Annotated in this window: 46 protein-coding genes and 1 CRISPR repeat array (2 of these 47 cut by a window edge); of the genes, 37 read left to right on the forward strand and 9 right to left on the reverse strand. The window is 36.0% G+C overall.

Going from position 1 to position 57,671, the window contains the following annotated elements:
• The 9 genes from ACONDI_RS01035 to ACONDI_RS01075 all read left to right on the forward strand — a co-directional run.
• A protein-coding gene (locus tag ACONDI_RS01035) for an MBL fold metallo-hydrolase (RefSeq protein ID WP_241079647.1) crosses the window boundary here: on the forward strand, positions 1-361 show its final stretch. 482 nt of this gene lie to the left of the window's left edge; only the last 361 of its 843 coding nucleotides appear in the window; its start codon lies beyond the left edge, outside the window; the stop codon is at positions 359-361.
• Between the two features lie 434 nt (positions 362-795).
• Positions 796-2,316 (forward strand): CoA-acylating methylmalonate-semialdehyde dehydrogenase, encoded by a 1,521-nt coding sequence (locus tag ACONDI_RS01040; protein WP_241079648.1) that lies wholly within the window; start codon positions 796-798, stop codon positions 2,314-2,316.
• Between the two features lie 83 nt (positions 2,317-2,399).
• The gene (locus ACONDI_RS01045; protein ID WP_241079649.1) at positions 2,400-3,560 is read left to right on the forward strand and encodes an iron-containing alcohol dehydrogenase; all 1,161 of its coding nucleotides are present in this window, start codon (positions 2,400-2,402) and stop codon (positions 3,558-3,560) included.
• 117 nt (positions 3,561-3,677) lie between these two features.
• A complete protein-coding gene (locus ACONDI_RS01050; protein WP_241079650.1) occupies positions 3,678-4,823 on the forward strand; it encodes an iron-containing alcohol dehydrogenase in 1,146 nt (381 codons plus the stop codon).
• 91 nt (positions 4,824-4,914) lie between these two features.
• Complete coding sequence (locus tag ACONDI_RS01055; protein ID WP_241079651.1) at positions 4,915-6,651, forward strand: aldehyde ferredoxin oxidoreductase family protein; 1,737 nt, start codon at positions 4,915-4,917, stop codon at positions 6,649-6,651.
• A gap of 140 nt (positions 6,652-6,791) precedes the next feature.
• Complete coding sequence (locus ACONDI_RS01060) at positions 6,792-7,670, forward strand: DUF7973 family transport facilitator (protein WP_241079652.1); 879 nt, start codon at positions 6,792-6,794, stop codon at positions 7,668-7,670.
• Between the two features lie 51 nt (positions 7,671-7,721).
• On the forward strand, positions 7,722-7,970 hold the full coding sequence (locus tag ACONDI_RS01065) for a MoaD/ThiS family protein (protein ID WP_241079653.1): 249 nt from the start codon (positions 7,722-7,724) through the stop codon (positions 7,968-7,970).
• 68 nt (positions 7,971-8,038) lie between these two features.
• Positions 8,039-9,190, forward strand: coding sequence for a tungsten cofactor oxidoreductase radical SAM maturase (locus ACONDI_RS01070; protein ID WP_241079654.1), 1,152 nt, complete (start codon positions 8,039-8,041; stop codon positions 9,188-9,190).
• Positions 9,191-9,356: 166 nt separating this feature from the next.
• Positions 9,357-11,054, forward strand: a complete 1,698-nt coding sequence (locus ACONDI_RS01075; RefSeq protein ID WP_241079655.1) for an acyl-CoA dehydrogenase family protein — start codon at positions 9,357-9,359, stop codon at positions 11,052-11,054.
• A gap of 76 nt (positions 11,055-11,130) precedes the next feature.
• Here the strand turns inward: ACONDI_RS01075 and ACONDI_RS01080 are convergent, their stop codons facing one another.
• The gene (locus tag ACONDI_RS01080; RefSeq protein ID WP_241079656.1) at positions 11,131-11,856 is read right to left on the reverse strand and encodes a LiaF transmembrane domain-containing protein; all 726 of its coding nucleotides are present in this window, start codon (positions 11,854-11,856) and stop codon (positions 11,131-11,133) included.
• Between the two features lie 199 nt (positions 11,857-12,055).
• On the opposite strand from ACONDI_RS01080, the gene ACONDI_RS01085 reads away from it, so the two are divergent.
• From ACONDI_RS01085 to ACONDI_RS01120, 8 genes are all read left to right on the forward strand, one after another.
• A complete protein-coding gene (locus ACONDI_RS01085) occupies positions 12,056-12,742 on the forward strand; it encodes an energy-coupling factor ABC transporter permease (protein ID WP_241079657.1) in 687 nt (228 codons plus the stop codon).
• On the forward strand, positions 12,714-13,190 hold the full coding sequence (locus tag ACONDI_RS01090; RefSeq protein WP_241079658.1) for a hypothetical protein: 477 nt from the start codon (positions 12,714-12,716) through the stop codon (positions 13,188-13,190). Before ACONDI_RS01085 ends, ACONDI_RS01090 begins: the two co-directional genes overlap by 29 nt.
• A 20-nt stretch (positions 13,191-13,210) precedes the next feature.
• Positions 13,211-14,179, forward strand: a complete 969-nt coding sequence (locus tag ACONDI_RS01095; protein WP_241079659.1) for a DUF4198 domain-containing protein — start codon at positions 13,211-13,213, stop codon at positions 14,177-14,179.
• Between the two features lie 369 nt (positions 14,180-14,548).
• On the forward strand, positions 14,549-15,475 hold the full coding sequence (cysK, locus tag ACONDI_RS01100; RefSeq protein WP_241079660.1) for a cysteine synthase A: 927 nt from the start codon (positions 14,549-14,551) through the stop codon (positions 15,473-15,475).
• Between the two features lie 104 nt (positions 15,476-15,579).
• Complete coding sequence (locus tag ACONDI_RS01105) at positions 15,580-16,404, forward strand: HesA/MoeB/ThiF family protein (RefSeq protein ID WP_241079661.1); 825 nt, start codon at positions 15,580-15,582, stop codon at positions 16,402-16,404.
• A gap of 51 nt (positions 16,405-16,455) precedes the next feature.
• Complete coding sequence (locus tag ACONDI_RS01110) at positions 16,456-16,920, forward strand: M67 family metallopeptidase (protein WP_241079662.1); 465 nt, start codon at positions 16,456-16,458, stop codon at positions 16,918-16,920.
• Positions 16,921-16,923: 3 nt separating this feature from the next.
• Positions 16,924-19,341 (forward strand): sulfurtransferase TusA family protein, encoded by a 2,418-nt coding sequence (locus ACONDI_RS01115; protein WP_241079663.1) that lies wholly within the window; start codon positions 16,924-16,926, stop codon positions 19,339-19,341.
• A gap of 59 nt (positions 19,342-19,400) precedes the next feature.
• Positions 19,401-19,547 carry a YezD family protein gene (locus ACONDI_RS01120; protein ID WP_241079664.1) on the forward strand — a complete coding sequence of 49 codons (147 nt, stop codon included), beginning with the start codon at positions 19,401-19,403 and terminating at the stop codon, positions 19,545-19,547.
• Positions 19,548-19,696: 149 nt separating this feature from the next.
• Here ACONDI_RS01120 and ACONDI_RS01125 read toward each other — a convergent pair whose 3' ends face one another.
• The gene (locus ACONDI_RS01125) at positions 19,697-20,647 is read right to left on the reverse strand and encodes an FMN-binding protein (RefSeq protein WP_241079665.1); all 951 of its coding nucleotides are present in this window, start codon (positions 20,645-20,647) and stop codon (positions 19,697-19,699) included.
• A gap of 84 nt (positions 20,648-20,731) precedes the next feature.
• Between ACONDI_RS01125 and istA the strand changes: the two genes are divergently transcribed.
• From istA to ACONDI_RS01225, 20 genes are all read left to right on the forward strand, one after another.
• Positions 20,732-22,228 carry an IS21 family transposase gene (gene istA / locus ACONDI_RS01130; protein ID WP_241080909.1) on the forward strand — a complete coding sequence of 499 codons (1,497 nt, stop codon included), beginning with the start codon at positions 20,732-20,734 and terminating at the stop codon, positions 22,226-22,228.
• The gene (istB, locus tag ACONDI_RS01135) at positions 22,225-22,947 is read left to right on the forward strand and encodes an IS21-like element helper ATPase IstB (protein ID WP_241079666.1); all 723 of its coding nucleotides are present in this window, start codon (positions 22,225-22,227) and stop codon (positions 22,945-22,947) included. Before istA ends, istB begins: the two co-directional genes overlap by 4 nt.
• A gap of 475 nt (positions 22,948-23,422) precedes the next feature.
• The gene (thiS, locus tag ACONDI_RS01140; RefSeq protein ID WP_241079667.1) at positions 23,423-23,647 is read left to right on the forward strand and encodes a sulfur carrier protein ThiS; all 225 of its coding nucleotides are present in this window, start codon (positions 23,423-23,425) and stop codon (positions 23,645-23,647) included.
• A gap of 215 nt (positions 23,648-23,862) precedes the next feature.
• Positions 23,863-25,266, forward strand: a complete 1,404-nt coding sequence (locus ACONDI_RS01145; protein WP_241079668.1) for a YeiH family protein — start codon at positions 23,863-23,865, stop codon at positions 25,264-25,266.
• A 210-nt stretch (positions 25,267-25,476) separates the two neighbouring features.
• Positions 25,477-25,662 (forward strand): hypothetical protein, encoded by a 186-nt coding sequence (locus ACONDI_RS01150; RefSeq protein ID WP_241079669.1) that lies wholly within the window; start codon positions 25,477-25,479, stop codon positions 25,660-25,662.
• A gap of 314 nt (positions 25,663-25,976) precedes the next feature.
• Positions 25,977-27,152, forward strand: coding sequence for a polysaccharide deacetylase family protein (locus ACONDI_RS01155; RefSeq protein ID WP_241079670.1), 1,176 nt, complete (start codon positions 25,977-25,979; stop codon positions 27,150-27,152).
• 150 nt (positions 27,153-27,302) lie between these two features.
• Complete coding sequence (locus ACONDI_RS01160) at positions 27,303-29,090, forward strand: diguanylate cyclase domain-containing protein (RefSeq protein WP_241079671.1); 1,788 nt, start codon at positions 27,303-27,305, stop codon at positions 29,088-29,090.
• A 596-nt stretch (positions 29,091-29,686) separates the two neighbouring features.
• Entirely contained in the window at positions 29,687-30,493 is an 807-nt protein-coding gene (locus ACONDI_RS01165; protein WP_241079672.1) for a hypothetical protein, read from the forward strand.
• On the forward strand, positions 30,477-31,052 hold the full coding sequence (locus ACONDI_RS01170) for a hypothetical protein (RefSeq protein WP_241079673.1): 576 nt from the start codon (positions 30,477-30,479) through the stop codon (positions 31,050-31,052). Before ACONDI_RS01165 ends, ACONDI_RS01170 begins: the two co-directional genes overlap by 17 nt.
• 389 nt (positions 31,053-31,441) lie before the next feature.
• A complete protein-coding gene (cas6, locus tag ACONDI_RS01175) occupies positions 31,442-32,194 on the forward strand; it encodes a CRISPR-associated endoribonuclease Cas6 (protein ID WP_241079674.1) in 753 nt (250 codons plus the stop codon).
• 34 nt (positions 32,195-32,228) lie between these two features.
• Complete coding sequence (locus ACONDI_RS01180) at positions 32,229-34,223, forward strand: TM1802 family CRISPR-associated protein (RefSeq protein ID WP_241079675.1); 1,995 nt, start codon at positions 32,229-32,231, stop codon at positions 34,221-34,223.
• 22 nt (positions 34,224-34,245) lie between these two features.
• Positions 34,246-35,307: a CRISPR-associated protein gene (locus ACONDI_RS01185; RefSeq protein WP_241079676.1), complete on the forward strand. Its 1,062-nt coding sequence runs from the start codon at positions 34,246-34,248 to the stop codon at positions 35,305-35,307.
• A gap of 3 nt (positions 35,308-35,310) precedes the next feature.
• The gene (cas5b, locus tag ACONDI_RS01190; protein WP_241079677.1) at positions 35,311-36,069 is read left to right on the forward strand and encodes a type I-B CRISPR-associated protein Cas5b; all 759 of its coding nucleotides are present in this window, start codon (positions 35,311-35,313) and stop codon (positions 36,067-36,069) included.
• Positions 36,069-38,585 carry a CRISPR-associated helicase Cas3' gene (gene cas3, locus ACONDI_RS01195; RefSeq protein ID WP_241079678.1) on the forward strand — a complete coding sequence of 839 codons (2,517 nt, stop codon included), beginning with the start codon at positions 36,069-36,071 and terminating at the stop codon, positions 38,583-38,585. Before cas5b ends, cas3 begins: the two co-directional genes overlap by 1 nt.
• Before the next feature lie 54 nt (positions 38,586-38,639).
• Positions 38,640-39,137 carry a CRISPR-associated protein Cas4 gene (gene cas4, locus ACONDI_RS01200; protein ID WP_420848168.1) on the forward strand — a complete coding sequence of 166 codons (498 nt, stop codon included), beginning with the start codon at positions 38,640-38,642 and terminating at the stop codon, positions 39,135-39,137.
• Positions 39,138-39,139: 2 nt separating this feature from the next.
• Positions 39,140-40,150 carry a type I-B CRISPR-associated endonuclease Cas1b gene (cas1b, locus tag ACONDI_RS01205; RefSeq protein ID WP_241079680.1) on the forward strand — a complete coding sequence of 337 codons (1,011 nt, stop codon included), beginning with the start codon at positions 39,140-39,142 and terminating at the stop codon, positions 40,148-40,150.
• A 136-nt stretch (positions 40,151-40,286) separates the two neighbouring features.
• Positions 40,287-40,550 carry a CRISPR-associated endonuclease Cas2 gene (gene cas2 / locus ACONDI_RS01210; RefSeq protein WP_420848169.1) on the forward strand — a complete coding sequence of 88 codons (264 nt, stop codon included), beginning with the start codon at positions 40,287-40,289 and terminating at the stop codon, positions 40,548-40,550.
• 197 nt (positions 40,551-40,747) lie between these two features.
• Positions 40,748-44,973: a CRISPR direct-repeat array (repeat unit 30 nt; unit sequence GTCAGGAGCTTACCTTGAAGGGATTGAAAC).
• A 397-nt stretch (positions 44,974-45,370) separates the two neighbouring features.
• Entirely contained in the window at positions 45,371-46,342 is a 972-nt protein-coding gene (locus ACONDI_RS01215) for a TAXI family TRAP transporter solute-binding subunit (RefSeq protein WP_241079682.1), read from the forward strand.
• A gap of 5 nt (positions 46,343-46,347) precedes the next feature.
• Positions 46,348-46,890 (forward strand): DUF1850 domain-containing protein, encoded by a 543-nt coding sequence (locus ACONDI_RS01220; protein ID WP_241079683.1) that lies wholly within the window; start codon positions 46,348-46,350, stop codon positions 46,888-46,890.
• A 36-nt stretch (positions 46,891-46,926) separates the two neighbouring features.
• The gene (locus tag ACONDI_RS01225) at positions 46,927-48,912 is read left to right on the forward strand and encodes a TRAP transporter permease (protein WP_241079684.1); all 1,986 of its coding nucleotides are present in this window, start codon (positions 46,927-46,929) and stop codon (positions 48,910-48,912) included.
• Positions 48,913-48,989: 77 nt separating this feature from the next.
• Here the strand turns inward: ACONDI_RS01225 and ACONDI_RS01230 are convergent, their stop codons facing one another.
• The 7 genes from ACONDI_RS01230 to ACONDI_RS01260 form a co-directional block, all read right to left on the reverse strand.
• On the reverse strand, positions 48,990-49,946 hold the full coding sequence (locus tag ACONDI_RS01230; protein WP_241079685.1) for a DNA-binding domain-containing protein: 957 nt from the start codon (positions 49,944-49,946) through the stop codon (positions 48,990-48,992).
• Complete coding sequence (locus tag ACONDI_RS01235; protein WP_241079686.1) at positions 49,939-51,264, reverse strand: sensor histidine kinase; 1,326 nt, start codon at positions 51,262-51,264, stop codon at positions 49,939-49,941. The genes ACONDI_RS01230 and ACONDI_RS01235 overlap by 8 nt, the downstream gene beginning before the upstream one ends.
• Before the next feature lie 37 nt (positions 51,265-51,301).
• Entirely contained in the window at positions 51,302-54,079 is a 2,778-nt protein-coding gene (gene fdhF, locus ACONDI_RS01240) for a formate dehydrogenase subunit alpha (RefSeq protein ID WP_241079687.1), read from the reverse strand.
• A 130-nt stretch (positions 54,080-54,209) separates the two neighbouring features.
• The gene (locus ACONDI_RS01245) at positions 54,210-55,991 is read right to left on the reverse strand and encodes an NADH-quinone oxidoreductase subunit NuoF (RefSeq protein WP_241079688.1); all 1,782 of its coding nucleotides are present in this window, start codon (positions 55,989-55,991) and stop codon (positions 54,210-54,212) included.
• Positions 55,988-56,512: an NADH-quinone oxidoreductase subunit NuoE gene (gene nuoE, locus ACONDI_RS01250; protein ID WP_241079689.1), complete on the reverse strand. Its 525-nt coding sequence runs from the start codon at positions 56,510-56,512 to the stop codon at positions 55,988-55,990. The genes ACONDI_RS01245 and nuoE overlap by 4 nt, the downstream gene beginning before the upstream one ends.
• Positions 56,513-56,583: 71 nt before the next feature.
• A complete protein-coding gene (locus ACONDI_RS01255) occupies positions 56,584-57,438 on the reverse strand; it encodes a formate/nitrite transporter family protein (protein ID WP_241079690.1) in 855 nt (284 codons plus the stop codon).
• A gap of 121 nt (positions 57,439-57,559) precedes the next feature.
• Positions 57,560-57,671 carry the 3' portion of a heavy metal translocating P-type ATPase gene (locus ACONDI_RS01260; RefSeq protein WP_241079691.1) on the reverse strand. Its footprint extends 2,186 nt past the window's final position, so the window shows 112 of its 2,298 coding nt (coding positions 2,187-2,298); its start codon lies beyond the right edge, outside the window; its stop codon occupies positions 57,560-57,562.

Genomic DNA, 57,671 nt, shown 5'->3' on the forward strand with positions numbered 1-57,671 from the left:
AAACTGGAAACCAGTCATGCATCAAGTTAAGACTTTTGAAAATGAATTGGAGCTAACACCAGAAGTCAAAATTATTCATACTGGAGGTCACTGCCAGGGTCACTGTATACTTACTTTTGAAAGTGAAGGAGAAAAGGCAGTTCACCTGGGAGACTTGCTTCCTACCCATGCTCACCTAAATCCTTTGTGGGTTATGGCTTATGATGACTATCCAATGCGATCCATTGAAGTTAAAAAAGAATGGATAAGTAAGGTAAAAAAAGAGGATTGGTGGGTTGTACTCTATCACGATAATCTGTATAGAGCACTAAAGCTTAATGAAGAAGGTGAAATTACCGAAAAGATAAATACAAATTTATAAAAAGGTTATAAACCAGAGGGCTTATCACTAGTGAACTAGAAAAGCCTTCTGGTTTTTTGTGTCTAAACGTTCGAAAATACTACAGTTATAAAAGTATAAATAATTTCACAATCCTTTAACCAACTGATTGAATTTATATAGGCGTACGAATTTCCTACAAACGACCCTGGTTGTTTGAAATGACTACAGCAATTTTTGTTGAAAATCAATTAATCGCCTGGTTTTATTTTTCTTTTTCAGTAATTTTAAACTAGTAATACTTCTTTTGAAATTGTTTAAAACGCCTTGTGAGAGGATTTGTTATATAGTGATCTTAAAAAACTTTAACTACAAATTCTTACTTGGCATGGTTTTTGCATTAACTATATAGCAGCTCGTTAATTTGCATAACTAAAAATAATCAATCAATTATTTTGCGGAAAGGGGAAATTAGAATGTCAGAGATTAAAAAATTGAAGTTTTGTATTAACAATGAATGGAGAGATACTACATCAGGAGAGTATATGGATATAACTAACAGCAGTACAGGTGAAGTAATGGCGAAAACACCTAAATGCACTAAAGATGAAGTGGAGGAGGCTGTACAGGCAGCCAAAGATGCTTACCCAGGATGGTCTAATACTCCGATTCAAAAAAGAGTAGAAGTCATGTTTAAATTCAAAAACAAAATTGAAGAACATCTAGATGAACTAGCTAAGTTAGTTGCAACAGAGCATGGTAAAAATCTAGCAGAATCTAGAGGGGACGTTATTAAGGCCTTGGAAGTTGTAGAAGCCTCTTGTTCTACTCCGTATTTAATGCAGGGAGATTCTATAATGAATATCTCTAATGGCTTTGATACGGTGATGTATCGTGAGCCTCTTGGAGTATTTGCGGGTATAGTTCCTATGAACTTCCCGGCCATGATTCCCTTTGGGTGGATGCTTCCATTCTGTGTAACTACAGGAAATACTTTTGTTTTAAAGGCAGCAAGTCAGGTGCCCCAGACTGGCATGCGTATGCTTGAGCTTTTAATTGAAGCAGGTCTACCAAAAGGAGTTGTAAATATTGTTACATGCAGCAGACACGAAGCAGAAATTTTATTAAAGCATCCAGATATCAAAGGTATCTCATATGTAGGTTCTAGCTCTGTAGGAAAGCATATTTATAGTACAGCAGCAGCCCACGGCAAAAGAGTTCAGGCTCTTGGAGAGGCAAAAAACCATGCCCTTATATTGAAAGATGCAATGTTAGAAAGAGTTGCGGCAGCTGTTAGAAATTCGGCCTTTGGGTGTGCAGGTCAGCGCTGTATGGCTCTACCGGTGGTTTGTGTTGAAGAAGATATTGCTGATGATTTTGTAAAGGAAATTGTAAAATCTGCCAAGGAACTAAAAATCGGTCCTGCTTATGATCCTGAAACAGATCTTGGACCTGTCATATCAGAAGAGCACAAAAAATCTGTCTCAGATTGGATAGAAAAGGGATTAGAAGAGGGAGCCGAGTTAATTTTAGATGGTAGAGACGTAAAAGTAGAAGGGCATGAGAATGGCTTTTATCTTGGTCCGACAATACTTGATCATGTAACAGAAGACATGAGTGTTGGAAGAGATGAGATTTTTGGGCCTGTACTTTGTATTAAGCGGGTTAAGGACTTTGAGGAAGGTCTTAAGATTATGAACAATAGTCCTTTTGCAAATGGATCTTCGATATTTACCCAAAGTGGTTACTATGCAAGGGAATTTAGCTATAGAACTCACGGTGGTATGGTAGGAGTTAATGTTGGTATACCAGTACCTGCGTCTTACTTTCCCTTCTCAGGACATAAAGAGTCTTTCTACGGTGATCTTCATGTTATGGGTAAAGACGGAATTGCATTCTTTACTGAGTCAAAGTGTGTAACATCTAGATGGTTCAACGAAGAAGATAGGAAAAACACTAACGTTGGTACTTGGGAAGGAACTATTACTAGAGAGTAAAGCCTAACTTTGTTAGGCTTTACCCTACAATATAAGTTAGATTTAGTTTAGATTTCTTTTCTTTGGAAGAGAGGAGTGAAATTATGAAAAAGCATGAGTTCTTATCTCCTGAGGTCATAGTCTACGGTAAAGATATTTTATTAGACTCAGGGGAGAAAATAAAGTCTTTTGGTCAAAAAGCTCTACTGGTTACAGACCAAATGATGACCAAACTTGGATATACCAAAAAAACAACAGACATATTAGAAGCTAATGGAATTGAGTACTGTATATATGATGAAGTTGATGATGAACCAATTGATCTAATGGTAGAAAAAGGTGCTAAGATTTATAAAGACAATGATTGTGAATTCTTGATCACCCTTGGTGGGGGAAGCCCTATAGATGCTGCAAAAGCAATCGGAATTTTGGCAACAAATCAGGGGAAGATATCCGATTTCATGGGACAAAATAAAGTGCAAAATGCTATTCCACCTCTTATAGCTATACCAACTACTGCAGGAACTGGATCTGAAGCTACTAAATTTACCATAATCACAGATACAGAAAATGATGTCAAAATGTTAATTGGAAGCCCGCTACTTCTACCTGATATGGCTATTGTAGATTGCTGTTTGACTTTATCTGTACCACCTGATCTTACAGCTGCTACTGGTATAGATGCCCTAACCCATGCAATTGAGGCTTATACATCTATTAAAAGCCAGCCATTGTCTGATCAATTTGCATTATCAGCTATTAGAAGAATATCTAATAATTTAAAAACAGCTTGTTTTGATGGAAATGATAAATATGCCAGAAATGAAATGATGCTTGCTTCCCTGGAGGCAGGGATAGCATTTAGTAATTCTTCTGTAACTTTGGTACATGGGATGAGTAGACCTATAGGAGCTGTTTTTCATATACCTCATGGCATATCAAATGCTGTACTTTTACCTACTTGTATGGAGTATGCTGTTGAAGGAGCACCAGAAAGGTTTGCACAAGTTGCAAAAGCTATGGGAATAGAGGGAGACTATGAAGAACTAGAACTTGCCAAAGAAGGTGCCAAAAAAGTTAAAAAACTCTGCGAAGACATAAAGGTCCCTAATGTTACAGAACTAGGTATAGATGAAGATGAATTTTTGAAATATACCGATAAGATGGCAGAAGATGCTCTAGCAAGTGGAAGCCCCGGAAATACCTATAGAGCTCCTTCAAAAGAAGATATAATAAAAATTTATGAAGAAATTATTAACAACTAGATGTTAAATGTCATGTACTGAATGTTTTTTTTAGATAAATTGTTTGAACCTTTTAAAAAGTGTTAAATGTTTAAGTTTAATATTAATTAACTATAAAACTTTAAGGAGGAATTTGTAATGTATGATTTTTTGATGCCACCAGTAAATTTGCTAGGACCAGGAACAGCAAAGGAAGCAGGTAAAAGGTGTAAACTTCTAGGTGCCAAAAAGGCACTGGTAGTAACTGATGACGGTATGGTGAAATCGGGGATTTTGGATGAGGTTAAAGGTTATATCGAAAAAGAAGGTGTAGAAACAGTAGTGTTTAAAGATGTTGAGCCGAACCCAAAGGATAAGGATGTAGAAGCCGGACTAAAAGTTTATCAAGACGAAAACTGTGATACTATTGTTACCTTAGGTGGAGGAAGTGCACATGACTGTGGTAAGGGTATTGGAATAGTAGCCACTCATCCGAAGAAAATAACTGAGTATGCAGGAATAGAAACCCTGGAAAACGCTTTGCCTCCAATTGTCTCCATTAACACCACAGCAGGTACGGCAAGTGAAGTAACAAGACACTGTGTTATTACTAATACGGATACGGATGTGAAATTTGTAGTAGTTAGCTGGAGAAATCTACCTAGTGTATCTATAAATGATCCAGAACTTATGACTAGTAAGCCTCCGGCGCTAACCGCTGCTACTGGAATGGACGCCTTGACCCATGCACTGGAAACTTATGTTTCTTTGGGAGCTAATCCTGTGACTGATGCACAAGCTATACAATCCATGAAACTAGTTTCAGATTGGTTAAGAACTGCAGTTTATGAAGGTAATAACATTGAAGCAAGAGAAAATATGGCTTACGCTTCCCTTCTTGCTGGCATGGCTTTTAATAATGGAGGACTTGGGTATGTGCATGCTATGGCTCACCAGTTAGGTGGTCTATTAGACATGCCTCATGGAGTAGCTAATGCTGTACTCCTTCCTCATGTAGAAAGGTTTAACTTAAGTGCTAAGCCGGAGCGTTTTGCAGATATAGCCCAAATCTTTGGTGAAGATATCACTGGTCTATCAACTAGAGCTGCAGCAGAGAAGGCAATAGAAGCTATTGAACAACTATCAAAAGACATTGGAATTCCTAGTGGCCTGGCGGAGTTGAATGTTGATAAAAAACATTTTGACAAAATGGCTGAAGCTGCACTGCAGGATGGTAATGCTTTTACCAATCCAATACAGGGTACAAAAGAAGATGTTGTAAAAATATTTGAAAATGCAATGTAAAAAGGGCAATGTTATAATTAAATCAAATGAATGTCTACTTTTGTTAAGCTTGAATGTTAGCATGATTGACAATTAAAGGAGGTTGAGTATTTTGGTAAAAATTTTAAGAGTTAATTTGACAGACAAAAGCATTAAGGATGAAGCGTTGGGACAAAAATATGAAAAAATGGGGGGAAGAGGTTTAACTTCTAACATAATAGCAGATGAAGTTGACCCTACATGTCATCCCCTTGGGCCAAATAACAAGCTTGTGTTTGCACCGGGTATTGTCACAGGTACTAAAGCTCCGTCATCAGGAAGATTATCAGTAGGTGGGAAGTCTCCTTTGACTGGAGGGATTAAAGAATCAAATGCTGGAACGCCGTTTTCTCAAGCACTAGCCCGTTCTGGTTACAAAGCATTGATAATTGAAGGGCAAGCAGGTGACGATTCGTTATGCTATCTTGAAATAACTAAAGATGGAGTAGAACTGAAGGATGCAAGTGAATACAAGAGCAAATCAACTACAGAAACTGTAAATATGCTTCGAGAAAAGTACACCAACCATGATATCTCTTTAGTTGGATCAGCCGGAGAAGAAAAGATGGCATCTGCTGGTATCTGTTTCAATGACCCGGAGTACAGGGCAAGTCGTTATTCGGGTCGTGGAGGACTTGGTGCAGTAATGGGTTCTAAAGGATTAAAGGCCATTGTATTAGAGAGGCAGATAGGAAAGGTCGAAATAAAAGACGAAGATAGATTTAAAGTTGGGCAGAAAAAGCTTGTAGAAGCTTTGAGAAATCATGATGTTACAAAACCCGGTGGCACACTAAATAGTTATGGTACTGCTTCACTTATCAATGTTCTTAATCAGGCAGGAGGCTTACCGGTAAGAAACTTCAGTGAAGGAACCTTTGAAGGAGCGGAGAAGGTATCTGGTGAGGCAATAGCTGAAGAGATCAAAAAAAGAGGCGGAAAAGGTATGACAGGTCATTCCTGCCACCCTGGCTGTATAATTCAGTGCTCAAATGTTTGGCCTAAAGAGGATGGCAGTGAACACACCTCTTGTATAGAATACGAATCAGACTGGTCTCTTGGACCAAACCTTGGAATAGACAATCTTGATGATATTGCCGAAATGATTGATATTTGTAATAAAGTTGGAATAGATACAATAGAAGCAGGAGTTACCCTAGGGGTTGCTATGGAAGCAGGCCTTGCAGAGTTTGGTGACTCCAAAGCAGCTATCAACCTGCTAAAAGAAATTGAGCAAAACACCCCTGTAGGAAGAATACTTGGAAATGGAGCTCACTTTACCGGACAGGCTTACGGAGTGACTAGAATTCCTACAGTTAAAAAACAGGGTATGCCAGCTTATGAGCCTAGAGCTGTTAAAGGTATCGGCATAACTTATAGCACTACTACAATGGGAGCAGACCATACGGCAGGATATACTGTTGCCCCTGAGATCTTGAGTGTTGGCGGCGAAGTAGATCCATTATCACCTGAGGATAAAGCAGAGTTATCGAGAGCTTTTCAGGCAACGACAGCATTTGTTGACAGCTCAGGGTATTGTACTTTTATTACTTTTGCTACTTCAGACGATGAGTCTGGGTTAGAAGGAATGATTGATACTGTAAACGGAGTATTGAACACAGATTATACTCCAGAAGAAGCTGTTAAAGAAGGAGAAAAAATATTAAGAGTTGAGAAGGAATTTAATGAAAAAGCAGGGTTAAATAAGTATGATGATCGCCCTCCCGAGTTTATGCGCTATGAAAAACTTCCTCCTCACAATCACACTTTTGATGTAACAGACGAAGAACTTGACAAAGTTTGGGACTTCTAAATGAGCTTTATAAAGGGGAACGCTTACGAGCTTCCCCTTTTTTGATCTAATATCAATTCTGGTGTAAAAAGTATATTCACATAAGTATAGTGTTTTTAACTGATACAATATCTAATTATCTAAACTAAGGAGCGATTAAAATGGAATCTATATTTGAGCTAAACTCCGTTTTAGCAGCCTTTGCAGGCGGGGTTTTTGGGACATCTATTGGCGGGTTATCGGCTTTTTTGTTTTGTGGTTTCTTGATATTGGCAGGAGAACTGATAGTAATAGCAGGTGGACCGGAAACTTTTACAACTCAAATTGGACTTGGTCCCCTCTTTGGGCCTCACGTTGCTTTTGCTGCAGCTACAGTTGCTGCTGCCTATGCAGGTAAAAAAGGATATCTTGATACAGGGGTTGATATATTAACACCTTTGATTAAATTTAAGGATTGGCGGATATTAGCCGTTGGAGGTATTTTTGGAATTATAGGATATTTATTAGGTGCTTTTTTTACAGGGTTAGATCTTCCAACGGATGTTCTTGCTTTGACCATTGTACTGCTTCAGATATCTGCCAGGCTAATATGGGGTAATACAGGTATTTTTGGCGAATTTGATACTTGTAAAAGTGACTGTGATAGTAGATGGAAGTGGGATGCTTCAGAAGAGGGCTGCTGGGTCCCTGCTCAAAGGACCATTGGTCTAACAATTATACTTGGTTTAGGTGTTGGGGTAGCTTCTGGATATATGGTACTTATGACTGATAGTGTTTTTATAGGATTTGGTTTTGCAGGCTTTTTGTTAATTTTGTTACAAACAATAGGGGTTGGTCCAGTAACCCACCATATAGCTCTACCTGCGGCCCTTGCCACTGCAGCAACTGGAAGTTTGATTGTTGGTGGTGTGTTTGGAATCATCGCTGCATTTGCTGCTGACTTGTTATCTAGGGCATTTACAGATTGGGCTGACACCTATATTGATCCACCAGCATGTTCGATATTAGTAGTCAGTACTTTGGTTATATTAGTTCTTTGATTACAGAACATAAGGGTTATTGGCGACTATTGGTAAAGGGGTGATTGGAAGATGATTTCTGTTGAGGTTAAACTTTTTGGGAACTTTCGTAGCTATCATCCAGAAGGTGAAGATAAGTCAAAAAGCTTTATATGTAACCTACCAAAAGATAATAACACAGTAGATAATTTAATCTCTACTTTAAATATACCAAGAGAAGAAGTTAAAATTGTTTTTGTTAATAATGTTAAAGTTAAACTTGAAGATAAATTACAGGACGGAGATGAAGTGGGGATTTTTCCTCCTATTGCCGGGGGGTAGAAATTTGCAAAATATTCTAGATTAGTCGGTATGACATTTATTATAGCTATCTGAAAGGAGAAGTACAAATGCTTCCTAAACCTGAGTCATATAAGTTAGATGAAGGACAATTTTTCGAAAAGACAGAAGAGGGCTGGTTTTTGCACAGCCCTTCTCTTAACATAAAAAAAGTTTATATTGAGCCAACAAATAGATGTAATATTGAATGTATAACATGCGTAAGAAACAGCTGGCCCGGTATACTTGGTGATATGGATATGAAACTTTTTGGTAATATACTATCACAGTTGGAACAATTACCCTCAGTGAATGAAGTTATTTTGGGAGGTTTTGGAGAGCCTTTACTTCACCCTAATATATTAGAGATGATAGAAGGTCTTAAAAATCTTGGTCTAAAAGTAAAAATTACTACCAACGCAATGCTTATTGAAGAAGATCTGGCAAAAGATTTGGTGTCTTTGAGGGTGGATGATTTGATGGTATCAAGCGATGCAATAAGTGAAGAAAAATTTTCAGAGATAAGAAAAAGAGGTGATCTAAAGAATATAAAAAATAATATTAAAAGATTAAATGAGATAAAAAAGCAGGAAAAAACGATCTTACCTCGTATTGGAATTGAATTTGTGATGATGAAGAAAAATCAAAATGAAATCAAAGAACTACCTTCATTTGCTAAGGAGCTAGATGCTTTTTCTGTGCTTGTGACAAATCTGCTTCCTCATACTGAAGATATGGCAAAGGAAATCTTATATGATAGTCCTTTAGCTCCACAGGAAAAACCAGCCCAGGCTCCTATGATATGGCCAAGTCCCTTGAAAAGTTTTGGTACTATGGGCACTGTTGACTTTCCTAGGATGAAATGGGGAGCGTATCGGCGCTGTAGATTTGTGGAGAGAAAAGCTACTGTAATTGGGTGGGATGGTAGAGTAGCGCCCTGTTACTCCCTTCTTCATAGTAATAGGTATTTAATTTTTGGAAGAGAAAAGAATGTAACAGCTCATTCTTTTGGAAATCTGAATGAAGATAATTTAAAAAATTTGTGGTGCTCAGAAGAATATACAAAATTTCGTAACAGAGTAAGATTATTTATGTTTCCTTCATGTGTAGATTGTAACCTTGGCGAAACTTGCGACTATCCAAAAGATAATGAAGACTGTTGGGGTAACTCTCCTTCCTGTGCTGACTGTCTCTGGGCTCAGGATATTATAAGATGTCCTTAGTTTTTATTTAATGACCATAATTTTTTTGAGCATTATTTTAAGAATTTCAAAAAAATGAAGGATATTTATAATTAGCGTAGAATCAGTATATTAGCTGAATGAATGATCATTCACAAAAATACAAAAGAGTTTTTTTAGAATGCCGTTTTATTGGAGGTGTTGGTGGTTGTTATTATTTAATCCTCGTGAGTTCAAGGGTGATAATCTTGATGAAACATCCAAGGAAATTATGAAAAAGACGATTGATTTCTTTGAAAACAAGGGGAAGAAAAGGTTAAAAGAAGATGACAGAAATAGGGTTTGGTATGATGATTTGTTGGAAGTCATAAAGGAAAATGAAGCCTTTTATACTTTTTTGACTCCACCGGAGTATGGAGAAGGGGAATGTCGCTTTGATATCTGGAGGAATTGTCACTACAACGAAATTTTATCATTTTATGGACTTCATTATTGGTATACCTGGCAGGTTAGTATACTAGGGCTTGGTCCCATCTGGATGAGTGATAATGACCAGGCCAAGAAAAAAGCAGCCGAACTGTTAAAAGAAGGGCATGTTTTTGCTTTTGGATTATCAGAAAGAGAGCACGGAGCAGACATATATTCTACCTCGATGAGTCTTACGCCTAATTCTGATGGAACCTATCTTGCCAATGGAGAAAAGTATTATATTGGTAACGGCAATGTAGCCGAGATGGTTTCAACTTTTGGTAAGATGTCTGACACCGGAGATTACGTGTTTTTTACAGCAAATTATAAAGATCATAGATATGAGCTAAAAGACAGTGTCGTTAATGCACAGTCATATGTAGCTGATTTTGCCCTAAAAGATTATGAGGTCAAAGAAGAAGATATCCTATCAAAAGGCCAAAAAGCCTGGGATGATGCTCTAAATACAGTAAATGTAGGTAAATATAATCTTGGTTGGGCATCAATTGGGATATGTACTCATGCTCTGTATGAAGCTATTAATCATGCAGCTAATCGAAATTTATATGGAATATATGTAACTGACTTTCCCCACGTTAAACAGATGATGACTGATGCTTATGTGAGACTTGTTGCTATGAAGCTATTTGCACTAAGAACAGCTGACTATATGCGCAGTGCCTCTAGTGATGATAGAAGATACTTGCTATATAACCCTACCGTTAAGATGAAAGTTACAACCCAGGGTGAAGAAGTTATTGATCTGTTATGGGATGTTATTGCAGCCAAAGGCTTTGAAAAAGATACCTACTTTGAGATGGCGGCAAGAGATATAAGGGCGCTGCCTAAGCTAGAAGGTACTGTCCATGTCAACCTTGCTTTGATAATAAAATTCATGAGAAACTATTTCTTTAACCCAAAAGAATATCCAGAAGTTTCAACTCAAATGCAAAAAGAAAATGATGACTTTATGTTTGATCAGGGGCCAGCAAAAGGCCTTGGAAAGGTTCAGTTCCACGACTATAAAAAAGTATATGATAAATGGGACCTGCCAAACGTTAATGAGTTCAAAGAACAAATCTCTATCTATAAAGAGTTTTTGGCTAATGCATCTCCAGACGAAAAACAGCAAAAAGATACTGACTTTTTACTTGAACTAGGAGAGCTCTTTACCCTTGTAGTATACGGCCAGCTTATTTTAGAGAATGCCGAGATTTATAAGATTGAAAATGAACTAGTTGATCAAATTTTTGATTTTATGGTTAGGGATTTTTCTAAATTTGCCCTTAACCTTTATAACAAGCCTTCAACTAGTGACAAACAGATGGATTATTTGATGAAGATAATTAGAAAGCCTATTTTTGATAAAAATAGATTTAATAGAATATGGAAAGATTACGTGTTATCTTTAAATGGTGCTTATGAGATGAATCCTTAAATTGGTTTTTCCATAATAAACTCCTCCCAAAAAAAGAACTTTCCTTGATCTAAGGAAAGTTCTTTTTTATTGGGTCTTATTTTTTAATTTTAACCTCGACTCCACCCATAAAAGTTCTAGCCTGAATTATAATTTTTTTGGGGGTTTCTCCGGGCCTAAGAGTAGAAGGGTCGGCCTTCTTTAAAGCGCTGGTGGTGCCAAAAATACCTCCAGTATCCTGGTCTAACAGTTCTGCCCCTCCAAGTATGCATGTTCCTCTACATTCTACATCCACATTGTCAGGCAGTCTGACATCAATGCCTCCCATTATTGCAGTGAAGTCAAGCACTGTTTTGTCTTCTTTAATATCGGCTAACCTCATATCAAGATCCACTCCGCCCATGAAAGCCAAATATGATCCAGAGTTAAGTTCCCATGGGTTTTTGGTGTGATCAATTCCTCCAAGGACTGCAAAATGAGAACTACCAGTGGAGTTTTTGCCGCTGAAAAAAGTTAAGCCAAAAATTATAATAACCGTAGGCCAAAACATTCTCCAAAACATTGTTAGATCTACATCTATAAAACCAGTGTTATTTGTTATGAGAATTGCTCCTACTATGGTCATTACGGCTCCGATAAGAATTTGAATTAAAGTCTCTCTTTTATAAAGATGTTTTAAACCAAAATAAACTAATATAACAGGCCAAAAAGAAATCATATCACCTATTGTATATTCTATTACTTCTAAATTACCAAGAAGTAGTACTATGCCTGCAGCTATGATTAACAGCCCAACAAGGTTTTTGGTTTGGAAAATTGCCATTTTTTTCTCCTCCAATAAGTTTATTATCTTATTTAAATTATACCATATTTTGAGAGTGGCTATAAAAATTTTTTTTTAAAATAATTTTTAAAATAAGCAGGAAATTATAATTTCATGTATAATTAGTATGCTAAGGTAACACAAAAATCAAAAATCGTAACACGAAATTAAATCAAGATGGATGGAAGGGGGGATATAAATGCATTTGCCGGATGGTATGTTATCAGGTGGTTTGTCTGTTGCAGGATATTTAGGGACTGTGGGGGTTCATTTATTTACTTATATTGTATACGTCTTAAAAGGTTGCAAAAAATTTATGAATATAGATATTATACCAAAAGTTAGTCTTGTTAGTGCAGCTTTGCTTGTAGCAGCATTAATATATGTACCTGTTGGCCCTACTACTGTGCATTTTTCTTTTGTGGGAGTTGCCGGCATATTACTTGGGCCTTATTCTGTAATTTCTTTTACAGTGGTGTTATTTTTTCAGGTGATTTTATTTTATCACGGGGGCTTTACCAGCTTAGGAGTGAACATTTTTAATTTTAGTGTTGCTGCTTTGGCAGGATATTATATTTTTGCTTTTATGCGTACTAAACTGCCGCTTGCTAACAAAATTCCTTTATTAAATAGGTTTAAATTGCATTACAAAATACTTTGTTTTGCTTTCTTGGCAGGTTTATTATCAAAGCTTATTTTGGTAGTTCTAGGATCTTTGGCTCTTTTGACGATTGGTTTTCCACTAGCTGTACCAGGATCAGTGATTGCCTTTCACCTGCCAATAATGTTGGCAGAAGGTGTTTTGACGGCTGTGCTTGTTTTTGGGCTTTTAAAACTAAAGAGGGGGATAATTTATAATGAAAGCAGCTTTTACGATTTTGTTTGACCAAAGAAAAATAACTGTTAAAAAGCTTTTGTGTCTTGCAATAATAATACTTTTTTTCTTTGTCAATCAGCAGGAAGTCTATGCTCACAGGATGCTAATCGATTTATTAGAAGACGAAAGAGGTGTGCTGCAGCTAATTTATGATGATGGTACGGTTGCTCCAAATGCAACGGTCAAAATGTATGATGAAGATGGGAATGTACTAAGTGAAGGAACCACAGATGAGGATGGATATTTTAGTTACAGTAATCCTGGTAACGTAGAAGAAGTAGTTGCAGATGATGGTCTGGGGCACAGAGCTAGGATTAATTATGAAGGAGAAGAAGAATTCTGGGACGGTGTACCCCGGTATATGAGAGGGTTACTGGGTGTGTCTGTATTTTCTTTTGTAGCTGCTCTTACTTATTTGATTAGTCAAAACAAAAAAAACAACGAGAATAAAAGCTGACCAAAAGGGAGATGATTTTGATGAGGAAATTAGGAATATTTTTTATGGTTGTGACTTTATTTTCATTAATTTCCGGAGGAAGTGTTTTTGCCCATGAAGTGTGGTTAGAGGTAGATGGTGACTTAGAAGAAGGTAGTGAACTTCAAATAGATGTAATGTGGGGCCACTTTGGTGATGAAGTAGAAGAGTTAAATTATGAAGACTATAGTTTGTATGTGATGACTCCCGACAAAGAGGTTCAAGAGATAGAGGTTGAAGAAGAAGGACTTCACGGAAGAGGCTATTTCACCCCATCTACAGAAGGTGAGCATATAATATATACCAAAAGAAAACCAAGCGTTTATTCTCCAGGAGAAGGCCAAATGATAAACAACATGCATATGGGAAAAACAATTTTGCCCATAGGAGTTGGTGAAAAAATCTATTCAGAAAATGTAGACCTGCCTCTAGATATTATCCCTGAAATGTCTTCTAAAGATCTAAGCGAAGGGAACTTTGAAGGTAAGGTGTTACTAGAAGGCGATACTGTAGAAGGGGCTAATGTAAGCGCATATGGGCCTGATGATGAAGCTATGATGGAGGAAAGCGACTCTGAAGGTGGATTTTCTTTTAATCTAGGTGATGAGGGAAGATGGCTTATTAAAGCTAATGTATCGATGGAGGATAGTGGTACCCTTGATGGGGAAGAATATAATGAGGTTAGTAAGACTGTAACTATGCTAGTTGATAGGGAAAAGTTACAACATGTTGCGGCACAAGTTGAAGATGATGCTGGAGATGAGGTTGACGAGGAAGATGATAATGAAGCAACCGAGGCTGAGACTGAATTAGAAGATAAAAGCGATGAAAGAGAAGAAGCAGGTGCAGGTGCAGGAGACGGGGAAGGTGGCTCTGGTAATGAAATCATGTTTTTAATTGTTGGGCTATTACTTGGTGGTGCAATAGGGATATTTAGCGGAGTGTTTTTCACAAAAAAAGCTAATAGCTAACAATTATAATATATCTTGTATTTTCAAAAGTGTATTTACTTGTTTTCAGCTCTATCTATTGAGATTTTAATAGGTAGAGCTTTTTTTGTTTAATTATTTTTTTAATTTAACTTCTGATTTAATTTAATACTGATTTAACTTCACCCTTGACAGATTATTAACTTCGGTGTATAGTACACCTAAACACAATAACCTAAACACCTAAAGGATATTAGGAAATTAAAACTAAAACAAGGTTTTGGTGCAAAAAGTCATAAGAACAATGTTTTGTTTTAGATGTATCAATTAAAAACACTATACTTATGTGAATAGACTTTTTGCACCGGGATCAAATAAAAAACTTTAAAAATTGGATGGGAGGGGTTTAAATTGTCAAAGTCAGTATTAGATCTTATTGGTAACACACCGTTGGTGAAAATCAAGGAAACTCTTGCAGGAAGTGATTCTAACATATTTGCAAAACTTGAGATGTTTAACCCGGGAGGTAGCGTGAAGGACAGAATATCTTTAAGCATGATAGAAAAAGCAGAGGAAGAAGGTGCTTTGACACCTGATAGCTTAATCATTGAGCCTACAAGTGGGAATACGGGAATTGGGCTGTCCATAGTAGCAGCCGTAAAGGGTTATAAGCTGATACTTACTATGCCTGAGAGTATGAGTGTGGAGAGAAGGCAGATGTTAAGTAATTATGGAGCAGAGCTGGTATTAACTCCTGCAGAAAATGGTATGAAAGGTGCAGTAGCTAAAGCCGAAGAGTTAAAGAAAGAAAACCCAAATAGCTTTATCCCGCAGCAATTTAATAATTTTGCCAATCCAGAAGTACACCGAGAGACCACCGCAAAGGAAATATTAGAGGAATTGGAATCTATGAAAGAAAATATAGACGCTTTTGTTGCAGGGGTAGGGACCGGAGGTACTATAACCGGTGTTGGAGAAGTTTTGAAAAAGCATTATCCAGGTGTAAAAATCTTTGCTGTTGAGCCAGAAAGTTCTGCAGTCCTGTCTGGTGGTTCTCCTGGACCCCACAGAATTCAAGGAATAGGAGCAGGTTTTGTACCTGAAGTGCTAAACACAGATGTCATAGATGATGTGATTACAATAAAAGATGAAGATGCCTATAATATGTCAAAAAAATTAGGTAAAAATCAGGGGATTCTACCTGGGATATCAAGTGGTGCAGCTATGGCAGGTTCTCTTGAGGCTAAAGATAAACTGCCAAAAGGCTCAAATATTGTAACCGTCTTTCCTGATCTAGGTGAGAGATATCTAAGTGTTGCCCCATACTTTGACATTTAAAATCAATCAAAAAAACTTTGTTCATATGACTTTTAAAGTAGATTTCAGTATTAAATTATAGATTTTAAGTCCTAAATGTAAAGCTGAAGGAGTGTGAAATTCTTATGTTAAACGATACTCAGTTAGAAAGATACTCAAGACATATAATCTTGTCCGATGTAGGGGTAGAAGGTCAGCAAAAATTAATGGATTCAAAAGTCTTGATAATTGGAACAGGCGGGCTTGGTGCTCCAGCGGCAATGTTCTTAGCAGCAGCTGGTGTTGGGACGATTGGCCTTGCTGACTATGATAAGGTGGAGCTATCTAACCTACAGCGCCAGATTATACACCAGACAGAAGATGTTGGTAAGGATAAGACAAAGTCAGGCCAGGAAACTATTGCCAGCATGAACCCTGATGTTAGAGTGGTTACTCATAATACCTGGGTCAGTTCGTCAAATATTTTGGACATTATTAATAGTGAAGATTATGATTTTATTATAGATGGGACAGATAATTTTTCAGCAAAGTTTTTGATTAACGATGCTTGTGTTATGGCAGGTAAGCCTTTTGTTCATGCCGGGATTATACGTTTCTCGGGCCAGCTGATAACCTATATCCCTGGTGAAGAGGAAAATGCACCTTGTTATCGCTGTCTGTTCAAAGAACCACCACCTGAAGGTTCTGTGCCTACCTGTCGCGAAGCTGGAGTATTAGGAGTAATGGGTGGAGTGATAGGTACTCTCCAGGCAACAGAGGCGATCAAATATATTATTGGTAAGGGAGATAACCTCACGGGAGAGCTGCTTACCTACGATGCTCTGGACATGGAATTTAGGAAAATCCAGGTGAGTAGGAACAAAGACTGTATACTGTGTGGAGATAACCCGGAGATAACAGAGCTTTTTGACTACAGTCCTCCGTCCTGTGTTATCCAAACAGAAAACTAATAATATAAAGTTGATTCTAGTAGTTTGTAGTTTGAGGGAGGTAAATGGTTGATGAATTTTGAATTAAATAATAAAACAATTCACCTGTATAGAAGTGACTATGAAAAAATCCTATCACAAGCCAAAAGAGAATTCCCCCTTGAATGCTGTGGGATATTTGGTGGGCTAGAAAAAGAAAAAGATGTGTATATCTACAGGGTATATGAGATGAAAAACATAGATGAGAGCAGTACTCATTTTTCCTTAGACCCAAAAGAACAATTTGACAAGGTAAATAAGATCATTGATGAAGGTTACGAATGGCTAGGCAGCTATCATTCTCATCCTTATACACCATCTAGGCCATCTGAGGAAGACAAAAAATTAGCTTACGATCCGGCTTTAATCTATGGGATTATTTCACTAAAAGGTGAAAATCCGGTTCTTAATTTTTTTGAGATAGATGAAGACAAAAAGGTGAAAAAATATAACTTAAATATTTGGGAAGAAGAAAGTGCCTGTGAAAGAGGTGAATAATAAATGATAAAGGAAAACTTAACTCCCACAGAAGTTACCAGTGACCTATACGATTTTAGAAATAAGCTTAATGAATATTTGGAAGGTAAGATGGAAGACTTTAGATTCAAACCTTATAGGGTTGCTAGAGGAGTTTATGAACAGAGAAAATCAGGAACTTATATGATAAGGACCAGGATTGTAGCCGGTGAAGTGTCTTTAGAGCAGTTAAAAGAAATAGTTAGACTTGCTGATAACTATGCAAGTAAAAATGTTCATCTTACAACCAGACAAGATGTTCAGCTTCACGATGTAAGATTAGAAGATACTGCTGAAGTAATCGAAGGTCTTCTAGAGGTAGGAATTTTGACAAAAGGAACAGGAGGGAATACCCCAAGGAATGTGGTAGCATCCCCTCTTTCAGGAGTGAGCTCAGATGAAGTATTTGACGTGACACCTTATGCCAGGTTGGTTACAAGACACTTTTTAACAGATCCTAGTTCTTTTAACCTGCCTAGAAAATACAAAATTGCTTTCTCTAACAGTGAAAAAGATACTGCAAATGCTCTTGTGGCAGACTTAGGTTTTATCGCTGTAATTAGAGAAAGTGATAAAAGTGAGAGTGGCTATGAGAAAGGCTTTATAGTCTATGGTGGCGGGGGCCTTGGCAATAACCCTTCCTGCGGTATTAAATTGAAAGACTTTGTACCAGTATCTGAAGTACTGTATTATGCTGAAGCAATGAAGAGATTTTTTGAAGCAGAAGGAGACCGCACTAACAAAAATAAAGCCAGGATTCGTCATATCCTTATTAGACTAGGTGAGGAAAAATTCACTGAGCTTTTTGAAAAGAAACTGCAGGAAGTTAAAGAAGACAAGCAATTTGATCTAAAGGTTTTAGAAAATAATGACAATAATGATCAACAAATAGATGCCGCTGCTGCCCAGGTCACTGCAACCCAGGTAGATACTAAATCGACCGACGAAAAAGAAGAACTTTTGATCAAGCAAAAACAACCAGGTTATTATTCAGTTTATCTACATCCAGAAAACGGGAATATATCGACTACAGATTTGAAGGATTTAATAGATTTTCTAGAAAGCATAGATGACTCTGCTGATATAAGAATATCTAATACTCAAGGGCTTTATGTAAGAAATCTTAGAAAAGATGATGCCGTAGGTCTGTTAAAAATATTTAAAGAACTAATATATCCATATAAAATAGATAATTCTATTGCCTGTGCCGGGGCATCAACCTGTAAACTTGGGCTGTGTCTGTCACAGAATTTACTAAAAAGCATTAAAGAAAAATTTGAGAATGTAAATCCTTTTATAAAATCTCAACTTCCAAGAGCATATATCTCTGGATGCCCAAACTCATGTGGACAGCACCAGATTGGAAAGCTTGCTTTTAGTGGAATAGCTAGAAGAACTAAAGATGGCCTAGTGCCAACTTATGTAGTACATTTTAACGGAAAAGTAGGTACAAAAAATCCTAAACTAGCGCAAAAATACGGTGAAATTCCAGCGAAAAAACTTCCTAAATTTTTGCTTAATCTTGCCAGGCTAAAGTACAACAATGGAAATAGATGGGAGTTTGAGAAATTTGTCCAAGAAAACGAAACAGAAGTTACAGAACTCATAGAAAAATATTCTGTGATAGAGCCATATGATGAAAATCCTGATCTTTACTACGATGTTGGTGCGACAGAACTCTTTTCAATTGAGGGTAGAAGCCCTGGAGAATGCAGCCTAGGTATAATGGAAGTGATAAGGACAGATATAGAGAATGCAAGAGAGAACCTAGAACAAAATTATCTCTATGAAGCTTCTATTTCTGCAGCTAGAGCGCTCCTAGTCCTAAGAGGTATTGATACCAACAAAGATAGGGAGATATTCAAGGCTTTTGTTGATCACTTTGTCAAAGAGGGTTATCTAAAAGCTGATATTGAAGATCTGACAGGCATCCTACTAGATTACAAGCTAGGAGATATATCAAGCCTTGAAGCTTATCAAGAAGATATAAAGTACCTTGTCAAAAAAGTAGAAGATATGTATGGGTCATTAAACCCAAAACTTGAAATCACCCTGCCAAAGGAAGATGATGAAGAAAGTGATAAAGATGGAAGCAGCGGAAGCAGCGGGGACGGTTCTCGTGCTTCTTCTTCTAAGGATAACATTCAGGATAATATTCAAGATAATATAGACGGTGAAGGATATGAAATAGTAGACCTTAGAGGTGTGAAATGTCCTATGAACTTCGCTAAAGTAAAAGTATCTCTATCAACTAAAGAACCCGGTGATGTGGTAGGTTTTTACCTTGATCAGGGTGAGCCTATGGATAATGTGCCAAAAAGCGTAGAAGGTGAAGGACATACTATCAAGGAAATAAAAGAATTTGATGGCTACAGCCTTCTTGTGATTGAAAAAGCTGAATAGGAGTTAGTGTAAGAATAGAGGTAGTATAGATGTTATGTTAATTAATGGGAGGAGTTCTTATGAGCCCCAAAAGAAAAAAACAAAAAGAAGTGCTGGAAAAAATTAATGAAGCTATAGAAGAGCTTGAATATGGGCAGGTTACTGTAGTTATTCAAGATTCTAAAGTAGTTCAGATAGAAAAAACAGAAAAAGTTAGGTTTGTGTAATTTGGCCGAATCCAGTCATGTCTAAGCTTTTTGATGTAAATATATAAATATATTTGATGTTAAATATATTAAAGAAGAGGGACCCTACATTTTTGGGTCCCTCTAACTGTTCGATTATGAAACTTTTACACCAACTTACTTAATAATGTCTAATGAAACAAGTATTTAGTGTTTATAAGAGGAGTATAATCTTCTGGTACCTCATCACCAACTTCTCTAAATCTATAAACTCCCCTATTTAGTGCATCTAATATTGCTGATTTTTCTTTGTTTGAGTAAACTGTAGCGCCAGAGAAGCCATCAATATCATCTACAAACTCACCAGGCTCATAAAGATCAGGTAGTACTTCTCTTATATCTTGACCTTCTAGATGATCTAGAACTTGCTTGTGCTGTTCTTTAACTGCTTCAACGCTTTCATCTTCAAGATAATCTATTCCGTCGTAAGCAAGTAACCTGTGCCCAATATCTGTTATTTCATTGTCTTCTAATGTAAACTGAACATTAACTTGTGTTTCTTCTCTGTCAGCAAAAATACCCCTGTAAGTCCCATCTTCAAAGCTAACATCTTCTGGTATGGAGTAATAGTCTTCTGGTACCTCGTCACCAACTTCTCTAAATCTATAAACTCCCCTGTTTAACGCATCTACTATTGCTGAAATATCTTTGTTGGAATATACTGTAGCGCCGGAGAAACCATCAATATCATCTACAAACTCACCAGGTTCATAGAGATCGGCCAGTACTTCTCTGATGTCATTGCCTTTTAGATGCTCTATGGCCTGCTTATGCTGCTCTTTTACTGCTTCATAGTCTTCGTCTTCAAGATAATCTACCCCATCATAGGCGAGCAGTCTGTAACCAATATCTGTTACTTCATTATCTTCTAAAGTAAACTGAACATTAACTTGCGTTTCTTCTCTGTCAGCAAAAACACCTCTGTAAGTTCCATCTACAAAGTTTGCATCCTCTGGTATAGGACTATAATCTTCAGGTACTTCGTCCCCAACTTCTCTAAATCTATAAACTCTGTTTGTGGCAAAATAGAAATGGAGAAAATGGCAAGATAAAAATCCCGTAAAAATTGGAAAAAAAGTCATTGCCAGCATCCCAAAAATATCATACCCTTCTAATTGTAATCTACCAAAAAACAGTTAGAAGGAGGAAAAGAAAGGATGCTGACAATGACTCAACAGTATAATATCAAATACTTATCATTTCATAAAGGAAAAAAGTACAGCGAAATTAGCAGGGAAACAGGCCATGATTTCAAAACTGTGAAAAAATACGCCGAGAAGGAAGATTTTAATGATAGTCCTCCCCGGAGAAAGAAAAAAAGTTCAAAACTTGATCCTTTTAAACCAACTATTGATCAGTGGTTAAATGAAGATACAAAAGCTCCAGTAAAACAGCGGCATACAGCTAAAAGAATATACGATAGATTAAAAGAGGAATTTAAGGAAAAATTTAATGTTTCTGAAAGAGTCGTTAGATATTACGTATCAGCTAAAAAGAGAGAAATATTTGGTGATAGTGAAGCTTATCTTCCCCTTGAACATCCTTCTGGGGAAGCTCAAGTGGACTTTGGCGAGTCACTAATTTATGAAAACGGCAAAGAAATCAAAGGGCATTCTCTAGTCTTATCGTTTCCCCATAGCAATGTAGCTTACGAGCAAGTTTTCAGGGGCCAAAACCAGGAATGTTTGTTGGAAGGGCTGCAGAGGATATTCAAATATATAAACGGTGTTCCCACAAAGATTTGGTTTGATAATCTATCTGCTGCAGTGAAAGAAATTAAGAAAAAAGGTGAAAGAGAGTTAATCGAACAATTTGAAAAATTTGCCCTTCATTACGGGTTTCTCCACAACTTTTGTAATGCCGGCAAATCAAATGAAAAAGGTCATGTGGAAAACAAAGTAGGCTTCACCAGGCTAAATCATTTTGTCCCCGTTCCTTCCGTATCTGACATAGAAGATTTGAATGAAGAACTTTTTCAAAAAGCAGAAAACGACGCCCAAAAACTGCACTACAAAAAACAAAAGAAAGAAGCAGAGCTATTTGAAGAGGATAAAAATTGCTTACTTAAATTACCGGACAAGCCTTTTGATATTGGCCGATTGGTAAAAGTAAAAACAAATAAATATGGAAAAGTTGAATTAGATAAAAAGATCTATTCCACATCTCCCCGGCTAGTGGGAAAACAGGTCTGGCTTTATTTAACCCATGATAGGGTGGATGTGTTAGATGAAGATTATAAACAAGTGGTTTCACACCCTAGGCTCTATCAAGAAACTGAGTCAATGAAATGGTATCCCTATTTAGAGCTGATAGCAAAACGGCCTAACGCTTTAAAATACACTGGTTTTTACAAAGAATTGCCCGATCCCTGGCAGGATTATCTTGAGTATCTTGATTACCCGAAAAAGAAAAAAGCACTTCATTTATTAAAGGATATAATTGAGCACAATGACATGGATACTGCAGCCGATGTACTTTCACAAACCCTCAAAGATGGAGTAGATGATGTGGAAAGTATCAGGCTTACTTGGACTAGAAAAACTAGCAACATAACTCTACCATCCGAACTGGTTTCAAACAATAATATACCTTCAATGACAGGATATACTCCAAATTTCGCAGTTTACGATGAGCTATTAAACAAGGCAGGTGATAGGAAATGAAAGAAACTATTGAGAGCTACTGCAAAAAGCTTAAGTTAGGTACTACTATACCGGAGAATTACCCTCAAATAGAAGCAGATACCCATGAAGAGTTTTTAGAGAAACTTTTAAGACTGGAGGTGGAACAAAGGGAGATAAATCGTAAAAACCGCCTTTTAAAACAGGCTAATTTTCCTACCTTCAAAACATTTAAGGACTACAATTTTGATAACGTAGCTTTGCCGGAAAGCATTGACGTGGAAACACTTAAGACTGCCGGTTTTGTTGAACAAAAGGAAAATCTTATTCTTTACGGGCCTGTAGGCACTGGGAAAACTTTTATGAGTATTGCTGTGGGAATTGAAGCTTGTAACCGTGGGAAAAAGGTTATGTTTTACACTACAGCAGCTTTGGTCAATCAGCTTTTAGAAGCTCAAGCTGACGGGGAAATAAATAAATTAATGAAAAAGATTGAAAAAGCAGATGTGTTAATTTGCGATGAATGGGGGTACATCCCCCTCAACACAGAAGGAGCACAACTTCTTTTTCAAGTAATTTCAAACTGTTACGAAAAGCGTAGTGTAATCATCACTACCAATTTAGAATTTAGCAAGTGGAACACTATATTTTATGATGAAAAGCTTACTAGTGCAATTATCGACAGGTTAGTTCACTACAGCCATTTGATCACATTTACAGGGCCTAGCTACAGGCTGCAGAACTCTTACATTAATTGCTAAATCTGGAATTGGGGTGCTGGATAAATTTTTTGCCGTTTTCGGGAATTTTATCTTGCCAAACACATAAAAACTAATTAAACTAGTTCAAAATAGTACGTTAAATAATTCACATCAAAGAAGTAAAAATATACTACCTTATATATTATTAATATCTAATTAATAATATTAAAAGTGGTAATTGATTTAAGTAATTGATCTAATCAAATATATTCTTTCCCCTTTGCAAAAAAACCTTCCTAACTTTTAGTTTTTTTATTAAAAATTCGAAAAAGATGAAATTAAAATAGAGGATTTTAAAAAATTAGCTATTTCCTATTGACAACGATGTATTAACAGTGTATAGTATCAACTAAAGAAAATACCCTAAATAACTAAAGGGTAATAGGAGATAAAGTGAGACAGATTAACTTAATTACAGCAGAGGCTTAAGTTCCTGGTGCTGATAAGAACATTAAAGATTGGGGGAGCGAAAACAATGGCAACGGTTTATGTTAATGGCAAGGCAAGGGAGTTTGAAGGTGTTACTACTATCAATAAGGTTTTGGAAGAACTTAATATGAAGCCAGAGATGGTAAATGTTCAGGTTAACCAGGAGATGGTTGACAAGGGTAAGTTTGAAGAGACAAAGGTAACTGAAAATGATAAAGTGGAGATTTTGATGTTCATGGGTGGAGGCTGTTGTCAGCCTAAGTGCTGTTAAAACTTAAATTAAACAAAAGATAGATATTAAAATTACTTAAACTTTTTTTATAGATACGCATGTATAAATAGATATATTGTTTAGCTGACCAGAAAACTGGAGGCTTAGGAATTAAATGTTCCTTTGACCTCCGTTTTTTTTACCGAACTTAAATTAACTCTTTATTAAGCACTTATAAAAATTGAATTTTGGAAAAAAGAAAGGATGGGATGGTTATGAGGACAAAAGAAAATAGCTTGGATTTGGGAAAACAAGCTGAGACTGAATCAAACAAAAACACAAATACAGAAGAAATAAGGAAAGTAAACCCGCTTCTTGCAACAGAAGATTGGTGGGCGGTGTGGCTAGGCTTTTTCATTATAGCTCTTACTGCAGTTGGACTTTTTAATCGAGTACCCGAGCCAGGTGGCTGGATGTATAATCCGCTAAACAGTTTGGGTGCAGGAACATTCTTAGAACTAATAATCTTTGGAGCTGCACTTGCGCTGGTACTTGGAATATCTGTCTATTTTGTCAAAGGTGAAATCAAAAAATACTTATATGCATTTGGTGGAGTCTTTGCCCTGGCTGTTGCAGCATACGTCTTAGGGCAGCAGGAAATAGCATCAGAATATGGATTAGGTGATGTAGTATGGGCACTTATCTTAGGAATTACTATCAGCAACACAGTAGGAGTTCCGGAAACTATCAGGCCAGCGATTAAGAGTGAGTTGTATATAAAGATAGGTCTAGTACTTCTTGGAGCAGAGATTTTGTTCCATCGTTTGCTTGTACTAGGGATGTATGGAATAGGGGTAGCATGGATTGTGACACCGATTGTTCTTGTATCAATGTATTTTATAGGTACGCGGGTTCTTGGGATAAAGAGTAAATCCCTTGTTGTAACTATAGGTGCAGCAACTTCAGTATGTGGTGTATCTGCAGCCATAGTCAGCGGAGGAGCTTCTAAAGCCTCAAAAGAAGAGATGACTCTTGCAGTATCTATAACTTCATTATTTACGATCTTTATGATAGTGTTGATGCCGGTTATAGTCTCCTTAACAGGAATGGACGCTCTTGTTGGAGGTGCCTGGATAGGAGGAACAGTTGATGCGACAGGTGCTGTGGTTGTAGCCTCCTCTGTATTAGGCAGTGAAGCAATGGAAGTAGCAGCAACTATAAAGATGATCCAAAACGTTCTTATAGGTATAATAGGTTTTGCAATTGCTTTTATCTGGGTAAGTAAAATTGAGAAAAAAGCGAAAGAAAAAGAAGAAGGAGTTACAGGAGAAGACAAAGTGGCAAGCAGAGTTAGCGTATCAGAGATATGGAACAGGTTCCCCAAATTTATATTAGGCTTTGTAGCTGCATCAGTATTGTTCTCCTTCGTATTCTTCCCTCAAATGGGAGAAGCTTGGGTTGAAGATGTCCTTGGTGTGACAAGTGGACTTAGAGGTTGGTTCTTTGCCCTTGCCTTTATAAGCATTGGCCTGAACTCAAACCTTATAAAATTAAAGCACTTACTAAGTGGTGGCAAACCTGTGATTCTGTACGTGATGGGTCAAGGCCTAAACCTAGCATTAACTCTTGCAGCAGCTTATGTGTTGTTTAGTGGAAACTTCATACCAGCTCCGTTCTAAACTATATATAGACTTTAAAATGAAAAAACTAAACTTAGGTTAAGTGGATATATTTAAACATATTCTCCGTATTAAGAATATTAAACTTAAATCTTAATTCTTATGCGGGGAATTTTTTTATTTGGAAGGAAAATAAATATAGATAAATAAAATAGTATATAATGCAGTTGATAAGAAAAGCATAAAAAACACAATGGAGGTGAAAAAAGAATGATGAGAAAAGACGGTGAATCTCTTGAGGGGTTAAAAGTTAAGTTTTTCAATAATCACTTTGCAACTAGCTCAAAACTTGAAAAAGAAGTTAATGAATTTATAGAATCAAGTGTCGAAACTCTCTATGGTATTGAAACTAACTTCTATAATGATGAAATTCTTATTAGCGTATATTATAAATAGTGGATCAAGTGGTAAGCAAAAAAGTCAAAAAAAAAGCCGCCAATCAAGGGCGACCAATTAGATGTATATTAAATAAAATGGATGGATAGAGGTACTATGCATTGTAGTAACTCTAGAATCATTATAACCCGGGTATTTATTAATGTCAACATTAAATTACTACATATTATAGTAGAAAAATTAGGCACCTTATCAAAAGGTGTCTTTTTTTGTTATAAGGCAAAATATGATGAATTAATATAACCACCTCACAATATGAATATACAAATTAATATTAGCGAAGGCTTAAAATTATTCAATATGAGGTGGTTATATTGACTGGCTTGATTGGAAGAAATGTATTGCTTTTGATCCTTTTATTTTTTTTAATATCATCTATCAAGTTTGACATTTTGTTAAATACTTCGTTTGCGGCTGATGAAGTCGACATTATAATAGATGGGGAAGAGGTAAAATATGACAAGGACAAGTTTTGGGTAAAAGATAATAACATTCTCATGCCCCTTGATTTTGTGAAAGATAACTTGGATGTTGAAATTAATAATTATGAATCAGAATACCAAATAAAAAAAGATGATAAAAAAGTGTTTTTTTATATTGGAGAGAAATTATATATCATAAATGATGAGAAAAAAGAAAAAGACTTTTCCCCGTATATAACTGAAGATTATAACATTATAATGCCACTAAATATTTTGGAAGGACTAGGTATTATAATAGAGCTTGACCAAGCAGAAAGAAAGCTCAAAGTATATGACGAGAAAGAACCTGAAAGGCCAGGGCTAATAACTTTTGTCCTAGATGATGGTTCAAAAAATCAATACGAGATGTTGTATCCACTGTTTAAAGAAAAAGAAATCCCAGCCAACTGGTCTCCCGCAACGGTATATCTTGACGAACTAGATGATTTTGCAACCTGGGAGATGATTTATAATGTGTATAAGAATTCAAAGCCAAGATGGGAGATAAGCTCTCACTCCTCGTCTCACCCAAATTTGACTAATCAAAGCAACGAAAGAATAAGAATTGAAGCTGAATATAGCAAAAGAGCTTTAAGTGAGTTTGAACCTGTTTCTTTTGTCTATCCTTATTATCAATATAATGACAGGGTTATAGAACAGGTCAAAGAACATTATGACCTTGCTTATGCTGGGTCTATTAACGACGACTACAATAGGCCAACAGGTAATAATGGGGCTAATGATATACGAAACATAAACTCTAGGGAATATGTAAAAGAAAATCCTTATGAGATTAAAAGAGTAACCCTAACAGGACCTCATGGTAATTGGAACTCTTTAGCCAGCCATTATAATCTAGAAAGGCTTGTAGATAAAACTAAAGAAAAGGACGGTCTGCTAGCTTTTACCCTTCATAAAGCAGATGAAAATTCTGTGGAAAGGCTTAGAGAACTAATTAATTATATAAAAGAAGTTGACGTTCCGGTTGGGACATCATACGATGTCATAGATGAGATTTTAGAAGATTAAAACTTTCATATAGTTTGTTTAGATTTTAATTTGGTTAAAAGAGGTAACAGTCTTATTTACAATGAATGATAAAATTTTTATAATAAATATGATAGGTTATATTTTAATAATGTATACAATTGGTATATTATAGTTTGGGGTTGTTATAATATGAAGTTAGGTCCAGAACAACAAAATTTAGAAAAACTTATACTGAATATTATATCGGAATGTGTAACCTACCTTGATAAGGACTTTAGTATAAAATGGGCGAACAAAGCGGCTTGTGACTTAATTGGCAAAGATTTCGAAGAGATTAAGAATATGAAATGTTACGAGGTATGGTATAAACAACATTCGCTTTGTAAGGATTGTCCTGCCGTATCAGCTTTAGAGTGGAAAGAGACCTGCACCTCTATCAAAAAAACTCTAGATGGTCGCTACTGGAGTATTACAGCTTATCCGGTATGGGGGGAAGATGAAGGGTTAGAAGGACTTATAGTTACAAATTATGATATTACTACTCAAAAAAATATAGAACTAGAATTAAGAGAACAAAAAGAAAAGTTTTCTGCAATAACTAATAATATGTTAGATATTATTTCAATGACAGACTCAAATGGAATAATAAATTATGTATCACCTTCAATTAAGCCTACCCTTGGCTATGAACCTAAAGAGTTAATTGGCAGGTCAGTATTTGAATTTTTGCATCCTGATGATAAGGAGATTATAGAAGGTGTTTTCCTAGAAGCAATAAATAATCGTTCTTCAGGTAGAGAAGAATTTCGATTTATTGATAACGAAGGAAATTATAGATGGCTTGAAGCAACAGGGAATGTGATAGTAGATGAGGATGGAAATATAAAAAATACAGTCTTTGCCAGCAGAGATATAACAAAAAGAAAAGAAGCAGAGGCGAAAGTACGGCGCCTTAGCTTTTATGATAATCTTACAGGGTTATATAACCGGGTTTACCTTGAGGAGGAAATGAATAGATTAGACACTAAAAGACAGCTTCCAATAAGTGTAATAATGCTTGATGTTAATGGACTAAAGCTTGTGAATGATGCTTATGGTCACAGTATGGGTGACGATTTGTTAATATCAGCTGGCCAAGTGTTAAAAAAGGCATGCCGCAAAGAAGACTTGATAGGCCGCTGGGGAGGGGATGAGTTTGTTATATTATTGACTCAGACCCCAATGGATATGGCAGAGCAAATTACAGAAAGAATAAAGCAGGAATGTGATAAGACCATCGTTGGGTCAACTCCATTAAGCATATCCTTTGGCGTTGCTACAAAAGAAACTGAAGCTGAAGATTTAGATGATATTTTGAATGATGCTGAGGTGCGAATGTATAAGAATAAACTTGCTGAAAGCAGTAAGGCAAGAAACAAAATAATTTATAATTTGATAAATGACCTAAGAGAAAAAAGTAATGAAACCGAAGAACATGCCTGGAGGCTAACTAAACTGGTATTTGACTTTGGAATTTATCTAAATTTAGTAGAGTTTGAACTAGAAAGGTTAACTCTTCTTGCCAGTGTACATGATATAGGAAAGATAGTAATCTCTGAAAATATTCTTCAAAAAGATCAGGCTGACTTGACCGAAGAAGAGAAGGAGACTCTGAAAAAACATCCAGAAGCAGGTTATCAGATTGCACGTTCCTCAGAAAACTTGGTCCATATTGCATCTGAAATACTAACCCATCATGAAAACTGGGACGGCACAGGATATCCAAGACAGTTAAAAGGCAAAAACATTCCCTTGCTATCTAGAATAATAGCAGTGGTAGGGACATATGAAAAACTTATTAATGAAGGTGCTCCCGGAACAAAATATAAACAAGAAGCCATTAGAGAACTTAATAAACTTTCTGGAAGTAGGCTAGATCCTACCCTTGTTGAGAGGTTTTTAGAGTTTATAAAAGAGGGAGATAAAAAAACTAACTAGAGTAAAAGTCGTCGACCTATAATAGTGTTGTAGCTCTAGGAGGTCGACGACTTTTTGTACATTAGAGAAAATAAAAAGATGTTTGAGGAATTTAAAGATAAGTGGGTTGTTTCAAAATTTTAGTTATAAATGTAATTGTTGTTTAGAAGAAAATCCTGATAAATAAAATCCTGATTTCATGCTTTTGTTTGGGTCAGGAGCTTACCTTGAAGGGATTGAAACTTGGCGGAATAAACTCGTTAATAGGCGGTATTAACGGTCAGGAGCTTACCTTGAAGGGATTGAAACTATTCTTCGATTGTTTCTGAAGTACGAGTAGTGCGAGTCAGGAGCTTACCTTGAAGGGATTGAAGCTAAGATATTATAATCATCCGTAAAAGAGATGGAAACTAAATTAAGTGCCTGTTTTAAAAAACTAAAAATGGGACTTGCTAATGTCTTTGTATTCATATATTTTAAAGTTAGTTAGAAACTTCCATTATTACATAAGTTATTAAAATAGACATGGTAGTTTTTAACAGATAGAACTGTAGAGGCTATGCTAAATAAATTAGTAAATAGAATTATTAAGAAATAATCAAATAAAGGTGAGGACTATGATTTCCGAAATAAAAGGTAAAGTTGGTCTAAAAGGAAAAAATTTAAGCGAGCGGTCTGAAGATAAACTTACTGGAGATGTTTTCGGCAGTCTCAGATACATCCCCTTTGATAAAGCTATGAAAATAATACTAAATGAAGCTTGTATAAAAAAAGAATACGATGAAACAAATTGGTTATTGAATTCACTAAACTTTGATTACTGGAATGATAATATTCACTTTTGGCCTAAACATTCTCTTGGAGAATTGGATTTATTATTAACCTTTGAAAACCTTATTATAGGTGTTGAAGTAAAATATTTAAGCGGCCTTTCTTCCGAAGATGATATAGCAAATGAACCTGAAATTAATGTAAAAGAAAATAGCATCAATCAATTAGCTATAGAAACCAGGATACTAAATAACATCTGTAATAACAAAGAAACACCTCTATTGTTATTTGTAGCTCCTGAACCTTTTAGCTATTCTACAGTACAGGAGGTAATTGATAGAAATATTTTGGAACATGGTGTCTCAGTGGGCTATCTATCCTGGGAAATTTTCTATGAAAAAATAAAAGAGTTAATCAATGATAACAATTTAAATGATTTTGAAAAACTTATATTAAATGATATTCAACAACTTTTACAAAGAAGAGGTCTAGAAAGATTTAGGGATTTTAAAATTGGATTAGATAAAGTAGAGGCAGGCGAACACTTTTGTTTTAAAGGCAAAGTTGATGATGAAACAACATTAAATTTTGACTTTAATCTTGGCGAAACTGTCTTAAAGGGTGGTGCATATGAATTTGAAAGTAAATATTAAAAATGCTTTTGATGTAGTATTGAAGACTTATGAAAACATTGACAAGCTAATGAGGTATTGCGACATTTGTGCATATGAGTGTAGCTATATTCCTTCAACTGAAAGTCATTTTCTAAGATACAAGTCTGACCCTGATTATAATGGTTGGTTAATAACCAGCTTTATTAAACTATACCAATCAACAGAAGATGAAGAATTAGAAAACTATTGGCAAGATGGGCCTATATATGGCATGAATATATATTTATTAAGCGAACCTTCTATATATCTTGCAAAATATGAATTTGAAGACATGTCTGCATGGGAACACGGGTATTTCTCTAACCGTGACTTTTGGTTTGCTTCTCCACTTCGTCCGGATGAATATGGTAATGAATTTGAAATAGAAATATTACAGAACGAAAATTTATACTTTGTCTCTACCCCTCATAATGACAAAAAACATAAATATTTGGATATGAAAAGAGCAGTTTTTACTTACATAGACATGCTCCAGGTTACATCAGAAAATGTAGAAGAATTGATTTTTAATGAATTTGATAAGTTAAAAGATCTATAACATAGATTGAGAGATATATTTTATATTTATTATAGATTGAAGAGCAGATTAATGTAGGTAACTAGCTATGAATATAAATACCTTACTGATAAAAAAATTCCCTACACGCGTTAAGCTGGAAGTAATTTTAGAGGGGGAGAAAAGTTTAAAGATTTAAAAAAATAAATAACTAAGTAAATAAATAACTAAGTTAATTGACAGTAGTTCAAGTAATAGTTATGATGTATTTAGATTATCCGCTATAGATGGAATTGAAATTGAAGATGGTTTATGGATGTTAATTAGCTTACCTCGCAGGGATTGGAATTGAAAAATAGCAAAAATTTCTTGATGTTTCTTTTTTTAAATGTTATAATTTTTATGAAGATGGTTAATGGAAGGAGATAAACATGAAATTAGAAATAACCTTTGAATTAGAAAAACCTTTAAGAATTTCTATACATTATCATTATGAAGTACAAGGTTTAATTTACGGCAAAATGTCAAAAGATTATGGCGATTTCATGCATGGTGATGGCTATAAAAAAGAAGGAAAATCATATAAATTATTTTCTTTTAGCAGGTTGGAAGGAAAAAGTAAATTTAACAAGAAATATAAAGAAATAACATTCTACGACAATGTAAAAATTACTATATCATCCATTATACCACATTTTTTAAGAGATTTAGCCAACAACTTTATGCTATCTGACAGTATTTATTTGTTTAATCATAAGTTGAAAGTTACCCAGATTAAGACTATTGAGGATTTGGTAAATACAAATAAAATACTGGTCAGAGCCATATCTCCAATTACTACATATACAACTTACGAACGACGGGATGGCAGTAAATTTACGCATTATTTTAAGCCAGAAGAACAGGCTTTTCAGCATCTTGTTGAAGAAAATGTTATAAACAAATATGAGACTTACTATAATACTAAACTAAATACAAAAACACGTTTTTTGATTAAACCTGTAAAAGTAACACAAAAAGATAAAGTTGTTACTAAATACAAAAACACGATTATAAATGCTTGGGGTGGGTTATACAGACTTGAAGCATCGAAGGAACTTTTAGAGTTTGCCCTTGCTGTGGGTGCTTCAAGTAAGGCCTCTCAAGGATTTGGCCTTTTGTCTCTTGAGAAAGAGCTTACCTGAAAGGGACAATTTAAAATACGAAAGGGGCATATTAATGAAATTACCTCATTTAACTGCAAAGATTGGGAAAGAAGCAAAAAATGAAATTGGTGGGAATACTGAATTGGCTATGTTAGTAGAGGATATAAACTTTTCTTCAAAAGATAATCAAAAGGGAAAATATATAATTCATATGACCTTTGATATTCCCAAAAAAGAAATAAGGTTTGAAAATAGTAAAAAATTTAACCAATCTTCAATTTTCAATTATAACTATTTTGGTAACAACTCAGCTGCTGCACTTCAATATTATCTTACTCGTTCTGGAGATAATATTCATTATTTGTTAACTAGTGTATTTAATGATCTTAATTTAGCTTTGATTAAAAATGAAATGCAAAATACGGAGTTGAAGATTATATTAAATGAGTTAGAGCAAAATGAACTTATAAAAGTGGGTGATAAAAAAGGGGAAGGTTACGTAAATTTATCATGTTTTTCAGAAATAGAAGAAGGAGTTGTAGATAAGAAAAAAAAGTCAATTAATTTTGGTCAAAACTCACTAAAAGGGGAAGAATTTATCAGATATTTAACGGATGCATCAAAAAATGATAAATTTGTACTTGTAATTCCCCAAGTTAAAAGAGAAGAAGAAGAACCTCCTATAATACTTTCGAATCATCGAGATTATATCCTGCTTGTAAAAAAAGAAGAACAGCTTGAAAATGTACAATCTAGCAAGGAGAAAAAACTTTGTTATTTGTGTCACGATAACAGGACGGACACAAGTAGTTCTTTAACCTCAAAATTTAGTCGGTCAGGTATCAACAAAATTTTTACTACCACTACATATAACGCTGCAAAAAATTTGAATAAAAAAGCCTTTGATGACAATTATTCAATTTGTGGTGATTGCTTTAAAGATCTTCTATTTGGGGAAAAAAAAGTTTCTAATAGCTTCTCTGGCTATATTGCAGGAGAACGAGCATTTATTATACCTGAAAGCCTGATAAATGATCTTGACTATAATTTAGAAGGGATAAAAATAAAAAAAGATACAGATTTTTTCTTTGATCATTATGAATACGAGAACTTTGAATATTCGCTTAATTATATATCAGAAGAGTTAGGATTAACAGCTCAAGTGATTCATTTTATAGTTTATCGAACAGATGGAAATTCAGTCGATATATTAGAGACTATTGAAGATGTACCAACTACAAATTTTGTTGAGTTAATAAAAGCTCTTGGAGAAATATCGAGTACATTTGTGCCTTTCATAAATCCTATGAAACTTGGAACTATATATCGAATGATCCCTGTTAGGAAAGACAACAAAAACAATCAATTGGATATTCAAAGAATTTTGGGGATGTATAAAGCTTTACTAAAAGGGCATTCAATAGAAACTATTAGCATATTTGATTTAGCCGTTGAAGCTATGGACAAGGGAATAAAAGAATTAAACAAATCACAGATAAGGCAGTATTTTAATCTCGATTTTGCTGGCAACAAGTTAGATTTTTTTATAATGAAGCTAATAATGCGCTATTTAGCTTTACTTAAAACATGTGAGCATTTAGAAATTATTGACAAAAAATCTTTTCAGAGAAGGGGGGTTCAGGACTTGCAGATAAAAACAAATGATAGCAGATTAAATGAGATGGAATCATTTTTGGATAAGAAAAAATTTGATAGAGTGCCTAGGGCAATGTTTTATTTGGGGACGGTAATGTATTTGGTTGCATCTGCACAGTATAATAAAAATCATAAAAGTAAGCCTATAATGAAAAAAGTTAGCTATCAAGGGATGAGCCACAAAGAAATGATATGGCTTTACCAGGAATTACTTGAAAAATGTCGTCAGTATGATCTATATTCAAGTTCAAAAAATTCGTTATCAGAAAAGTTACTTTCGGCATTTCATAATTATACTGGTGTAAATGAAACTGAGGAACTAACTGAACAAGAAAATGTTTTTTACTTAATGGCTGGTTATGCTTATATGGTAGGAGATAGCTTTATTAACACATTGGAAGAAAAAGAATAAAAAACAATAAGGAGTGATTTTAGTGGTATTATCAAAAAATAGTGATTTTTTGTTTGGGTTTGAAGCTGTAATGACAAATCCTAATGGTGATCCTGATCAAGAAGATAAGCCCCGGATGGATTATGAGACAAAAACCGTTTTGGTAAGCGATGCTAGGCGAAAACGTGACATAAGAAATACTTTAAAAGAAAAGGGCTATCCTATATTTGTAGACACATTAACTGACCAAAAAGTAGAAATGAAAGATATGTTTAAGCACATTCGTGATAATTATCTCCAAGGAGAAGACCGTATAACTTCTTTATTTGAAAAGTACAACGAATTAAAAAAAGCATGGGAAGATTTAGCGAATGAAAGTAATAAAGAAACAATAAAAGAAATTTATGAAGAGGCTGAAAATAATAACAAAAAGAAGACAATATTTAATCGTTTTAACAATGAATTTACTACGGCAGTAATAAAAGAAAGGTTGATAGATTTAAGAATTTTTGGAAGTGCAATGGCTGTTGATAATGTTACTCGTACTTTTACAGGTCCAGTTCAAATTACATGGGGATATTCCTTGCATCCTGTAGAACTAATGAAATCTAATACAATCACATCTATAATGAGTGACGATAGTTCTACGTTTGGTAAAAAGCATAAGATATATTATGGGTTAGTTGTGCACTCTGGAACTATAAACAAGTTTAGCGCAGAAAAAACTGGGATGACTGAAAAAGATAAGGAACTTTTCAGAAAAGCTTTAGTTCAAGGTATTTTAATGAACCAAACGGATAGCAAACAGGGTCAAACCCCTCTATTTTATTTAGAATTACAGTACAATGAAAATTTCGATGGATTTATTGGAGATTTGCGTAGATTCCTAAATGTTAAAAGTAATAAAGAATATGTAAGAAGCTTAAATGATTTGGAAATAGATGACTCGCAGTTGAGTGAAGTAATAGAGAAAATGAAGAACTTAGGATATATAGATAAAATTATATGTTGGTATCATCCCTTAGTACTTAATAAAAAATTGTTTAATTTAGGGAATGATACTATAGAAGTAGATCTCTGGAAGCCTATGGAAAGTGAGGAATAAAAAATGAAAGTTATTAGCTTTTTATTAAAAGGGAAAATGGCTCACTTTCGTCGTTATTATTCAAATTCTTCATCTTTGTCGTATACTTTGCCACCTAGAACAACGATTACAGGAATCATTGCAGGAATTTTGGGCTATAAACGTGATAGTTACTATGAGTTATTCTCACTTGAGAAGTGTAATATAGCAATTGGCATCAGACAACCGGTTAAAAAAAATGTACAAACTTTAAATCTCTTAATGATTAAAGGTCCCAACGATTTCAGAGGAGATAAACCCAATCCAAGTCAAACTCCAACTGAAATAATCACCCCTTCTAATATACGTACAGGAGAATTAGAATATCAAATATGGTTTCACCATGAAGATGAAGAACTAATGAATGAATTAAAAGATTTATTAAATCAAGATGTAGGTTTTTGTACTAGAGGTATTTCAGTGGCATTAGGGACAGCACAACATTTAGGTTGGATAGAATATTTAGGAGAAAGTGAAGTAACCGAAGAGATAAATGGTTCTGCAAAGATTTTTTCAGCCGTACCAGTAGGGAATGTAATAGAACTTGATATAAAAGAAAATATTGGGAAAGAAAATTACTTTATAATTAAAGAAGAACTCCCGCTAGAATTTGACAGGGAAAGAAAACTAAAGCAAAAAGCAGATTTTTTAGTAAATTTAAACAGTCAAGAAGTAGAAGCGAAAATAAAAAAAGCCTTTAAATTAAATTCTGGAGAAGTTATTACATGGTTAGAGGTGAGCTAATGGAAGAGGAAATTATATATTCTCACTATGATGAAAAGAAAAATATAAAAAAAGAGTTAAAAGAACATTTAAATGATGTAGCTGGTGCTGCTGAAAATTCTGTACCTACTACTATTCAATTTGATGATATATTAAATAGCACTGATATACGAAAGTTAGTTAAAGAGACATGCTTGTTTCATGATTTTGGCAAATTTACTGATTTTTTTCAGACATACCTGGTTAATAACAAAAAACACAAGCTTAAAAGACATTCTCATATTTCAGCTATTTTTCTATTTAATAGGTTGAAATTATCTTCTGTTTTATCGCATTTAAAAGAAACCGAAGCTAATAAAATAGCATTTTTAAGTTATTTGGCAGTAAGATTGCACCATATGGATCTTAGTGTAAAGGATTTATTTAGTTATTCACATTTGCCTTCACAGTTAAATGAATTAAAAGCACAAACAGATAACATATTAAAGCGAATTAATAAAATAACTCAAGATATAGATTTGTCAGAGAAAGAGGTTAAAACTTATTTAGAAAATAATCCATTGGACTTAAATGCAAAGGAGCATTTAAAAAAATATTATATGAGCTTAATAAACTTTCCTCATGAAAGATGGTTTTTTCTTTTGATTTATTTGTACTCACAGTTAATTGATAAAGACAAGCTTGATGCAGGTTTGATAAAAACAAAAGAAATAAATTTAGCCCCTGTGGAAAAAGTAACTGATTATATTTCTAAGAAACGAAGAGTTACAGAGCAACAAATAGTGAATGATGATAGAGAAGTCGCTAGGAAAACTATCATTAATAATCTTCAGGGATTATCAGATGATGAAATAAAAGAGCATCGAATTTTCACATTAACTGCCCCGACAGGACTTGGTAAAACTTTGTCCTCGCTACAAGCTGGGTTATACCTATGTGAGAGATTAAGTAACATATATGATTACACGCCTAAAATAATTACAGCTATACCTTTCATAAATATAATTGAACAAACCAAAAAAGATTATATTGAAGTATTTGAAGCTTATGGAAGAGTTAACGTGCACCATAGACTCGCTGATTTAAAAATAACTGCATATCAAAATAATGACGATAAAAACAGAGATTATGAAAAAAGTTTAGACCAATCTCTTTTAGAAGTAGAAGCTTGGGAAGGCGACGTGATAATGACTACTTTTGTACAATTGTTTCAATCTATTTTTTCAAATTCGAATTCAAGCTTAAAAAAGATTAATAAATTAGCGGGAAACGTGGTAATCTTAGATGAAATACAATCTATTCCTGAAAAATATATGCCTGTAGTTGGAGCAATGATTATTAAGTTGTCTGAATATTTTGGAAGTAGGTTTATATTAATGACTGCTACACAACCATATATTATAGAGTTGGGTAAGCAGTTAATTGAAGAAGAATCAAAAACTAAAACAAATACTAATAGTATGTCTTCTTTAGAGTTACTATCTGATAACCAGAAATATTTTGAAAAGTTAGACAGAACAAAATTAATTCCCACATTGCAACAACCTTTTGATACAAATGGTTTTCTTGAGTTTTTTGAAAATACTTGGAATTATAAATCAAGTTTAATAGTTGTAAATACAATTAAGCGCTGTATAGAAATTTTTGATGCTTTAAAAAATATTTTATCTGATGAAAAGAAAGTAAAAGTACTTCATTTGTCAACTAATTTAACCCCATTGGATAGAAAAAAAATAATAAATGAAGCTGAAAACAGATTAAAAGAGAAAAATATAACTGTTATGGTATCAACCCAAACTATTGAAGCAGGTGTTGATCTAGATTTTGATATAGGTTATAGAGATTTAGCTCCACTTGATGCAATTATTCAAACGGCAGGAAGGATTAATAGAAGTGGATTAAACAAAGAAAACAATTTATATATCTCTTCCCCAATATACGTATTTCAGCTGGAAAAGGACCATAAATATATTTACCCTTTCCATCAAATTGAAGACACAAAAAAGAAACTTTCCAGTTATGAAGTGATACCAGAAGAGAGTTACCAGCAATTAATTGATGGATATTTCCGGGAATATGCGTGCGAAATTTCAGATGAATCTAGAGAAATCTGGCGTGCTATAAAAAAGCTTGATTTTGATGTTATTAATAAGTTTAAGTTAATTGAAGATGATGTTTCAGTTATTGATGTTTTTATTGAATTGGATGAAAATGCATCTCAGCTGGCGGACGCTTATGAAATGGTTAAAGATTATAAAATGGAAACTGATAAAGAGTTTATCTCTAATGTGCTTGATAAAAAAATAGTAAGTATTAACGAATTTGAAAGAAAAGTAATTATAAAGCTTCTTCTAGTTAAATTAAGCGAATATATGGTGCCAGTAAGAGCAACTAGGCTGGCCAAAAACAAAGCGTTTGATTTTTCGGATAGAAATGGTGTAAAAGCCTCATTTATGTGGGTCCCACGTAATCAAATTGAAGAATATTACTCTAAGGAGAAAGGTTATATAGAATTAGAAGATGCTCGTATGTGGTGATAAGAAAGTTGATTTTATGTTTGTTTTGAGAAGGTGATATTATTGAGCTATGAAATGGCAGTTACAGCTACGCATATTTGGTATTATTTTATATGCAAGCGAGAAGTATGGTTGTTATCAAGAGGCATAGCAGCTGACCAGGAGGATGAAAATTTAGATCTAGGTCGTTTTATTGATAGAAATACCTATCAAAAGAACAAAAAAGAAATTGTTGCAGGAAATATAAAAGTAGATAGAGTAAGAAAAGAAGGAGAAGAAGTAGTGGTTGGTGAAGTGAAAAAATCTTCTAGATTTAAAGAAAGTTCTAGATATCAACTGCTCTTTTATTTAGACAGTTTGCGCCAAATGGGGATTGAAGCTAGGGGAGAACTTCTTTTTCCCCAGGAAAAAAAGCGAGAAAAGGTCGAGTGGACTGAAGAAAAGAAAAAAGAGCTTGACAAAGTAGTTGAAGACATCAGAAAAATTGCAAAAAAGCCAGTGCCGCCAGCTCCAAAAAAGATTAATTTTTGCAAAAAGTGTGCCTACCGGGAATATTGTTGGGCGGAGGGATAACAGTGAAAAAAACTTTATATATTTTTCAAAAAGGAAGGTTGAGGCGAAAAGACAACAGTCTATTGTTCGAAGGAGAGGAAACTGGTAAGAAGTTTATACCTGTTGAGGATACGAATGATTTGTACTTGTTTGGAGAAGTTGATATATCAAAGAGTTCCATGGAGTTTTTGTCCCAAAAAGAAATTTGTGTTCATTATTTTAATCAGTACTATGGTTATTATATGGGGACTTTTTATCCCAGGGAGCATCTTAATTCTGGTCATGTGATTTTGAAACAGGCTGAACATTATATTGATTATGAGAAAAGGGTTGATTTGGCAAGGCAAATTATATTTGGGTCAATTAGCCAGATGACTCAGGTCTTGAACTATTATAAAAATAGAATAGTGAGTGGAGCAGATGAAATTACTGCGGTTATAGACGATTTTAAGAAACAATTGGAAAACCTAGATCAAGCAAAGGAAATAGAAGAACTTATGGCAGAAGAAGGTCATGCCCGGGAAAAGTATTATTCGCTTTTTGATTATATTATACAAAATAAAGATTTTCCTTTTGAAAAACGAACCAAAAGGCCACCGCTAAACCGGCTTAATGCTCTTATAAGTTTTGGAAATAGCCTTTGTTACACGATCGTTTTGAGTGAAACTTATAAAACATATTTAGACCCTCGGATTGGTTTTCTTCATTCTACAAATTTTAGACGTTTCTCTCTAAATCTCGATGTAGCAGAAATATTTAAGCCGATTATAGTTGACAGGCTTATCTTTAGCCTGCTTAATAGAAAGCAATTAAATAAAAAACATTTTGACAAACATACTAATGCTATTCTTTTGTCAGAGGAAGGTAGGAAAATCTTTATCAGGGAACTAGACGAAAGACTAAAACAAACAAAAAAGCATCGTGGCTTAGGTAGAAATGTATCAAACAGGAGATTGATTCGTTTGGAGCTATATAAGATTCAAAAACACCTTCTAGAAGAAAAAGAATATAAACCCTACAAAGCTCAATGGTAAATTTTGCAGGAATCTGAAAATTTATGTAGAATTATTATAGAAGCATCAAAAAATTATGATAAATTTAAACAATGTCTAATCTGAACTGTTTCGAGGTGTATGTTTTTTCAATAGCGAATAGGAAAGGATGTTTTTTCTGTTTGTCATATTGGTTTATGATTTTGAACAGAAACGAGTAGGTAAAGCTTTGAAAATTTCTCGAAAGTATCTACATTGGGTACAAAACTCTGTGCTTGAGGGAGAAATATCGCCGGCTAACTATAATAAATTAAAAATGGAATTAGAGAACTTGATGAATCCTGAAAAAGATTCAATTATTTTTTATACATTTAGATCTCAAGTATATACAAAGCGAGAAGAGTTAGGCGTAAAAAAGGGTGGAGATGACAATATCCTTTGAAAGTTTAAGTGTCGTCGACCTATAATAGCGTTGTAATCCCAGGGGGTCGACGACATTTTATAAATTAAAGAAAATAAAAGTATACTTGAGTAATTTGAAGAATAAGTTATTATTTTAGGATTTTGATTTTTTTATAGTGTCCTGATTTATCATAAAGCTTTGACAAAAAACTTCTTATTTTAATGTGTTTGTTTGGGGTCAGGAGCTTACCTTGAAGGGATTGAAACTATGAGAGGACAAGGCGGTGAGGGTATGGCTAAAGGAAGTCAGGAGCTTACCTTGAAGGGATTGAAACATGGACAGATGGCAGTTTCTAAGTGACAATTCAAAATCAGTCAGGAGCTTACCTTGAAGGGATTGAAACTATATTGAGATAGAAACAGAGGAAGGAACAGAGCAAAAGTCAGGAGCTTACCTTGAAGGGATTGAAACACATTTATTGGGAAATATTAAATGGTATTAAAGCAGAGTCAGGAGCTTACCTTGAAGGGATTGAAACTGAGTACGCAACAGATGAAACGGTCAGAGAGGGCGACGTCAGGAGCTTACCTTGAAGGGATTGAAACAAAACTTTATTGAAGAAAGAATGAGGCCAGTATTCGTCAGGAGCTTACCTTGAAGGGATTGAAACAACGAAAAGATGGATTTGATAATAAGGGATATAAATGGTCAGGAGCTTACCTTGAAGGGATTGAAACATAAACAAGAAGAATTAGGTCATATAATTGAAACTATGTCAGGAGCTTACCTTGAAGGGATTGAAACTAGAAGGTGAGATATTATCTTGTGACATTTGCTCAGTCAGGAGCTTACCTTGAAGGGATTGAAACTCGGTTTTCTACCGTTAGACTTGTTTTTCTCTCTTCGTCAGGAGCTTACCTTGAAGGGATTGAAACCTATTTTTTGCTCTATCAAGTAATTTTTTATGATGATGTCAGGAGCTTACCTTGAAGGGATTGAAACCCCATGTGGAGCACTTACAGGCAAAGTAGCACCGCAAGGTCAGGAGCTTACCTTGAAGGGATTGAAACTATCTATAACATAACATTGATTGATCCAATAGACTTGTCAGGAGCTTACCTTGAAGGGATTGAAACTACAATGAAGCACAACAAAGAGCAATGGAAAATGCGAGTCAGGAGCTTACCTTGAAGGGATTGAAACTGTCTAATGAATAAACGCCCTTTATCATAGTGGAAGTCAGGAGCTTACCTTGAAGGGATTGAAACGGTGATAATTATGCAGGTTAGGGTGGTGATTTAATTGGTCAGGAGCTTACCTTGAAGGGATTGAAACATAAAAGTGTCTATCTCTTCTTGTGTCCATGTGTTAGGTCAGGAGCTTACCTTGAAGGGATTGAAACTTTCTCACATCAACTTCAACACGGAAGTAACCGCGTCAGGAGCTTACCTTGAAGGGATTGAAACAAAACGCAACTGCCGTTTCAGCTATTGCAAGGAGGTGTCAGGAGCTTACCTTGAAGGGATTGAAACCCGAAACGGCCAAGAGGAAAGCTGGGAGAAAGTACCGTCAGGAGCTTACCTTGAAGGGATTGAAACAATGATGAACTGCAGAATCTTCTGGTAATGTAAATCGTCAGGAGCTTACCTTGAAGGGATTGAAACGCAGGATTTACATCCTGCCTCTTTTTCAATCTATCAGTCAGGAGCTTACCTTGAAGGGATTGAAACAATAACCTGTAAACATAATCAACTAAGTAAATTTTTACGTCAGGAGCTTACCTTGAAGGGATTGAAACCTAGTAGGATTCAATCTAGAAAATCCAAGATACTATGTCAGGAGCTTACCTTGAAGGGATTGAAACCCATCAACATCTTTAGATGCCGACCTATTAAACACGGTCAGGAGCTTACCTTGAAGGGATTGAAACTAGTTACAGAAGTTGCGAGGACATATTGGAAGCAGCAAGTCAGGAGCTTACCTTGAAGGGATTGAAACTGCTACTCGACAATAAAGCCAAAACAGCTAGGTTTTTCGTCAGGAGCTTACCTTGAAGGGATTGAAACCCTTGTTTTATAGCTTTATATGTTCTAAAAGCTAAGTCAGGAGCTTACCTTGAAGGGATTGAAACTCATCAACTACCTCAATACTATTAGGCATATCTTGTCAGGAGCTTACCTTGAAGGGATTGAAACTCGTGAAGTCTGGACACCTACACAATATATCAAATGGTCAGGAGCTTACCTTGAAGGGATTGAAACTTTGTTGCCCTAGAGTAGTTTTCCCTACGCTTGGCCGTCAGGAGCTTACCTTGAAGGGATTGAAACATGCAGCTTGAGTGGGCTAGGCATATACCCGGGAAAGTGTCAGGAGCTTACCTTGAAGGGATTGAAACTCGCATAAAAATCAAAGAAAATAAAGGGCCGGATTCAGTCAGGAGCTTACCTTGAAGGGATTGAAACTGTAGTGACAATGAGAAAGCCGGGAGAGAACACTGAACCGTCAGGAGCTTACCTTGAAGGGATTGAAACTAAATTATATTAAACGCCTGCGAAGTACACAGGCTAAGTCAGGAGCTTACCTTGAAGGGATTGAAACAGTGAGTTTGCGCAAGATGTTAAAGATGCAATGCCTGTCAGGAGCTTACCTTGAAGGGATTGAAACTGCTTTCAGATAAAAAGTATCATTGTCATAACACAGTCAGGAGCTTACCTTGAAGGGATTGAAACTTTTTATGCTACTTCATCTGGAGGCTATATTAACAAAGAGTCAGGAGCTTACCTTGAAGGGATTGAAACCAGAACAAGAATTTTACAGGCATAGAGCAAGGGGGGTCAGGAGCTTACCTTGAAGGGATTGAAACTGGTTTCCCTTTTTGATGGCTGTAACAGCTATAGCCGGTCAGGAGCTTACCTTGAAGGGATTGAAACTCCCGGCAGGCATGGGGAGAAAGAAAGTGCATGAAATGTCAGGAGCTTACCTTGAAGGGATTGAAACTAGTTACAGAAGTTGCGAGGACATATTGGAAGCAGCAAGTCAGGAGCTTACCTTGAAGGGATTGAAACGCAAAAGAATTTGCCATTGCAAATCCTGCACCTGCGTCAGGAGCTTACCTTGAAGGGATTGAAACTCTTCTTCTAGGTCTACATCATCACCTGCGGTATAAACGTCAGGAGCTTACCTTGAAGGGATTGAAACAGAAAAACTTGTATATACTTATCTCAGTTTACCTATACGTCAGGAGCTTACCTTGAAGGGATTGAAACCCATCAAAGACACCAAACCCTTCAATGTCTACACATGGTCAGGAGCTTACCTTGAAGGGATTGAAACTTATTAGCATTTAAGGCGACAAATAGCTTCGCCTGGTCAGGAGCTTACCTTGAAGGGATTGAAACCAAAAAAGGAAAGCCTTTCTAGTTCTCACAGCTACCGTCAGGAGCTTACCTTGAAGGGATTGAAACCCTGCTGCGTCTGTTACTCTATCTCTTAAATTACCTGGTCAGGAGCTTACCTTGAAGGGATTGAAACGAGATCTTATTTGAGGGAACTTTTGAGTTTGATGATAGTCAGGAGCTTACCTTGAAGGGATTGAAACACTGCTATGACAGCATTGCACGAAGAAGGTTTTAGGTCAGGAGCTTACCTTGAAGGGATTGAAACACAACTAAGGAGGGTCTAATATTTTAGAAGAGTACGTGTCAGGAGCTTACCTTGAAGGGATTGAAACGATGTTTGTATTGATGATTTTGCAGGGTATCTAAAGTCAGGAGCTTACCTTGAAGGGATTGAAACGCAGGAAGGAATGACGATCTTCCACGTTGTGAATCTTCGTCAGGAGCTTACCTTGAAGGGATTGAAACTTATGAAGGTGATTTAGAGATTGTAGAAGGTGAATAGTCAGGAGCTTACCTTGAAGGGATTGAAACTATGCAGGGTAGGTCTATTGTTAATCAGTTTGTTATTGTCAGGAGCTTACCTTGAAGGGATTGAAACACTTCAACTGCTGTTTCTTGACTTTCAAACATTGAAGTCAGGAGCTTACCTTGAAGGGATTGAAACCTATTTTTCATCTTTTCAACAACAAAAGATAAACCATGTCAGGAGCTTACCTTGAAGGGATTGAAACATTATCATGTTGGCAGAAAAAAGACAGAGTATTCACGTCAGGAGCTTACCTTGAAGGGATTGAAACCCCTGATCTATACAAAGAAATCCAAGAAACTAATCAAGTCAGGAGCTTACCTTGAAGGGATTGAAACAGGTTTTCATGGCCGATAATAAAGGCACTGTCAGATGGTCAGGAGCTTACCTTGAAGGGATTGAAACCACATATATGACAATAAGGGCAACGGGTTTTCAGTAGTCAGGAGCTTACCTTGAAGGGATTGAAACCTAAAAGACAGGTTTACGGTTTATACTTAGGTGGTAAGTCAGGAGCTTACCTTGAAGGGATTGAAACTAGATTTTATTCAAAATATCAAAACAAAAAGACACGTTAGGAGCTTACATAATGTGATTACAAATTAAAATTCCTAAATTTTTCACATTATCACATTAAATCACGGTATTAAGATAGCGGCCAAACCTACCGCTGTTTTGTTAAATGCTTTCAAATGAGCTAGATTAATATTGTTAGGAGTGGTTTAATAGGAGCCTCGGCAAAAGCCGAGGCTTTAATTTATGAAAGGCTAACCAAACTGTTAATTGCTGTAACCAAAATTTAATTAAATTAACTTCTGGGATTTTTTGTCCTAAATTGTCCTTTTTGGGTTCTCCTGCTTAAAATCAACTTACAATCAAGAAGTCTAACTTTATGTTGAGTTGTTAGATTGAAAATTCAAAGGGGGAATTAGGTCATGACTGGTAAGAAAAGTTTGGTTTTAGGTGTATTTTTGATTGCTATTTTGCTAACGGCTGCTTTTATTGGTGGATGCGGAGATGCCGCTGAAGATCGTTTGGTTCTTGCCACAGGAGGTACCGGAGGAGTATATTATCCGCTTGGTGGAGCAATGGCTAGTATCTGGAGTGAGGAAGTAGACGGAGTAGAAGCAAGTTCCGAATCAACAGGAGCTTCAGTTGAAAACGTTAACTTAGTAGATGCGCTAGAATCCGAATTGGCCCTAGTTCAAAACGACATTACTTACTATGCCTATAATGGAACTGAAATGTTTGAAGATGAAGAGCAAATGGAAGGTCTTAGAGGGATAGCTTCTCTTTATCCGGAAGAAATTCAAATTATTGCTGACGCAGACGCTGATGTAGAAACAGTAGAAGACTTGGAAGGAAAAAGAGTTGGAGTTGGAGATAGCGGAAGTGGAACAGAGGCAAATGCTAGACAGATATTAGAAATGCACGATATCACTTATGATGATATTGAAGAGGACTATCTAGATTTTGATGAAGCTGCAGATAATATCAGGGACGGGCATGCTGATGCTGCATTTGTTACTGGTGGTGTGCCTACAGGAAGTGTTACTGACCTTGCTACGACTACAGATATTGATATTGTAGGAATTGAACAAGATAAAATTGATGATATAACAGATGAGTGGGAATATTACGCTGAGACAACAATTCCAGCAGACAGTTACTCAGGACAAGAGGAAGATGTACAGTCAGTAGCAGTAATGGCAATGATGATAGCTCATGAGAGCCTTGATGAAGATGCTGTTTACGAAATGACAAAAGCGCTTTTCGAAAATACAGATGCCCTTGAAGATTCGCATGATAGGGGAGGAGAAGTAGAATTAGATGATGCATTAGAAGGGATGCCTATTGAGCTGCACCCTGGTGCAGAGAGATATTTTGAAGAAGAAGGTATAAATTAATTCTTATGAAGAGAGATAGCAGTAATTCGGGCGGGTGTAGTTTTCCCCGCCCGTCAATTTTAACAATGAACAAAAAAGTTTTATTAGCTGCAGCAGCAGTAATTATAATATTAACTATCGTAGGAATTGTCATTCACCCTCCCGTATATGGGCTGGAAATAGTGAATCAGGACAAAGAAACTTTAAAAAGGATTAGTGATGTTAATTATTTTAGGATGTCTCACACTCATTCTGTGATGAAGTCTGAAGTTAGAGATTACTATCAGATTGAGAGTAATAAGCTAATCAAACAAACAAAAACAAAATATAAATCTGAAGGAGCAGGCCTGCCCTTTGATGGGGTTGGTGAGTTTAGAAGAGAAGATGGATGGTTTGTTAGAGATGAAATGAATAAAGATATAAAATCGTTAAGGGTGAGAGTGGGAAGGGAAGCTGGTCACACTTTGTTTGTAGATGACAAGAAGATTATTTTGGATGAACTTGAATCACCAGGAAAACCCCTGGAGTTTAAACCAAAGATAGTTTTATTTTCTCTAATATGGTTGTAGTACAAAATACTGTATATAATACGAGGAGGTGAGCGAATGGACTATGAGCAAAATCAGCAAAATGATCAAAATGAGCAAAACGAGCAAATCGTTACAAAAAATGCAGTAAAACACCAGGAGCCTGAAGAAGAGTCGAAAATAAGGGATGTAAAAGGTTTAGCCGGGAAAATAATCTTTTTGCTTGCTGTTATAATGTCGTTATTTCACTTTTATACTGCCGGATTTGGTATTTTGGTTGCTCATCACCAAAGAGCGGTTCATCTTGGTTTTGTATTTGCTCTTGGTTTTTTGTTATATCCAGCAACACAAAGAGCGTCTAAACAGCGAATTCCATGGTATGACTGGATTCTTGCCGGTGCTGGTGTGATGGTTAATAGTTATATAATAATATTTTATGATGAAATTGTTAGAAGAGGTGGTCTCCCAACTGACCTTGATATGGTCATGGGGGTTATTGCTATATTGCTTGTTCTAGAGCTAACGAGGAGAGCAATAGGATGGCCATTAGTAATTATTGCTTCGACAGCACTATTATATGGATATTTAGGTTATATGATCCCAGGTGACTTAGGACATGTTGGATATAGTGTTCATCGATTAGTCAATCAGATGTTTATGACAACAGAAGGGATATACGGGATACCAATAGGGGTTTCTGCAACATTTGTGTTTGCTTTTATTTTATTTGGAGCATTTTTAGAGAAAACAGGAGTTGGGCAGTTCTTCATAGATCTTGCTTTTTCGGTTGCAGGTACTATGAGGGGAGGACCGGCAAAGGGTGCGGTTCTTGCCAGTGGATTTATGGGTTCGATCTCAGGAAGTTCAATTGCAAATACGGTTACAACAGGTGCATTTACAATACCCCTTATGAAACGCATAGGGTATAAGCCAACCTTTGCCGGTGCAGTTGAAGCTTCTGCCTCAACTGGTGGGCAGATCTTGCCACCTATTATGGGGGCGGCTGCTTTTATAATGGCAGAGTTCACAGGGATACCTTATGTTAGGATTATCCTAGCAGCTCTTATACCGGCACTGATTTATTATTTGGGTGTACTTACAATGGTGCACCTTGAAGCGGTTAAACAAGGGTTAAAAGGTTTACCAAGGGCTGAACTTCCCTCTTTTAAGGGTGTTATGAAAGACGGATTTCATCTGCTTGCGCCTTTGGTAGCTATTATTGTTTTACTTGTGCAGGGGATGACTCCTTTAAGAGCGGCTTTTTTTGCAATAATACTGGCAGTAGTGGCCTGTGTTATACGCAAACATACCCGGGTAAGTTTGTGGGATATTATTGAAGCCTTTGAGGTAGGTGCCAAAAAGGCAGTTAGTGTTGCAACAGCTTGTGCTTGTGCAGGAATTATAGTTGGTGTTGTTACCCTTACAGGTCTTGGCCTTGCTTTTGCAGGGGCTATTGTAAGTATTGCAGGAGGTTATCTGTTGCCTACTTTGATACTGACAATGATAGCTTCTTTGATTTTGGGGCTTGGGCTGCCTACTACGGCGAAATATATTATTCTTGCTACAATGGCAGCACCTGCGCTTACCGCTTTAGATGTTAATTTGTTAGCAGCACACCTTTTTGTTCTTTATTGTGGTGTTGATGCTGATGTGACACCACCGGTAGGTCTTGCTGCTTACGCTGGTGCAGGAATTGCAGGTGGTAATGCATTTGTCACGGGGATAAATGCATTAAAGCTTGGGATAGCCGGCTTTATCATTCCGATTGTATTTGCAGTAGATCACACTCTGTTGTTTATAGATGCTACTGCTCCTGGTATGGCCCTTGCAATTATTACAGCATGTATTGGGGTTGTAGGATTAAGCGGTGCTGTGATGGGTTATATGATAACACATGCCAAAATACACGATAGGATTTTAATGCTATTTTCTGCCTTGACTTTATTAGTACCAGGGTTGTTATCGGACTTTGGTGGGCTAATATTTTTTGGGATGGCACTCTTGATTCAATATAGAAGGCAAAAGTATGAAAAAACTTTAGAAGACCAATCAGTTAGTGCATAATGAATTGATGATTTGTTAAAAGATTAATCGAGATTTTTTGGATCAGGCACTTGTATATTGCTTGGTCCATTCTTTTTTTATGAAAGTTGTTTTAATATATCATAATATAATCCTTCTAAAAACTTTTTGACGTTGACCCTTGCCGACACTTTTTCTCCAAGTGAAAGCTTTTTCATTGCATATCTTAGTTCATTGAAGTCAAAGAAATTATATGAAAAACGCTCGAATTTTGGATGATAAGGGTCTTCGGCTCCAAGGGCGGCCATATTTACAAATGCATATTCGATAGCTCGTCTTACTCTTCTTTCTACTGCTTCTTTAGACTTTGATAGGTTGTCAGATTTTGACAGGTCGTCATTTTTAGAATAGAGGTTTTTCGAGATTTTTTCATATAATCCTTTGAGATTTTGAAGTGTTTTTAGAACTTCATCTGTTTGTTGATTGAAAAGGATTTTCATGGCTTCCATAATATCTGCACTTCCTGCATGGTTGAAAATTCCTAATGAAACAAGGGTTTCCCTGGTATATTCTAAAATATGTTTTTCTGAGTTTTGACTAAAAAAAGGACTAATGTTGGAGCTGTAATTAGTGGGAGGTTCGTAAGAATTTCCGGTTATTGCAGTTTTGATATCGGAAACCATTTTTTGCAAATTTTTCTTTTCAAGTACTTTGTTTATAACAGATACTACTTCGTTTTTTTCGATAGGCTTGTTAATATAAAATTCTATCCCGGCAGTGTATGCTTTTTTAACTATCGATTTATCTGTAACTTGTGATAAAAGAATAAAATCACCCTCATAATTTTTCTCTTTGAGATTTTTTACAAGCTGTATTCCGTCAAGCTTTGGCATCAAAAAGTCAATTATAATTACATCGGCTTTTATTTCATGGAGCTCTTCCATTGCTTCTTTCCCATTATTGGCTTTTCCTATGATTTTTCCTAGTTGTTCTGTTTCGATTATTTTGGTTAGAGAATAGCATATGGTTTCGTCGTCATCGACAATATAAAATTTCCACTGGGGTTTGTTAGTCATTCTCCACACCCCCTACAACTTTTTTCGTATCAAAATAAAGGTTCATTGTAGTTCCTTCTCCTGGTGTAGTTTCTATCCTAATTAAACCACCAAGATATTCTAATAAATTATTTACATGAGTGAGACCTATTCCCGTGGAGTTGCAAATACCATTTGTTAGGGAATTTTTCTCTGTAAATCCCGGTTTGAAGACCATTTCTATTTTTTCTTGATCAATACCTTTTCCTGAGTCGGAAATTGAAATTTCTATCCAATTATTTTCGGTTTTATTACAGTTTATTTCAATTGTTCCCTTGTATTCAATTGCTTCAATAGAATTTGTTATCAAATTATTAATAATTGATGCAATCATAACCGGGTATCTTGGATTGAAGTTATAATTTATATTAGTTTTAAAATTAATTTTCTTATGTAGATTAAGAGAGTATTCATAATTGGCATTAACCAAGAGTTGAATTAATTCCAAAAAGCCGTCTGTCAAGGTGGGTGGATTTAATAGATTTTTGAGTCCTGAATTAATCCTTTCGTAGTCCTTTTTTATTTCATGAGCTTTAGTAGAGACCTCAAGAGCTTTTTCGGAGAACTCCTGGTTATCTTCTTGTTGTAATTGTTCGTACAAATCATAACCTTTTTTTGTTAAATTTTCAATATCAGCAATTGATTTTTGTATAAAATAAACTTCAGACTGAAGATTGCCAGTCATCTGTAATATTTCGGCTCGCTTTTCTCGTTCTACTTTATTTATGATATTAAGATTATGATGGTATAGAGATGAGTAAATTCCGGTGACAAAAAGCATTCTAAGAACACCAACAGTAAGTAAGCCGCCAAGATTGATATAAATAGGATGAACAAATAAGGGTTCTGAAATTAAAACTCCTCTTATTAGCCATTCCATTACATTGGAAGAAAAATCAAGGCCACCCATAATAATGCCCTGTTTTAAGGGTTGTCCATTGTATTGTCTTACTTTAAACAACAAAATCAATATACCAAAAATAAGATAATATAGTGCTCCTGGCAAATTTGAAATAAATATTGTATAAAGACTTAAATCTGAACTGATAGTTTGTGTCAATACACGGTAAAATAGAACAGCAGTAGACGATATAATAGACAATTTTACGATAGAAAAGTTAGTAAAATATAGACATATGAATGCAAAAGCTATTACACCCAGCCCGATTCGAAAATCGGTCATGAAAGGATGTACTCTTAGCTCAGCAAATATTACTACAGCAACTGTAGCAAGAAAAAGTAACTTAAAATTACTTAGATAACCAGGTCCCTTTAAAGGAAGGTTTATATTGTTCTCCAAATAAGAAGCCTCCTTCTGGTTATAGTACATCTATATTTTATATATTTTTTTTAAAATTAGCAAATCTTGCCTTCTCCACTCTAACAGCGCATGTCTTTAACTCCGGAATCTTGCATATAGGATCCTTAGCTTTGTTTGTGAGCCTGTTTGTAAGTGTTTCTGGGAAATGAAATGTCATAAAGATAGTGTCTTTTGGGATATGGTCTGTAACCTGGATTTTTGTTTCTACTTGGCCTCTTTTGGATGAGACTTTGACAATGTCTCCGTCTTGGATCTTTAGCTTTTTTGCATTCTCAGGATGTACCATAGCAAGCTCTTCGTCTCTTATCCATTTTAGTGCTTTGGATCTTCTAGACATACTCCCTGTGTGAAAGTGGTAGAGCCATCTTCCCGTCATAAGGGTAAGAGGATATTCTTTTGACGGGCTTTCATCAGGAGGTAGATATTTGACCATATGAAACCTACCTCTGCCCCGGTAGAATTGTTTTTTGTGTAAATATTTTGTTCCTGGATGAGAGGTATCATAGCAGGGCCACTGCAGGCCTCCTTCATTATCTAACCTATCATAGGTTATGCCACCATAGAGGGGGGCAAGGTCATTTATTTCTTCCATAATATTACCTGCCGATATATTTTTAATATCTTCTTCTGTCTTATTTGATAGTCCATTCCACTGAAGACCAAGTTTTTTTGCAAGAAGAAGTAATATCTCTTGATCTGATTTTGCACTTCCTGGAGGGTTAACAGCTTTTCTTACCCTTTGGACTCGTCTTTCTGTATTTACGAAAGTCCCTTCTTTCTCAGCAAAAGACGCAGCAGGCAAAACCACGTCAGCAAGCTTAGCAGTTTCTGTCAAAAAGATGTCCTGCACTACCAAAAAGTTAGTGTTTTCAAGGGATCTCTTAACTTCATCAGCATCAGGGTCACTTACAACAGGGTTTTCACCCATAATATAGAGACACTGGATTTTGTTTGTGCCAGCTTTTTCAATAATTTCTGTTACAGTTAGTCCCGGGTCTGGATTTAGCTCAAAATTCCAATAATCTTCAAACTTTCTTCTGACCTTGTCATTATCTACTGCCTGATAAGCTGGGAAGTAATTAGGCAGAGCTCCCATATCACAAGCACCTTGGACGTTATTCTGTCCTCTTAAAGGGGCTACACCGGCTCCTTCTTTTCCAACATTCCCTGTTAGAAGAGCAAGGTTTGCAATGCTAAAGACATTATAAGTTCCTGACGTATGCTGGGTGATTCCCATAGCATATACAAAGGTGGTTTTTTCACTTTGACCTATCATTTTTGCAGCTTCGTAGAGTTTTTCTTGTGGGATACCGGTGATTTCTTCAACCCTTTCTAGCGTGTATTCTTGGATTATATCAGTCCAGGCAGAGAAGCCTTCTGTACGTTCTTCTACGAAGTCTTTGTCATAAAGGTTTTCATTATATATTATCCTTGCTAATCCATTTAATAAGGCAACGTTACTGCCGGGCTTTAGATCGAGCCGCACATCCGCATAGTCTGCAAGCTCAATTCTTCTTGGGTCTATGACTATTAGTTTTTTGCCTCTTTTTTTGGCCTGTTTTATTCTGTAGCCTGTGACAGGGTGAGCTTCAGTGGTATTAGAGCCTATTACCAGGATGCAGTCAGTTTCTAAGATTTCATTTATGGAGTTTGTCATTGCGCCTGAGCCAAAGGCAGTGACAAGCCCTGCAACGGTAGAGCTATGACAAAGTCTTGCACAGTGATCAATGTGATTGGTCTTAAAGGCAGTTCGAAGAAGTTTTTGAAAAAGATAGTTCTCTTCGTTGGTTGCCTTGGCAGAGCTTAGACCTGCAATGGCGTTACTGCCTTCTTTTTGGTAAGCAGTTATAAACTTATCGGCTATTAGAGATAGAGCTTCATCCCAGCTTGCTTCTCTAAAGCTTTCTTCACCATTTTCATTTTTGTTATTTTCCCTTATTAGTGGTTTGGTTAGCCTATCTTCTGAATGGACAAAGTCCCAACCAAATTGGCCTTTGTTACATAGATGTCCCTGATTGAAGGCATCCTTTTCCCTTGAGACTCCAACTATCTCGCCGTCATGAACTTTTAGATACATTTGACAGCCTACACCGCAGTAGGGACAGGTGGTAAGAACTTTGTTTACTTCCCAGGGTCTAGACCTCCATTCCACGGATCTTTCGACCAGGGCACCAACCGGGCAAACATTAACGCACATGCCGCAGAAAGTACATGTTGTATTTTGAAGTTTATCATCAAAAGCAGAAGTAACTTTGGTATCAAAGCCCCTATCCATAAAGTCATAGACATAAGCGCCGTTAACTTCAGCACAAATATTAAAGCATTTGCCGCACAAAATGCATTTGCCATAATCCCTGAAGAAAAATGGGTTTGACCTGTCTATTAGATATTCTTTAGTATCACCAAGATAAGGTGTGTCTTCTATTTTGTACCTATAACATAAGTCCTGAAGCCTGCAGTCGCCGTTTCTTTCACAGGTTAGACACCGGAGGTCATGGTTTGCAAGAAGTAATCTTAAGATTTCTTTTCTTGCTTCAACTACCTGGTGTGATTCTGTTTGAATGTTCATGCCGTCTTCTACTGGCGTATGACAGGCAGGGTGAAGCTTTCTTCTGCCTTCTATCTCTACCACACACATCCTACATGTTCCAAGAATAGGAAGTCCTTCTTCATAGCATAGGGTAGGTACATGTATATTCTGTTTTTCAAGGGCTGTTAAGATGCTTTCTCCTTTTAGTGCTTTTAGCTCCTTGCCGTCTACGGTTATAGTTACTTCTTTTTGCTTTGTTTGCAAATCTCATTTCCTCCTTATACAATTTAAGTCCCTAAAGTAAGCCTTATGGAGGATTTTCTTAAATACCATAAGCGAACACTTGATTTGTACGGATTTAATAAATCGCAGTGAGCGTTGGTATTTAAGAAAATCAATGTGTGATTGCCCGGGAAGGACACTTCTCAATACATACCCGACACTTGGTACAGATCCCTGGATCTATTTCATGTGCTTCTTTTTTCTCACCTGTGATTGCCTCAACAGGGCAGTGTTTTTTACAGAGCTCGCACCCTATACATTTTTCAGGAATTATTTTAATACTGGTCAAATTTTTACAGACACCAGCTCTACAGTATTTTTGTTCTATATGTTCTATGTACTCATTCTCAAAATACCTAAGAGTACTAAGTACTGGGTTTGGAGCGGATTGACCAAGGCCGCAAAGGGAAGAGTTTATTACGTTTTTGCCAAGTCTTTCTAAGGTTTTAATGTCATCTCTTTGACCATTCCCATCAATTATTCTATTTAGTATTTCAAGCAGTCTTTTGGTGCCTTCACGGCAGGGGTTACATTTGCCGCAGGATTCACTCTGGGTGAAGTTTAGAAAAAATCTAGACAAATCAACCATACATGTTGCTTCGTCCATTACCACAAGGCCGCCAGATCCCATCATGGCACCAGCTTCTATCAAAGAGTCGTAATCTATTGACAGATCTAGCTGGTCTTTTGGCAAGCATCCTCCTGAAGGACCACCGATCTGTACTGCTTTGAACTCTTTGTCATCTTTGACGCCGCCTCCTATATCATAGATTATTTCCTTCAAAGAAATTCCCATAGGTACTTCGCATAATCCCGTATTATTGACTTTACCTGTTAGAGCAAAGACTTTTGTACCTTTGCTTTCTTTTGTTCCAAGGGAAGCAAATTCTTCGCCGCCTTTATTTATAACTATTGGGATATTGGCAAAAGTTTCTACGTTGTTAAGGATAGTAGGTGAATCATGAACTCCTTTTTCGGCAGGAAAGGGAGGTCTTGGCCTTGGCATACCTCTGTTGCCGTGAACACTTTCTATAAGGGCAGTTTCTTCACCGCAGACAAAAGCACCAGCACCTTGTTTTATTTTGATGTCAAAAAAGACTCCCGAGTTTAGGATATTATATCCAAGGTAACCTTTTTCTTTGGCATCTGAGATTGCTTCTTCTAATCTTTTGACAGCTAATGGGTATTCGGCTCTGACATAAATAAGGCCCATATCTGCCCCTACTGCTAAGCCGCCAATTATCATACCTTCAAGGACAGCATGAGGATCGCCCTCAAGAATACTCCTATCCATGAAGGCACCTGGGTCACCTTCGTCTGCGTTACAGACTACATACTTTTCCTGGTAGCCTTCCTTTAGACCGGTATTTTTCTCCCTGGTGTACTGCCACTTTAACCATGTAGGAAAGCCTCCACCGCCTCTGCCTCTTAGACTTGATTTTTTTAATTCCTCTATTATTTCTTCTGGTTTCATCTGAAGGCTTTTTTCTAAAGCCATATAGCCTCCCGATAAGATGTAATCTGATATGTTTTCTGGATCTATTAACCCACAGCGCTCTAGAACTAATCGTTTTTGCTTTTTATAAAAGTCAATTTCTTCTCTTTTTGTCGCTAATTTATCATCATGAGGGTCTTTGTAAAGCAGTTCTTTCACAATGTTACTATTCTTCAGATGTTCTCTAACGATTTTTCTTGCACCCTCTTCATCAACTTCACAGTAAAATGTATCATCGGGTATTACAAGTGGGCCCATTTCACAAAAACCCTGACAGCCGGTATATATAACATCATATTTATCTAACCCTTGATTATCTAACTCTTCTTTAATTGCTTCTCCTACATTTTCTGAGCCGGATGATATACATCCGGTTCCTGTGCAGACTAGAATTCTCATTTATTATCGCTTCCTTTATCATATTCGTCCAAAAGATCATTGACTTTATCAGTTGTCAGCTTTCCGTGGGTGTCATGATTAATGGTAGCAACCGGGGCAAGGCCGCAGGCTCCGATGCAGGAGACAGCATCTATAGTGAACTTACCGTCGGGAGTTGTTTCACCTGTTTCTATTTCTAGCTTATTTTGAAGTTTTTCCATTATTTGGCCTGCGCCTTTGACGTGGCATGCTGTGCCCATGCATACTCTAATGACATTTTCTCCTTTAGGTGTTAGGTGAAACTGGGAATAAAAAGTTACTACTCCCATAACTTTGGCTAAAGAAAGATTCATTTCATTAGCAATCATCTCTAGCCTGTCTCTTGATAGGTACCCTTCTTCTTCCTGTATTTTTTGAAGTAGGGGGATTAGTCCGCCTTGATCTTCTTTGTATTCATCGATCAGTTTTCTAATCTTATTTTCTTCTAGATTATTTGCTTGAACTTTTGTATCTATTCTTTTTGCAGTGTTAGTCTTTTTCAAGTTATTGACACCCCTTTTTAATTATTATATGGTGAACAAATTTGGGGAAGCATGGGAACCGGTCCCAAGCTTCATTGGACTCTATGAAGGTAAACAAACCAGTAAGCAAGGCCAACTAAAACGCCGCCGCCAATAATATTCCCTAATGTAACAGGCACAAGATTATTAAGTATAAATCCTGCCCAATTTAGATTTTCAATACCAAGGGCCATCTCTGGAAATTCACTTAAAAAAACTTCTTTTACAAGGGGGCTTGATTTGACCATTATCCCAAAAGGTATAAAGAACATATTCGCTATGCTGTGCTCAAAACCAGAGGCAACAAAGGCTGTGATAGGTAAAATTACTGCAATTATTTTGTCTGTTGCGGTCCTCCCGCTGTATGAGATCCAGATGGCAAGGACTACAAGGCTGTTAGCAAGGATTCCGCTAAAAAAAGCTTCCCAAAAGTCCATGCTAACTTTATTAACGGCAATATACATGGCATGAGCACCTAACAGACCTTCTCCAACTTCCCACTGCCTTGAGAGAAACACGATAGCAGCCATGCCAATAGCCCCAATGAAATTTCCAAAATACACAAGACCCCAGTTTCTAAGTAGTTTTCTTATAGTGATTTTTTTGGTCATAAAAGCTATTAATAGAAGGGTATTGCCTGTAAAAAGTTCTGCCCCAGTTAGAATTACAAGGATAAGGCCAAGGGAAAACACAAGTCCTCCAAGAATCCTTGTAAAACTAGAGAAAAATCCTGCATCGAACACAGCAACCAGATAAAACTCTGAAGCAAGAGCGATAAAAGCTCCTGCTAAAATCCCAAGGGTTATGGTAGTTCTTATATTATAGTTTGCTTTGTTTACTCCGACGTTTTCCGCTTTTCTTGCTATTGCCTCTGGTGAGAGGATATCTACGCTTAAGCGTTCTTCCATGGTTGATTCCGCCTTTTGTGTAAATAGTGAGGATGAGAGATTATATTATCTTTTAAAAAATATATTTTTATTTTTTTAGTATTGCAATTTATAATAGGATTATTTATTTCAATATCTTTTATTAGCTTGTAGCTGCCCTTGAGGAAATATTTACTTTTTTTAAACTGATGGAGTTAAGAACTACATTCAAAGAACTAAAAGCCATGGCTGCTGCTCCTATAATAGGATGAAGT

Source organism: Natranaerofaba carboxydovora, assembly GCF_022539405.1.
GTDB lineage: Bacteria > Bacillota > Natranaerobiia > Natranaerobiales > Natranaerofabaceae > Natranaerofaba > Natranaerofaba carboxydovora.

Excerpts from the sequence above, each read along its gene's own strand:
- istB (WP_241079666.1), top strand. The coding sequence starts at position 22,225 with ATGAAAGAAACTATTGAGAGCTACTGCAAAAAGCTTAAGTTAGGTACT.
- ACONDI_RS01120 (WP_241079664.1), top strand. The coding sequence starts at position 19,401 with ATGAGCCCCAAAAGAAAAAAACAAAAAGAAGTGCTGGAAAAAATTAAT.
- cas5b (WP_241079677.1), top strand. The coding sequence starts at position 35,311 with ATGAAAGTTATTAGCTTTTTATTAAAAGGGAAAATGGCTCACTTTCGT.
- ACONDI_RS01080 (WP_241079656.1), bottom strand. The coding sequence starts at position 11,856 with ATGGCAATTTTCCAAACCAAAAACCTTGTTGGGCTGTTAATCATAGCT.
- ACONDI_RS01215 (WP_241079682.1), top strand. The coding sequence starts at position 45,371 with ATGACTGGTAAGAAAAGTTTGGTTTTAGGTGTATTTTTGATTGCTATT.
- ACONDI_RS01125 (WP_241079665.1), bottom strand. The coding sequence starts at position 20,647 with ATGACTTTTTTTCCAATTTTTACGGGATTTTTATCTTGCCATTTTCTC.
- ACONDI_RS01145 (WP_241079668.1), top strand. The coding sequence starts at position 23,863 with ATGAGGACAAAAGAAAATAGCTTGGATTTGGGAAAACAAGCTGAGACT.
- ACONDI_RS01065 (WP_241079653.1), top strand. The coding sequence starts at position 7,722 with ATGATTTCTGTTGAGGTTAAACTTTTTGGGAACTTTCGTAGCTATCAT.
- ACONDI_RS01245 (WP_241079688.1), bottom strand. The coding sequence starts at position 55,991 with ATGAGAATTCTAGTCTGCACAGGAACCGGATGTATATCATCCGGCTCA.
- ACONDI_RS01225 (WP_241079684.1), top strand. The coding sequence starts at position 46,927 with ATGGACTATGAGCAAAATCAGCAAAATGATCAAAATGAGCAAAACGAG.
- ACONDI_RS01095 (WP_241079659.1), top strand. The coding sequence starts at position 13,211 with ATGAGGAAATTAGGAATATTTTTTATGGTTGTGACTTTATTTTCATTA.
- ACONDI_RS01150 (WP_241079669.1), top strand. The coding sequence starts at position 25,477 with ATGATGAGAAAAGACGGTGAATCTCTTGAGGGGTTAAAAGTTAAGTTT.
- ACONDI_RS01085 (WP_241079657.1), top strand. The coding sequence starts at position 12,056 with ATGCATTTGCCGGATGGTATGTTATCAGGTGGTTTGTCTGTTGCAGGA.
- ACONDI_RS01070 (WP_241079654.1), top strand. The coding sequence starts at position 8,039 with ATGCTTCCTAAACCTGAGTCATATAAGTTAGATGAAGGACAATTTTTC.
- cas6 (WP_241079674.1), top strand. The coding sequence starts at position 31,442 with ATGAAATTAGAAATAACCTTTGAATTAGAAAAACCTTTAAGAATTTCT.
- ACONDI_RS01255 (WP_241079690.1), bottom strand. The coding sequence starts at position 57,438 with ATGGAAGAACGCTTAAGCGTAGATATCCTCTCACCAGAGGCAATAGCA.
- istA (WP_241080909.1), top strand. The coding sequence starts at position 20,732 with ATGACTCAACAGTATAATATCAAATACTTATCATTTCATAAAGGAAAA.
- ACONDI_RS01040 (WP_241079648.1), top strand. The coding sequence starts at position 796 with ATGTCAGAGATTAAAAAATTGAAGTTTTGTATTAACAATGAATGGAGA.
- ACONDI_RS01220 (WP_241079683.1), top strand. The coding sequence starts at position 46,348 with ATGAAGAGAGATAGCAGTAATTCGGGCGGGTGTAGTTTTCCCCGCCCG.
- ACONDI_RS01165 (WP_241079672.1), top strand. The coding sequence starts at position 29,687 with ATGATTTCCGAAATAAAAGGTAAAGTTGGTCTAAAAGGAAAAAATTTA.
- ACONDI_RS01050 (WP_241079650.1), top strand. The coding sequence starts at position 3,678 with ATGTATGATTTTTTGATGCCACCAGTAAATTTGCTAGGACCAGGAACA.
- ACONDI_RS01180 (WP_241079675.1), top strand. The coding sequence starts at position 32,229 with ATGAAATTACCTCATTTAACTGCAAAGATTGGGAAAGAAGCAAAAAAT.
- ACONDI_RS01045 (WP_241079649.1), top strand. The coding sequence starts at position 2,400 with ATGAAAAAGCATGAGTTCTTATCTCCTGAGGTCATAGTCTACGGTAAA.
- ACONDI_RS01160 (WP_241079671.1), top strand. The coding sequence starts at position 27,303 with ATGAAGTTAGGTCCAGAACAACAAAATTTAGAAAAACTTATACTGAAT.
- ACONDI_RS01230 (WP_241079685.1), bottom strand. The coding sequence starts at position 49,946 with ATGACTAACAAACCCCAGTGGAAATTTTATATTGTCGATGACGACGAA.
- cas3 (WP_241079678.1), top strand. The coding sequence starts at position 36,069 with ATGGAAGAGGAAATTATATATTCTCACTATGATGAAAAGAAAAATATA.
- ACONDI_RS01090 (WP_241079658.1), top strand. The coding sequence starts at position 12,714 with ATGAAAGCAGCTTTTACGATTTTGTTTGACCAAAGAAAAATAACTGTT.
- ACONDI_RS01060 (WP_241079652.1), top strand. The coding sequence starts at position 6,792 with ATGGAATCTATATTTGAGCTAAACTCCGTTTTAGCAGCCTTTGCAGGC.
- ACONDI_RS01105 (WP_241079661.1), top strand. The coding sequence starts at position 15,580 with ATGTTAAACGATACTCAGTTAGAAAGATACTCAAGACATATAATCTTG.
- thiS (WP_241079667.1), top strand. The coding sequence starts at position 23,423 with ATGGCAACGGTTTATGTTAATGGCAAGGCAAGGGAGTTTGAAGGTGTT.
- ACONDI_RS01110 (WP_241079662.1), top strand. The coding sequence starts at position 16,456 with ATGAATTTTGAATTAAATAATAAAACAATTCACCTGTATAGAAGTGAC.
- cas4 (WP_420848168.1), top strand. The coding sequence starts at position 38,640 with ATGGCAGTTACAGCTACGCATATTTGGTATTATTTTATATGCAAGCGA.
- ACONDI_RS01115 (WP_241079663.1), top strand. The coding sequence starts at position 16,924 with ATGATAAAGGAAAACTTAACTCCCACAGAAGTTACCAGTGACCTATAC.